This is a genomic window from Acinetobacter sp. SFA (assembly GCF_001647535.1).
GTDB lineage: Bacteria > Pseudomonadota > Gammaproteobacteria > Pseudomonadales > Moraxellaceae > Acinetobacter > Acinetobacter pecorum.
Genome location: NZ_LSZI01000012.1, coordinates 287,268 through 344,938 on the forward strand (window position 1 = coordinate 287,268; position 57,671 = coordinate 344,938).

A 57,671-nucleotide genomic window follows, 5' to 3' on the forward strand; every position below is an offset into this window, starting at 1 on the left:
ACCTGTCATTTATAATTTACGCCAGTATCTACTGTCCAGGCCGTATGACGCGCAGCTATTTGGTAAAGCATTTATGGGTGGTGGTGTAAAAACCGTCACGGTGAGTGGATTTTCCGCACCCACTATACCAGGCCCTAAAGTTGTTAATACTCGTGCAAATCAGACTGTAAATTTACATTCTCCTTCACGTGGTATTGCACCGATTGCACCACCAGAACCAAACGTATCGCCACAAATTTTATATCCTAAAGGCGTATTGGCCTGGTCCTTTGGTACGCCTTGGGTTCAGCGGAATCCATCTCCAAAGGGGTTTGTCACCGATAGCTACGGTACAGCATGGGTATCACATAGTCCACGTTATCTAAAACCTGATTTTGTTAAAGCATTTGAATCCGGTTATGCCAAGGTGTTTGATCCAACTCAAAAGGTTGGAGTCAGTGGTGTAAATACAGTTATCGCAGGTGGCATTTTTGGTGATATTGCGATACGCAATAAACGCCGTTTTATTCAAGTAACTGGATCTGATCAATCAGATTATGGTAATTGGTCGAGTATATTTTCTAATTTAATTGTTGTTCACGCTCAATCATTTGATCATGCCTTATTTGGCAACAATGTCATTTTTAATAAAACTCCATCGCTTATTCCGAAATCATGGAACAGTGCAGACTTTGGCCTAGCTTTGGTCAGTGAACGTATACGGCGGATCAATGCACGTGGTTTCGGCATTACTGAAATTGATCGCTTTGGTCGGCACGTTCTAACCAAGCCGCCAGAACTATTCCCACGTACATTCCTAAGTCAGGTATTTGGACAAACGACAATTAGTAATCGTCGTCGTTTTATTTTTGCCGGTGCATTGGATTCATTAGTTTTTAAGAGCGACATTACTGTTTGGTTCCGGTACCGGCATCTTAATCCGGTTGGTATTAAAGAAATTGAGCCAAGTAAGCCAAAAATTGAGCATGGATTGCGTACCTTATTACAAAAAGGTTCTGACCTTTCACGTGTAGCCACGCCTACTGTTTGGTTTAAGGTTCGGTCAGTCCTAGCAACAAGCATATATCGTGAGTTTGAAACTAATCATATTGTTGGCGGCACACAGTTTATAAATCCGGCCGGATACATCGCTTCATTGTTTGGTACACGTATCGTTCCTGAAAATCAGGGACTTTACGGTACAGGGTTTAATGCGCAAGGATTTACTGAAAAGCATAAGATTGAACTGCATACAAGATGGGTACGTGCTACAGGGTTCTTAACCTTTGGCATTCAGACCTCAGATCGTTACGGTACCGCATCTATCTGGAATAAACGCCAGTACATTCGACATAATTACGACTCAGGTGATGGACTTAATCCTGGTGATTTTGGTCAGTGGACTACAATTGCCAATCGAAATCGTGAAATTAAAGCAATTGGCTATGATGCGTCACGTCAGGGTTATACACAGACTGATAATAAAGCACGTCCTTTAAGCACCAAAGGGATTAACCATACCGCTATCGGTAATGCCATGATTGCTGATCGTGTGCGCCACCTTAACCCAGAAGGTATGGAAGTGCCCTATCTATCAGGTTGGGGCCGTGTGTATAACGCCGCAGCACAGATATTGGTATCTGGTGACAAGCATGAATACTTGGGTAGGCCATCAGTTGTAAATACACGGCGCGAATACCGGTGGGTCGGTGCATTTGAATCCATGCTATTTGGTGTACCAATGATCGCCTTTCGTATTCGCAAGCTATCTATAGAAAGTCGCTATTCCATTGCACCGATCTATATGCCATTGCCTAAGGTCGATTTATATACTCGATACATTGATCCACCTGGTCCAGACTTATCTGCATTTGGTGGTCCTTCACTACATATCAAGTGGAATACCTTTACACCACGGTGGACACATCGAGAGCTATTTGGTGATCCTATTGTGCGCAATGTCACGCCTGAGCTTAGGCATCGCGGCAATAATAGCGAAGTGATAGGATTGGCCAGTGTGCGTACACAGTGGCGACATTTGCCAGTAGAGGGCTATGGGGCTGAACTATTGGGGCGAGTAAATATTGCCTATCGTAATCGAAGTATCAGTATTTCAGGATTTAATGCCTTTAAATTTGGCTTGCACAAAGCAGTGCGTACCGGTGCTCCGCCTTATAGCTTGCAGACCATTACTTTAGATTGGGCAGGTGAAGGGCAGCGTCCAGATGCTTTTGAAGGGGATGGTATTAAGATTCCTGAGTATCAGGTTACTCGTCCAAATGTGAAAAGCAATGTGATTTTTGCTGAAGGCTATGTGGCCACCTTGTTCGGTAGTCATCATATCCAGTCTAACGGTATCCTAGTTCATCCTGGGATTCAGGAATTTAGTATTGGTGATCATACTATTGGGCTAAAAAACCGCGTGATTGAAGTGCCAACCATGGGCGACTTACTGCAATTTGAAAAAGTAATGCCAAGATTATCACCGCATACGATTTATGCAGTAAATAACGCCCCACCACAGGCCATTAAAAACCATCCTGTTAATCGTGCAATTAACTATATCAACGATAACGGTATTTTAGCACCGCCCGGTGAGATTTTTGGTCGGGTGAGAATCACCTTACAACATCGAAAGCTGACTGTGACCGCAGGGAATGAACTTTCGATTGGTCGTCCTAGTGTAATACTGCGTAAGCACTACATTCTTCCAAATGGTTTTTTGTCATTCCGTATGGGGTGGCACGTTCTTTTAGATGGCTCCCCTCAGTTTGTTGAGCAATATGACAGTGAAAATCAGGCGTTATATGGTAGGCCAGTGGTTACGTCTATCTATTATGGGCCACAGTATTTAACTGGTCGCGGTTTTAATTCCAACACGTTTGGAACACAGCGAGTAGAGTTCTTTCACCGATCAATACGGCCACAGGGTTATCTCGCAACCTTAATGGGTGCACGAAAATCAGGGGATACCGCATACAAACCACAAGGCTTATGGGTCGGTCGTCCGATGCCTACTATCCCTGATGGCTTTAATGCTGAGGTGTTTGGTGATACCACGATTAGTTTACGTGTCCGTGATGTGACTGTTGAAGGCTTTGACAGTTTTATCAGTGAAATGGATATTTCAAACTTCAAAGGCCGCATGAAAGTAACACTGGTGAAAAAACCAGTGGTGATCGAACCTAAAGAAATTAAGGCAGAAGCTTTTGGCATTACAGCATACGGTGTTCCAAACATTCGTTTAAAAACACATTACATTCGACCTGACGGCAATTCAGATCAATATAGAAAAGGTGGACCAAAATGAAAAGATTAACTCCCTTACGTGGTGTTGATAATGTTTCTGATGATGAGAGCATGTCAAGTTTCGGTCGTGAACCGTTTGTTAAGCTACGTGATGCTGTAAACGTCAACATTAGTTCAAGCGGTCGTGTGCAGCTGCGCGAAACCGGTGTCATTGCTACAGAGATACCCTATAAAAATTTATGGAACAGTCCATTACACGGCGATACCTTTGGTACCTTAAATGGTGAATTGGTCAAAATCAATCCGGTGGATTGGTCACACGAAAGCCTTGGTATTCAGTTACAGGGGATAGTCTGCTATCAGGTCGTGAACAATTTTATTGTGATTTCAGATGCAACGGATCTATATAAATTCGACGGTACCAGTATGGAAAAGCTGACGATTGGTACACCACCGGCACCGATGGCCCAGGTTTCAAGAGGATCATTGCTCGAAGGTACCTATAACCTAGCGATCTCCTGGTCTAAGAATGGTCGTGAATCCGGTCTATCCGATACGATTACGGTGGATTGTGTGGGTGGCATTGAACTGATTTTGCCCTACAACTACAGTGGTGATGCAGATCACGTCACGGTTTATATGACAGAGCGCAACGGATCCGAACTATTAAAAGTCGAAACATTGCCGGCAAGTAGCGCAAGCACGACCATAAACCATGATAAAGACCTGACACGTGCAGCACAGTTTCAGCACCTTTCCCCGATGCGTACCGGTAAATTTTTAAAGTTATGGCGTGGTCGATTGCTGACTGCAGATAAAAACATGCTGTACTTTTCCCAGGCGTTAAACTTCCATCTATGTGATGAGCGTTACGACTATATTGCTTTGCCGCAACGTGTGACCTTTGTGGAGCCGGTTGAATCCGGTATTTGGGTTGGTCAATCTAATAGTGTGGTTTTTTTAAGTGGTTCCGATGTTAGAGATTTGCGCCTGGTGCAGACTGGTGCAAAGGCTCCGGTGCCTGGTACGGCTTTACGTGTCAATAGTGATTTGCTTGGGGAATTATCTGCAGGTTTAGAATCGGTATTGTGGTTGGCTGAAAATGGTTACTGCATTGGTACACCATCTGGAAATCTGGTTGAAGTACATGCCAACACTTTGAAAGGCATCACCGCAAAAGGTGGACAGTCTGTAAGGGTTGATGATCGGATTGTCACTGTTCTACAGTAAAGACTGGTTTAACTATCCGGTCATGACAATGGAAAATTTAAATAAAGACGCACTGTTAGGTGCATTAGCGCGTGGTGAATATAGCGAAGATGGCAATCAAATCACCTTTAATAAGCTCGGTGGCATCAGTTTTAAGGGTGAATACTTTGATCGTGTCAATGGTGGTGAATGGCAGCGCAATGAAAACCTGGTGGTAAACGAAGGGATTGCCCATATCCTGAATGTAGCCTTGGGTGCAAAAGCAAAAACCGCAAAATACTTCCTGGCACTATTTGGTGGTGCTACTGCACCGGCTCCAACCTGGACAGCAGCAAACTTTGCAGCAGTGGCAAGTGAAATTGTCAGCGGTACCGAAGGCTATACCAATGCCACACGTCCTGAATGGGTGCCAGTAGACACCAATGGTAATTCGATTGACAACATGGCAGCAGCAGCACAACTGACCATTGCAACATCAGGAACCTTAACTGTCACCGGTGCGGCATTACTCACCAACTCAACCAAAGGCGGTACCACAGGTACGCTTATTTCTGCAAGCAAGTATGCGGTAGCGCGTACTTTCCAAAGTGGTGATGTTTATGAAATTGGTTATCGCCTAAGCGCAACGGTGTAAAACATGACAGGCCCTATTCCTTATGGGCTGCATGTAATCAGCGGTGAACTCACTGATCAAGATACAGGTCGTATCTATTCAGAGATTCACCGCTTTCTTACTTATAAAGACGCAGCTCAACTCGAAAACTTAAAGCAGGTTTATGATCTGCCTGATGGCGGTTACTTCATCGTTCAGCATGTCGGCGGTTTATTTCGTGTCATTGCAGACAAGCAAGAGCCTGAAAAATTCAAATTCATCAATGATGGACTGGTTAAGCACTACATTCCGATGTTTTTTAGTGGTGTGATTGAGAAGGCTATTGTTCGTGAAGGTTCCGACGATGGTGTGGTAATGAAGGTGACAGAACAATGTCGTCGAAGGCTACAACGTCAAATAGATCAAAGCATCCCTAAACAGCTAGAACTGCAACGATTTGTCGTAGATCAAAATAGTAAATTCCATGAGTTTATGCCACAAAACCCATCTGTTTTCAAAAGAACGCAATACGCTGCGCATAATCCTGGTTGGTATAGCGGATCTATGGCCAAGCTGATTCAGTTTGTTGGTGGATATGGAATACAGGATATTGAAATACTCCCTGAAAAACCGATTGAACGCTGTCAGTTCAAACTTACCGATAGGTTGTTAGCTTTGTATATGGATAAATACAAGGCAATTCGATTGCCTGGGTATTCAGGATTGCCACCCAAAGATGGTCAGTTTCAGTATCACTATGCTGCTTCAAAGACAGATGGCGTTGCATTTGACGATCAGAATAAACCCTGGTTAATTCGTGTTGATCATAAAGTGTGGGCGATGCCACTTCCCATTATCCCCTTAACTGCCGATCCTATTTTTTATGAATATGCAGAAGAACTTGGTGATGAGGAACTGTTAGAGATTTTAAACACATTTGGTGCTATGCCGTCGGGTGAAGGATTTCCAGAAGATACAACCGAGTTTAATCAGTGGCATCGTGCCGGTGTGATTATTGAGATCTGCGATAACTCTGAATTCAAGCAACTCATACCTATATTTACTGCGCGTGGTTGGTCCTTCCATAGTCGAGGTTATGCTGCTTTTAATACAGCTTACCGCTATAACGAGCTTGGCATTATTGAATGCAGTACTTTCAAGCTAAACCTTCAATTAACGTCAGCAACTAATCATTACGGCACAGATAAGGTTACGCCAGGTGATGATCTTGATAATGAATCTAAACAACGGTTAGGCATGTATCTGGCCAAGCTGTTTTCTGGATTATCTGGAAATGATAGTTTATCGCGCACCTTAAAATATAAACTGCGTAACATACCGCAATCTATTTTGCTTGAAAGGGCCAGTGATCAGCCAAATATTGAGGGTGAAATTAACTATTGGGATAATTATGTTTGTGAGCCGATGGCCGCACATAATGGAAATATAAATCAAATCTACAAAGGCAATCTATTTCATCCGGCAAAGCCTGAGTTTCAGCCACAAATTAAATTCCCTAATTATCCTGTTGGTTTGTGTGTATCGTTTGATTTTAGTTCACTTGAAAAAGGCGTGTCAGCATCCTGTGATACGGTCATGTACGCTTATTATGACAATGACAGCTTAAAGGTCGTTAAGTATTTCTACACAGCGAAATCTTTTTATAAAAAAGTCGAAACAGACTATGAAGAATGTATGACGGTTGGATCGTGGTTTAAGAATGAAACAACTGGTACTACTACCATTGCAGGGCACTTCTACACCACGGATATTGATGATCGTGATGAAGTTTCGCCGTCGCTTATAGAAACAACAGTTAAGGGTGAGGATGCAGGTTATGACAGTAAGCCATCATTCAGCTTCATACACTTTTTTGCTATGCAAGGCAGCCTATGGCGTAATCGTTATTTTACGCACTTAACAAAGAGCAAGAGGACTACAGGAACAAATATTAACCTTGCCGTACTTATTCCGATGTTTAACACAAGCACGGTACTACATGCAACGAAGATTACTGGTGGTCAAGTTACAGATTCTGAAAGCAAGAAATTACTTTCTGTCCGTGATCCATACTCATATCGCTATTGGACCTATGATTTTGTATTTGCCTGGAATACACCGTTATCCAAGCAAACCGGTAAGCCTTCACCTAAAGATGGTAGTCCAGTGTGGGTAGAGTTAGAGGATTATAACCCAGGGCCATGTTCAGATTTTGCCGATCAAGGCCCATGGATACCGAGTATGCCATACGACATGACTTGGTTAATTCACCCTAATAAAAATGAGTGGCTTCATAGCGGCGGTGGTGGTGCGCCAAAAGTTAATGAGTACGGTAATTCAGTTACCAAGAACGCAGATCCGAAGGGGAGTCTAAAGTGGATGGTGAATGACTTTAACATCACACTGCAGACGACTATTCCTGATGAACGATATTTTTTAGCTTCTCCTGATCAATACGGTTTCGGTATGAGCCGTACAAGCAGTAGGGTTTTTCTAGGCCAGTCTGAGTATGTCAATATCAGTGAAACCAACCAGGGTGTGTGGAAGTATAGAGGTTATACAAGCCTGGTGGACCACTCACGCGCATACCACTTTATCGGGGTGATCAATGAGTAGTTATCGTGATGATACTCAAGAAACAATTGTATTAAGTTCCGATGCCTTTGGAAAAATAACATCGGGTGATGTTGAAAACTTTTCTTTCACTGAAACCATACTTAGCAAGGTTCGACACAATGTAGAGGAAATCATCCGGCTAGGGGATGAGGATTTATCACGCCGTAAAGGACGGTTAGACAGTGAGCTTGGTTTCGCTGATCAGGTAATCCACTCTGTACGCAAATTTCAGCTGATTGAAGAATGTTTTATCCTGGCTGATCAGAGCTTTGTAAAACTATCCGAACTGATCACTGAGGATCTTGGCCTGGGCGAAGTGGAGCAGGTGAGCTATAAGATGCTACACATCGATCCGTTTAAAGTGGCTGATGCTCATTTCACCTTCAAGACAGCATTTCAAAACATCAGTGACCGGCTAAAGCTAGGCGATAGCTTACATGCCCTGACACGTTCTCAAGATCTAATCAGTGAAAGCCTGGTGCTCTCAGATACCACACGTGACAAGTTAAAAACTCTGATTGTTGAAACTCTAGGACTTGGCCAAGAGCTTGAACAACATAACATTGTCCATAGCCAGGTATCAGACAGTTTTAAACTGCATGATCGTGCTGTACGAATTGTCAGTGACACGGTTGAAGATGCGATCCGGTTTAATGATGAGTTTCAGAAACTTTCAGACACGATTGAACTGGTGATTGAAAGCCTGGTGTTTTCAGATCAGGTATTAGGGCAACGAATAGTGCGAAGCCTGGCAGAATCTAGTTTAAGTTTTTCAGAATCCATTGAAGGGGTTAAACGTGCATCCTCTAGTGTGACTGAGTTGTTATTCCTGAATGATGAATACCAGGACGGTAGAGAGATTATCGGGGCATGGACCACTACGGCAGATGGCTGGAACATGAGCCGCTACTATGATTACCCTTATGAAGAACTGATTGTGATTGCTGGCCGACTTTATGGTGTTACGGCCGATGGCATTGAAGAACTCAAGCAAGGTGCACAAAGCATTACGGCGCAGATCAAAACTGCAAAATTGGATATAGGTGCCGGTGCATTGGTGCATCCTGAAAGCATGATTTTGGAATATAGCTTAGATGGTCAATTGTCGGTCGATGTAGGAACCACTCAAACCGGCTACCAACAAACATTTAACTATGTACTCAAAAATGAGCCTAGCGATTATTTAACCAATGGCCGGGTGATCTTTGGCCGTGGCTTACGTGGTCGGCATTTTGAGTTTTCAGTCAATATTCAAGGCACGACAGCCTATATCAACGACATGGTTGTGAACATAACCAAAACAAAACGGAGAATTTAACCATGATGATTCCTACACTGAATGTCGTTGACCAGGCGGTTGCTGAAGTTCAGGACAAGATGAAATACTTTGAAGGACGCAGTAATCAGCTACTAGGTGAAATGAGCAACGCCATGACCACACTATCTGGCGTTACTGTAGAGCCGGTTGAAAGTGCTCCGCAATTACCAAGTCCTGAGAATGCGCAGTACCAACCGATTGATACCCCAGATGCACCTGAACTCAATGTGATTGCACCTGCACCGCATATTTTGGATCTGGATATTGAACGGCCTGCCGCACTCACATCACCCAATATTCCTACACTTGAAATTAATTTGCCTGACGCACCCATCATGCAGAATGATATTGAGATTCCGTCAGAACTCACTAATTTTTCTTTACCTGAAATCGACACCAACATTGAAATTGGTACCTTGCCACAACTCAGCTTAACTGGTCTGGATATTGGCCGTAATACAGTCAATATTGATGTATCAGAACTTTTAAATGGGCTGGATTTATCCGATCTGAATTTGCCGGAAGCACCTGAAAACCCGATTTTAACTTTCCCAACATTGCCAAGCTTGGGTAATTTTGATTTGCCAGTGCGGCCAGATATTGATATTGGCAGTGTTGAGATCCCTGACGCGCCTGAAATTGTATTGCCTGAAATGGAAGCCCTGCAAGCCATTACCTTGCCGACCTATGAGCCAGAAGCACTACCTGTATTTGATGAATTGCCGCCTGAGTTTAGCGTAGAGCTACCCAGCGATATTGATAGCATCATGCAACAAGCACAGAGCATTGCTACAACGGACTATCATCGCCACAACAAGGACAATGCGATTCAGCCTTTGGTTGCTGAAATCCGCGCTTGGATGGAAGGTAAAGCATCGGGTACAGGATTACCGGTCGATATTGAAACAGCACTGTTCAATCGTGCTCGTGAACGTAATAACCGTGAAACAGAACGTGCTGTACAAGAGGTGATTGATCAGTGGGCCAGTCGGGGGTATAGCCTGCCGCAAGGATCGACCCAAAAGCAGATCGATGCCATCCGAGATGATGCACGTTTAAAAGCGGCAGATCTGAATCGTGACATTATGATTCAGTCCTTTGAAAAGCAGCTTGAACATATCCGATTCTTGACCGAGCAAGGTATTGCCCTGGAACGGTTAAAGCAAGACCTATGGATTGCTTATGTCGGTAACATCATGGATGCAGCCAAGTTCCAGGTCGAAAGTAAACTGAGTTTATTTAATGCACAAATCTCGATTTTTAATGCGCGTACTGATGCGTTTAAATCGATGATCGATGTATATAAAACCAAGATTGAAGGAACCATTGCCAAGATCACGGCGTTTCGGGCTCAGGTGGATGCGCAAGTTGCCATTGGTCAGATTAACCAACAGACCGTCGATATTTTTAAAGCCAAAATTGATGCAGTCATGTCTAATGTTGATGTGTATAAAGCACTCATCCAAGGCGCAACCGCACGTGCTGATCTGGTAAAAAGCCACTTTGATGCCTACAAAACCGAAGTGCAAGCATACAGTGAGCAGGTTGGGGCAGAGCGGATCAAGGTGGAAATGTTTGATTCTCAAATCAAGGCCGAAGGTACCAAGGTCCAAGCCTATGAATCTTTGGCACGTACCTATGCCACCACTATTGAAGGTCTTTCGTCTAAAGCCAATATCAAGATGAAAGAAGGAGATATGAAGTTGGAAGCGGCACGTGTACGAATTGCAGAGTTTCAGGCCAATACCGAAGCCTATCGCGCATCTATGGATGCACAGTCGAAAGTACTGCAGTTTGAAACCGAAGCATATACGGCCAACCTGGAAGCAATGAAGTCACAAATTCAGCTTTCAATTGAAAAGATGAATACACAAAGCAATATTGTGGAATCTAATTCACGTACACGGATTGCTTTGGCAGATGCTTTATCGAAGTATGCTGAAATGAAAATCCGGGTCGGTATTGCCAATTCAGATACTTTGTCACGCTTTGCTGATATGCGCTCACGTACTGCAATCGCCGTGTCAGAAGCGCATTCGCGCTATGCAGATCTATCCCTGCGCACCACGATTGCCAACAGTGATATTTACAACCGCTATATTGAATCTCGTACACGTGTAGCCTTGGCCAATGCAGATACTCAGGCCAAGTATGCTGACTTAAATTTGCGTACCAATCTGGCATACGCAGATACTCAGGCCCGTTTTGCCGATATGAAAATGCGTACCGGTATTGCCAATGCAGAAACCCAGGCGCGTTATGCTGATATGAATATTCGGACTAACCTGGCTTATGCTGAAATGCAGATCAAAAAATATGAGGTCGATTTAAGCCACTCAGTCAAGAAAGCTGAACTTGCAGCTGAAAGTATGAAAGGTATTGCACAGTTTAATACACAGCTTGCAGCAGGTGCTATGTCTGCTATGCACGTTTCAGCTAGTATTAGTGGTAGTGGTTCAACTTCAATTGGCTACAGTGCCAGTGAGTCTGAATCTAAGAGCGAAAGCCACAACTATAGCTATTAAGGCCCTCTAGGGTTCGCCTTAAGTCCTATCTGATGGTTATCTTTTACCAATCAAATAAGATTTAGGGCTTTTTTATGAGCTTCGGTTTAAAAAAAGGGCAGAAAAAGCCCAATCAAGAAGGCGGTAAAATTCAGGGACCAGGTACAGGTACGTCTGATGATGTGCAAAAAACTGTTCCAGATGGAACTTACATCATGCCGGCAGATTCAACCGCTCAAATTGGTGAACAAAATTTAGAGCAGCTTGGTCAGGGTAAACCACTAGATGTAAATGTCAGTAATGGTGAGTTTGAAATGACACCAGAGCAGGTACATGCAGTCGGTGCACAGGCTTTGGATCAAATGAAAGATCAAACCCATACACCCAGTGGCTTGCCACAAACCATCATGGATCAGCCAGGTGAAAAGCCAAAGCTGTTCTTTCGGGATGGTGGATTGGTACAGAACCGATATCCTTCTGCAGATGAAGTGCGTAAAGCGCAGTTAGCCCGACAAACACAAACAGCCGGACAAAGTCAGCAACCGCGTCTTGGCCCACAAATGCGCGATGTCACACCAGAGCAACGACAATTACCTGCAACACGTACCTCACAACCGCAAACAAGTGCACCGAGCACAGCATCACCTGCAGCATCGGGTTCAGGCTTTGGGATAAAAGCCGCAAATATGGCCAAGGGTCTGGGTAAATTCCACGTCGCAGGTGCAGGCATAGGTGGTGCAGCAGCTGGACTGAATACATCGACAGAAGATTATGCAACTCGTATGGGGCTGGATCGTAATGCAGATCGTGGACCACTGGCAGAAGCTGCAATTCGTACGACAGGTGTGCTGACCGATGTGGGTAATGCGGCAAGTTTTGGATTGCTGGGTAGCCGATTCGCCGATAAACAAATTAACCAAGCCCGTGCAGATGCCGATGCAAATATGGCAGACATTGCCAAACGACGTGCAGAGCGGGATGCGACACGCGCAACACCAGCACCACAACAGCAAGCAGCTGCAACACCAGCACCATCATTTAACGACCAAATGAATGATGCTATGTATGGCGCACCTGCAAGTAACCAAGCACCATCTGGTGCAGCAAATCCTTATGCAATTCAACAGAATGGCAATAGCTTTAGTTATGCCAATCCTGGTGCGGCATCTCAGGCCCGAGCCGCTGGTATTCCTGAATTGCAGGCCAGTGGAATTAATCGTCAGGCTCGAGATCCTGAAGGTGTGGCGAAGTTTATGGCCAACACCCGAGAGATGGGACCAAGTGAACAGCAGATTCAGGCAGCAATGGGACAGCAGATGAATCCGCAGGGTTTTGGTTTGCGTTACCCAGATCGGCCGCAAATGACAGATGCACAGGTAAATGAGCGTCGTCAATTGGTACGTGATATCAGTGCCCCAATTAAAGGTGCGCGTGGTATGACCACAAATCAGCGTGCTCAACTGGTTGAATTGAATCAAGGGGATCAGAATCGAGCGGTGCAAATGTATAACACTGATGCCAATAATATGACCAGTGTTCAGAACAACAACACCAATAACGCTGCAAGCATCCTGCAAACAGGTATGCGCGAAGATGGTCAGAACATGCGTCATGGCGCCAGCCTTGCTCAGGATGGTGAGCAGTTCAATGCAAATTTTGGTTTAAAAGCGCGTGAACAAAACCTGAGTGAGAAAAAGGAAGGTTTTGGTATTCGTCAGGCAGAGCGTGTTGAAAAACTGAATGAGATGTATGATAAGGCTCAGACCGATGAGCAGCGCCAATCTATCCAGCAGCGTATTAACCGTTTAACTGGTGCGAAAGAAAAAGAAGCAAGTAATCCTTACATTAAGATTAAGCGTGATGAAGTGTTGGATAACAAGGGTAATGTAATTCAGCCTGGAGGTGAAGTTTTGTTTAATTATAAGACAGGGCAGAGTATTGACCCTTTAACTCAAACACAATCCCAAGGTCAGTCGGCACAGCAATTTGAAAACTACCAGGTGGTTCAAGATGCCAATGGCAATCGAGCCTATGTAGTTAATGGGGAATATGTACCGATTCCTTAAATAAAAAGCCACCGTTTAGGTGGCTTTTCTTTGTTAATTGCACTGCATCTGTCCGCCAATATCTCGGCACATACGACCATTATTATAATAAGTGCCATTATTTCCATTATAGCGGTTGCCCTGATTATCCCAACAACCAGATCCATCACAACTAGTCATATGTGTTGGCGTTGGTGCTTGTGTCTGAGGAGGCATAGGTGCTGAATAGGAGTTTCTTGAGTTTGAGTTAGCAACTGGTACGTCTACACCTGACATGGCAGCTAAAGTATTGCGCTGATTAGCAGTCAATCCTTTTGAACCCTTATAAGGTGTGCTTGCTTCTTTAATAATTTTTTGACGCAAAGCTTCATCTTCTGCGTTGCGTTCAGGTTGTCTTGGCGCATTGTATGTTTGGCTTGGTTGCTGTGCAGAATAGTTTGTTGAGTTACCAGGAGAAGGTTTAGGCATATAGGCTCGTTGTGGTGCAGGAGGTGTGCCAAGTGATCTTATGGTGTCAATTTTTTGCTGTTTTGCACCTGATGGGGGTGGCTTACTTGAATAGGTGACATTCCCCTTACTGTCTACCCACTTGTAATAGTTTTTGGCCTGTACGTGTGAAAATGAAAACCCCAATATCAAACTCGTTAAAATCACTTTTTTTAACATTATGTTATCCCTCGTTTTTTGTAGATTATTAAGTACTGAAATGACTATGAATGCAATAGTTTTGTAGGGTTCGACCAGTACCAAGTGGAAGCAGCATGATTTGGGCATACCATAGGAGCGTGTCATGCCTGATTCCAAAGTCATCAATAATCCCTTCTTAGACGAACAGAATACTACAAAAGTTAGTCAGCCCAATGGATCTAAATTTGATCCAAGTACTGCCAAGCCTGTGGCAAATACAACTCCGGCTTCAAACAATAAAAATACCAAGTTTGACCCAAGTACGGCCAAAGCAGTAGATAAAGGTTTTGGTGGGCATGTCCGCGATTTAGGTGCATCCCTGATGGGCGGTCTTGCATCGGTGCCGGATGTCGCAGTTGGTATTGCAGATCTGTACTCCGGTGGCCGTGCAGGTAAGGCTATAGATAATCTTTCAGACAATTTCAAGTTAGGTGATGGACGGAAGTACTGGCAGGATCAAAAAACAGATCATGCCAAGGTTCAGTCGCAAGAATTTGCTGATGCAGAAGGAATCATTGATAAAACCAAGGTGGCGTTATCCAATCCATCCATGATCACCAACACAGTCGTTGAGTCTGTGCCGTCTATGGCACTCGGTGGTCTGGCAGGCCGTGGACTAAATGTAGCATCCAAAGGTCTGATTAATCCGGTTGCTGCAGGTGCTGCCGGTGAAGGTCTGGTCATGGCTGGTACTCAGGCTGAACAGATCCGTCAGGAAACTGATGATGGCCTACTGACTGGGAAGCAAGTTGCTGCGGCAGCGGGTACTGGTGTGGCAGGTAGTTTACTTGGCTTTCTTGGTGGTACGATTGCCAAAAAACTAGGTTTTGAAGATGTGGATACTTTGATGGCTCGGGGTATTAAGCCTGAACAGGTAGCTGGTGAAATTTCACAGATCCCATTCTCTAGCATTCCTAAAAACATCGTACTCGGTGCAATCAGTGAGGGTTTGCTTGAGGAAATGCCACAGTCAGTGACTGAGCAGGTACTTCAAAACTATGCTCTGGATAAAGACCTGTTTGAAGGTGTAGATGATGCCATTGTTATGGGCACCCTAGCAGGTATGGCTATGGGTGGTACCGTAGTAGGAGCAACTCAAACATCGAAGTGGGCAGGTCAGTCAAATGCTGAAAATCCAGAATCAGGTGACGAGACAGATACAACGAGCAGTACTCCAATGCTGCCAGCACCAACGGGTGGGAATGGTGGCACAGGTTTAGGTTTTGATAGCCTGCAAGGTGAGTATATTCCTGCCGGTCAGCAAGATACAGTAGATCTAGGCCAAGCGCGTCAGAACTTTGAATATGACCAGATGCCGACCGATGCCGAAGCTCAAATTGAATTTGGCGGTCTGTCACGTCAGTATGCACTAAAACCATCGGAGCAAATGGGCCTTGATCCAAATCTCGGGCCACTTTCTGCAGCAGCTGCAACAGCTGTAGACAGTGGTATATCTCAGCAGATACAGATCGAGATGCAGGCACAGGCGGCAGCTGAAACAGCGTCTAAAGTTGCCGGGAAGACTGAAGACAGTAATGCACCATTACAACAGGCAGCAGATGCAGCACGTGAACTCACACCCGAACAGATCCATGGCAAACAAAATACCTATGGCCCAGACGTTACTACGGCGATTGAACAGCTGAAACAGCGTCAGCAAGGAGAAAAAAATGCACTACTCACCATTGATGAAAGTACTCAGAATGGAAAAGCACAGCAAGGAAATGCACCGCTTAACAATGGAAGCCAATCAGTTTCTGAACAGTATGACACCACTACAGCGTCTGCAATGGGAGCAACAACAGGAACAGCGCAGAAGGAATTACACCCTGCGAAATCTGATGCAGGTCAGATCGTCCTACCTAACCAAAGTCTAAATGAAATCCAAACTAGCGAAGCAAAATCCAAACTACTTGATACTCAATCCAAAGTAACCGAACTGGAAGCACAGCTTGTCACTGAAAAATCAGTACCTAAAAAGGCACAGATCCGCAAGCAGATTGCTAAATTGCAGCAAGACAACCCGATTGATCAGGGTGCACATGCAGCCGCGACCAGCATTCAGAATGATTTACCAGAACCTACCCAAGCACAGATTGAAGCGGGTAATTATAAGAAAGGCCATATCAAGGTTCATGGTTTAGATATTGCTGTAGAAAATCCGCGTGGTTCTGAACGCCGTGGTACCGATCCTGGTGGAAAGCAATGGGCGCATGAAATGAGTGACCATTACGGCTACATTAAAAAAACAACTGGCGCAGACAATGAACACATTGATACCTATGTAGGACGTAATCCTGAATCAGATCAGGTTTTTATTGTGGATCAGATTGATCAGAAAACTGGTGGCTTTGATGAACACAAGGTAATGATGGGCTTTAATTCACAAGAAGAAGCAGTTCAGGCCTATTCATCTAACTTTGATGATGGATGGAAAGTTGGGCCAGTTCGTGCCATGAATAAGGATGAGTTTAAGTCATGGTTAAAAGATGGGGATACCAAGAAACCTGCAGGTGGTACCCTCACAAATGAAGGTACCACTCAGCCACAAGGTAAAACCGAAAAGGTTTATACACCTGGTACCAACCGTGAAATTGAAGTACGTCACAAGGTGGTAGAAGCAGATAGCTTAATTACCTCGAATGATGCAAATGGTGCAGTCAATCCGAATTTCCCGAAGCACTTACAACCACGTGACCGCAGCCGACCGACTTCAATTGCTCAAGTGCATGAGATTGCCAGCAAACTTAATCCAAAATTGCTCGGTGAAAATCCGAGTACTGCTAGCGGTGCACCTATTGTATCTGCAGAAGGTGTTGTGGAATCAGGCAATGGACGCACCATGGCAATCCGTAAAGCCTATGAAACAGGCAAAGGCGAAGCCTATAAGCAATGGTTGGGTGAGCAGGGTTACGATGTATCTGGCATGAAAAATCCGGTGCTGGTGCGTGAACGTACGTCAGCCATGACCGACCAGGAATTGCGTGACTATACCCGTGAATCTAATGAAAGCAGCACTCTAACCATGAGTCCGACCGAACAGGCTATGGTAGATGCAAAAGCAGTGGTGGATCTGCTTGATCAATACCGTGGTGGTGATATCAATAGTGCGGCTAATCGTGATTTTGTGAACCGATTTGTGACTGAGCTGGTACCTACCAGTGAACGTGGAAAAATGTTGAGTGCGGGTACCGGACTGACTCAGGATGGTCAGCGCCGTATCAATGCGGCATTAGTGGGAGCAGCCTACAATGATACCTTCATTGTCGATCAGGTATTTGAAAGTACTGAATCTGATATTAAGGCTATTGGTAATGCACTGACTGATGTTGCTGGGTTCTGGGCAAAGATGCGTGATATGGCTATCAATGGCCAGATTCCTAAAGACTTGGATATTACTCAGAATCTAGTGGAAGCCGTACACCTTGTCCAAAAAGCACGTGTCACCAGCACAAAACTTGCCGATCTCGTAGCGCAGGATGATATATTTAGTGGTGCGGTAGATCCGGTAACGTTAGATTTCTTAAGCGTATTCTATCGTGGTGATAAATATACCCGGGCACGTGGCCGTGAACGTGTGGCAGATGCTTTAAATCATTATGCACAGCAAGCCATGCAGCAGTTTTTAGGTGAAAACCTGTTTGGTGATAAACCTAAAAACAATACTCAATTAAGAGGTGAAACCCTTGACCGACTCGACCAGCAAGAAACTGACAAGCAACAAGACATCTTCGCAAGCCCGCAATCTGATGACGCAAACACTGGCACGTCTGGCGGAACAGGACAACGAGCCACTACTGAAAGCCCGGATGCAAAAACGGATGCAAGAAACGAAGCAGAAGTAAAATCTAAAAGTTCGAAATCCATCACCGGAAAACCAAAAGAAGTCATTCAGGACTTTGGTGAAAAAATTGGTGGTGCACGTAAAGATACTGCAGTAAAAACTGGTAAAAAACCTCTAGCAGAAAAACCCAAAGATGACCGCCCGACTTGGGCTAAGCGTTTTGAGATTTTGGAAATTGCAGCATCCTCTAACCCAGCTGAAGTCGGTAAATGGACGATTTCAGATACCAAAAATAAGGACTGGATGGGCAATAACCGTCGTCTTACCAATCAGATGTTTGGAAGTCAGGAAGAAGCTGAGAAGTTTTTACCTGTGGCAGCGGTCGCTATGAAGCATCGTGTCACTACCGATACGAAAGATGGAAAAAAAGGCTACATCATTGTCCGAACAGTGTCAGACCGTAAGCATGTACAGGTTGTTCAGCAGTTGTTTGATACCCGTGATGCTGCAAATGAATATCTGGTACGTCATGCGCAGGAAATTTTAGAGACCAATACCACATTTGGTGAACTGGATCTGCCACGTCCTGAGAATACTCAACGTACCGGTGTGGCCCGCCGTGAAGGAGATGCCAAAGATTCTGATTTCAGTCGAGTCTTTGGATTCCGTGGGGTGGAATTTGGCAACTGGAATAATCAGGTCGAACGTCAGGAATTATTAAATGATGCATTTGATGGTCTGATGGATCTAGCTGAAGTTTTGAATATCCCACCAGAAGCTTTGAGTCTAAATGGAGAACTTGCACTGGCATTCGGTGCACGTGGCCAAGGTTTAAGTAGTGCCAAGGCACACTATGAATCTAATCGTGTCGTCATTAATTTAACCAAGATGAACGGTGCCGGATCTCTGGCGCATGAATGGTGGCATGCATTCGATCATTACTTGTCACGTCAGGATGGATCTGCAAGTTCTGCATGGATCCAGCATGAAGATGGCTCACGTAGCCTGAATGTAAAAGCGAACCCGGCAGATCGTTTTGCAAGTCATGGTTTTAAGGTAGTGAAGTCTGGTGTACGTGAAGATGTACGCAATGCCTTTGAAAAACTTATGGTGACGATGTTCAGAAAGTCACAGGCTTATATTGAAGACACCCAGGCAGCAGACGAGTTTGTGGCACGTTCACGTGATGAAGTTCAGGATAAGCTAAATTCTATCCGTGAGAACCTGACCAAGCAGCTCGATCCGCAGTACTACAAACGATTTAATAAACCTGCCTCTGCAGACCAGCTGGCAGAGTTCGACACTGCAGCAGAGCTCATTATCACAGGTCAGTTACTTGAGACAGAGGCGCGTAAGAATCCGAAAAGTCGCAGTACCTTTGGTGGGTACCGTCATACCAATGATGCACTGGACAAGATCAATGAGATTTTTAAAGCCGTCCGTGGTCGATCAGGATTTAATGCAGACTTTAAGGGAGTGCTGGACTATCTTCGTGGCAGCATGAGCCGTTATATGGGCCGCCTTAAATTACTTGCTGATGCACAGCAAAGCACAACCAAGTACAAGTCAGTACCGACTGAATTTGCCATGAATGCCAAAGAACTGGATCAAGGTCGAGGTAGTGACTACTGGACGACTCCACATGAGATGTCTGCACGTGCATTCCAAGGGTATGTAGAAGACAAGATTGCTGCCAAAAATGCCCGTAGTCCTTTCCTGAATTATGGTCCTGAAAATGTGGGTATCCTCACACCTTATGGCGTAAAGCGGCCTTTCCCATCAGGTGAAGAACGTGTAGCAATCAACCAAGCCTTTGATGATCTGATCGGTGGACTGCAAACTGAGAAGACTGAAACAGGTCAGCGGCTTTATAGTAGTGCTCAAGATAATGTGCAGTCTGATCAGACATCAGAACAAGTCCGTGAAGCCCTGGTGAAGCGTTTTGGTGAAAAGACTATTTCTAGCCTGGAGCGTCGTGGGCTACTCGATATTGTCAGTACTGTGGATGAACCAGGTGTGGAAGGCTTTTATCAGAATGGCCGTGTAACCTTGGTTGCAAACAACCTGAACGAAACCAGCATTATCCCAACCTTCCTGCATGAGTTGGGTGGTCATGGTGGATTTCAAAACATTATGAGTGAAGAAAAATATGCCGAGCTTATGGGTATATTCAACGATATGGTTCAGCGTAAACATCCGCTTGCACTAGAAGCCAAACGTCTTGCAGAACGTGAAACTGATACCAAAACACAGCAGCTGGAATACCTGCCTTATCTTTTAACCCTGGCTTCTACTCAGCAGGAAATGAATGCCCTGCAAAAAAGTGCAATCAAGCGTTTTATTGATAAGGTCGTGAGTGTTGTGAAAGCATGGGCCTTTGATCGCTTGGGTATCAATTTAAACCTGAATGAAAACGATATGGTGGCCTTGGCCAATCGCATGATCCAGCAGCAGATTGCCGAACCTACCTCAGTAGAAAATGTGCGTGCTCAACTGCAGGGTACAGATCAGTGGATGAAAGCACCGAATGGTAAACCTACCAATCTGACCGAACAGCAGTGGTTGCAGGTACGGACACCAGAATTTAAACAATGGTTTGGTGACTGGGAAAATAGCCCAGAAACGGCATCTAAAGTGGTCGATGAGAATGGTGAACCTCAGGTGGTTTACCACGGTACATCTTCCCAATTTACCCGCTTTAAACTTGGAGGAGGCTTGCTTGGGCGTGGTGTGTATCTCACCGATCGTTATGAAGAAGCACAAAACTATGCTGGCAGTCGCTCTCAAGATAATGAAGGGACAGTGATGCCCCTGTTCGCCAATATTCCAGAGATGTTTAATAGCAATTCAAAGACCACACGTGAGCAGGTTGTTGGTGCTATGCAAGACGGTTTCAATGGTATTCGACACCAGTTCAACGATATGGATTACCTGGTCGCCTTCAACCCCGAACAGGTCAAATCAGCCGTTGGAAATACCGGACTCTTTAGCAGCCAAGATACTGATATTCGATTTAGCCGGCAGGCCAATGCTCAGCAGATTATTCAGAATCTGGTCGGTAATATGAATAAGCAAGGGCGGGAAAAACTTAAAACCGAAGCAGGTTATAAGGCTACACATGCTTTGCAGTATGTTCTTGGCGCACTGGGCCGTCGTCAGTTAACAGAGTTGTATCAAAAACTATTACCACAGTTGAAACCGTATAGCGATATGGTGGCGATGATGGATGCTGATCAGAATGAAGTGGCAGCACTGTCGGATGAATTGGCACGTCGTTGGGCTGACTTAAAAGATGAAAAAGAGTTGGCCAATGTGATGCATGATGCGACCTTGGCCAAGATCGATCCGGCCAAGCCATATCAGCCAGGTGACAATGTTGCAGAATATACCAAGCTAAAAAAACAGTTTGATGCGCTGTCTGATGATGCGAAAAAGGTTTACCGAGAAGCACGTGATGCCTATAAAAAACATCACCGTGATGTGCGTCAGGCGATTCAGGATCGTATTCTGCGTTCAAGCATGAGCAACCAAAAAAAGACCGAATTACTGCAGCAGATGGATGCCAATTTCTTTGGTTATACGCAGGGCGTGTACTTCCCATTACAGCGCTTTGGTAAATATGTAGTACTGGTTCGTGATGCAAAAGATCAGGTGATCAGTGTCAGCCGTGCTGAAACCTTATCGGAAGCACATAAACTGCGTGAGATCCTGCAAGGTGACTATCCGAATGCCAAAGTACATAAGCCAATGCTGGATAAGGAATATGATGCTGCACGTGATGGTGTAGGACGTGGTTTTATGACCAACCTGTTCAATGAATTAGGCAGTTTTGGTTTGAATGCACAGCGTCAGGCAGAGTTAGAGGATATTTTAGGGCAGTTGTATTTAAAATCATTGCCAGACCTAAGCTATGCCAAATACAGTGTACACCGTAAAGGTACTGCAGGTTTTAGTCAGGATGCTCGTCGTGCCTTTGCCCAGAATATGTTCCATGGTGGCAGTTACCTGGCCAAGTTACGCTATAAAGACCAGCTGGAAGAAATGCTGGATGGGATGCAGAAGCATGCCACAGAACAGGCCAAAATTGATGATGACTATGATCAACCGGTGGCGCAACAGGTCATCGATGAGATGAATAAGCGTCATAAAAATATGATGGAGGCGAACTCACATCCATTGTCTACAGCTTTAACCAGTTTAGGCTTCCTGTATTACTTGGGTCTATCACCGGCATCGGCAGCAGTAAACACCTTGCAAACAGTCTTGGTGGCCTATCCTCAAATGGGTGCCAAGTGGGGGTATGACAAGGCGGGTGCTGCATTGGCCAAAGCATCCGATGATTTCCGCAAAGGTGTATCGATCAAAGGGATCAATCCAAAGAATTGGGAAAATGATATTGCCAAAATTCTGAAAGGCGATGAACTCAAGGCTTATGAAGAAGCTGTGCGCCGTGGTGTGATTGATGTGACCATGGCACACGACTTGGCGGGTATTGCCCAAGGTGAAGACAGTGGGGTGATGTGGAAACTGCGTCCGATTATGCGGGTAGCAAGTACTCTATTCCATAATGCCGAACGCTTTAACCGTGAAGTGACATTTATTGCAGCGTACCGGTTAGCACGTGATAGTGGCTCAATGCACGATCAGGCTTTTGAGCAGGCAATGGATTCTACCTATAAGGGCCACTTCGATTATTCTGCAGGTAACCGTCCACGGATCATGCAGGGTAATATTGCCAAGGTGATTTTGCTGTTTAAACAGTTTGGCCAGAACATGATTTATACCTTGGCACGTACTGCTCACCAGTCGCTTAAAGGTGAAACTCCTGAAGCACGTCGTGAGGCACAGCGTGCATTAGCCGGTATTATCGGTATGCACACTGTATTTGCCGGGGTAATGGGTTTGCCTTTGGTGGGGCCGATTCTGGCCATGGCTTCAATGCTCGGAAGTGATGACGATGAACCATGGGATGCAGAAGCTGCTTTGCGTAATGCTCTTGCTGATGCACTGGGTACCAAGACTTCAGAGGTTCTCATGAAAGGGGCTTCACGATTTGGCCCTGCCGACTTGTCTGGCCGTGTCGGTATTAATAATTTGTTATTACCAGATGTGCAGGACGGGTTAGAAGGTAAAGACTTTAGTGATGCTATGGTGATGAGTGGATTAGGCCCAGTGGTAGGGATTTTAACCAATACCTTTAAAGGTCTGGCTGAAATAGGGCAAGGGCACGGCATGCGAGGGGTGGAAACCATGTCACCGGTATTCTTGCGCTCTCCATTGCGCTCGATCCGTTATGCAACTGAAGGTGCCCAGGATAAAACCGGTGTCATGATTAAAGATGATGTGGGTATGTTCAGCCTTGCAGCGCAAGCAGTTGGTTTTAGTCCAAGTGAAGTGCGTTTGGCTACTGAAGGGCGCAGTGCAATTTATTCACATACCAAGCGTCTGGATAAGCGCCGTACTGAACTTATGACAGACTATGTCCGTGCGATTCAGCGTGATGATGCGGATGGCCAAAAGGAAGTCTGGGCAGAGATTCAGGTATTCAATCAGAAGAATCCTTCACGTCGGATCAGTAGAGTCCAGGCGATGCAAAGTTTACGTCAGCGTGAGAAACGCGTGAAACAGGCTGAGCATGGTATTTATCTGCCGAACAAGAAACGTGACGATGCGGATATAGGGCGTTTTGCGTTTGATGAGTAAAAAAAAAGCCCCTTTTAATCGAGGGGCTTTTTTATAGATTCATGAGTGAATTTTATTTTAGTTGCCAATATGGTGGAACAGGCAGGTCGACCAGTGCGCTGTTCATTTCTTACTCCATTGGTTGCCGACTATTAGAGTCTTTCTCGAATGATTTTCTTTCGATTCTTCGTCAGTAGTATAGCCATAGATGGCGCTATTTCTCTTTGGATCAATTCCACAATTTGAACTTCAGACAATCCACACCAAGCCATATCAGAGAGTCCATATCCCACTGCACCATTTTCAGAGCGATAGCGTAAATGCATCATACCTCTTAATTGATCCCACTGTGCACTAGACTGATATGTTTCGATATAGGTGAGAGCAGCATTTAAAAATTGCGGTTGAACCGAAGTGGGATCAGCATAGTCACAATAAGTACGAACAGGCACCTTATATTGGCATTGTATTTCTTTGACCTCCATCGTTTGAACGGGAAGACCCGCAAAATATTCACCTAAGATTTCAGCTGTTAAATTAGCGATGTAGCTTAGCTCTTTAATTTTCTCCTTTTTGAGTTGAATCAATGCTTCAAGTTGCTGCTGATTTACATCAAGTTCGTGTACACGTTTTTCTGCATTGATAATCTGATTACGCATAGCACGTTTTTGATTACGCCCGAAACGTCTAGCCATTACTATTCAGCCCCTGTTCAAGTTTAGCCTTTTCACACTCTCGTTCCCAAAGAGCTTCAGCACGTTCAATTGCGATCTCAGCAGCATTCACCATGTCTTTAGCTAGGATCCACTGAAGAATGTATTGACCTCCTACGCTATTGGAAACATATTTACCTTCTTCGTTAAACTTAAACCGGGAAGGGAATGCAATTTCTAGATTAATCAAAAATTCAAAGTCACCACACTGATCATATAGGTCCCGAGCGACTTCACCTGCATAGCTTTCAATCTCATCATTTTCACGAATTTCTTTTAACGTGCTTTCAAGACCAGGGCATTGAGCTAAGAGATCAGCACTTTGTTTTTCATTGTATGCATCCCCAAGAAAATCTTTAAATTTTTCAGTTTCTGACTGGGAGCAAAGTAAAGTTGGGATATGCAAGATAGTTTCAAAGTGAACATTGCTGTCAAACATATCGCCTAATAATTTTTTCGGGAACTTTTCCATTTTTTTATCCTTATTTAATCTTCATTTCGCCATTAACCCAGACTTCTTGATATTCATCTGAATCAATTTTTTTCTTTAATGTGATGGCCTTATCTACAACATCAGACCAGTTCATGTTGTTGCGTGCCCAGTCCTTAATTTCATAATCATTATCTAAAAATAACGGGATGGTATCTTCACGCAGGCTTTCACCCAGATCGTCATTGAATTCATTCTTGTAGTGTTCAGCACGATCACGCGCAATGACTTCAACTGGTACGGCGTAGGTCAGGCCATCTGGCATATCTAGAAAGATTTTCTTATCAAAAAGCGGTGTTTCGATGATTTCAACCACATCATCTAGACCATTTTGATATTCATTGTGCTCGTTTTCTTTTTCCCACTGGTCGCAGGCAGCATCTTCATTTTCAGCTTCGATAATCTGGCTTTTTTCTTCATGGTGCAAAGTATCACCTTCGTGATCCACAACACGTTCAATCCAAGTCATTTTAAATTTCTTCATTTAATACGCTCTAGTAAGTTCTGTACTTACAGGCTAATCACTGCTTTTACGTCTTGCTGTGTGTTTTTTAGGCTAAATCTTCCTGTGTAGGGTTCGCGTAACTATCTGTAAAAAGTCAATGATGCATCAATAGATCAGAATTTGTATTGAGAGCGTTATGCAAGAGAACACCATCCCCTGGATCATCAAGATCGTGCCCGCAGTTGTTGGTGCAATCTTGGCGCTGGTCCTGAGTGGTGACATTGATAAAGACGGAAAGATAGAAGTCTCACTGAATGTCATCGTTAAATTTATGGCCAGTGTAACTGTCAGTTTATATGGTGGTTCGGCTTTCATTGAATACTTCAACTTACTCCACGTATCTACGATGTACCAAGGTGCAATCATGCTGTTCTTCGCAGTATTTGGCTTGCTTGGGATCGGCATCGTTTATCAGTCCGTTGCGTTACTGCAGGGGAAGCCAATTAGTGAAGTGATGCATGAAATTAAATCTGCATTTTTGGCAATTTGGGGGAATGGGAAGAAATGAGTAAGCAAACACCTGAGTTGGCCTGGATGTTAGAAGCCTATAAACACAATGGCCTGAAAGAAGACACAAGCAAAACTCGTCACAACCCAACCATCATTAACTGGCTTAAAGAGCTTAAAGCTTGGTGGTCAGAGGATGAAACCCCATGGTGTGGTGTATTTACTGCAATCTGTTTAAAGCGTGCAGGTGTACCTTATCCATCGGCATGGTATCGAGCTTTAGCCTATCGTGATGAAAAGCGAAAATTATCTAAGCCGGCCTACGGTTGTATCGCGACAAAAACTCGCTCAGGCGGTGGCCACGTATTCTTTGTCGTAGGTATTACGCCTGCAGGCAAAATAGTCGGTTACGGCGGCAACCAAAACAATATGGTTTGTTATGCGACTTTTGATCCAAAGGATCTTGAGTATTACTGGTATGGCAAAACCAATCGTCCCGCCGATATTCGCTATCAATTACCAATTATCAAAAACGTATCTGCAACGAAAGTGACGGAGGCATAGACGATGCTGGATCTCTTTTTAGCCCAATTTTATAAAGCTGTGATTGTGGTGCTGTTGGTACTGCTTTTAATTGCCCTGGGCTTTGGTGCATGGAAGTCTTATGCGTTGGATCACAGCATTGAACAGCGGGAAGTGGATATTGCAAAAGCAATTAAACCTTATGTAGATGCGGAACGTTTGCAACGAACCCGTGCTGATAAAGTGAGTGGTCAATATGAAGAACTTAAAGGTCAAGATCGTGTGCGCACGGAAGTCATTAACCACAAAGTTGAGAAAATCACGGAACGCCCTGTTTATCGTAACGTGTGTCTTGATGTTGATGGCGTGTCAGCCCTCAATGAAGCCGGTCGCATGGAACCTGCCAGCGAATCTGACACAGGACTGTCCAGACCTCCCTGAGATTGAATTGGGCGATGGTAAGTATGTGCTTAAAGCATGGGTGAAAGACCGGCGAATGTATGTCGAATGTGCTCAAGGAAAACGTGCTTTAAATCTAGCGGTTCGAAGACCCTGAACCACTTGTATTTAGTAGATAATATGTAAAACATCTAGCAATTAATAAATAATTAATATTTATTAATTGCTTATTAGGATTATTTTTTATTCAGTCTTTCATGCAAAATAGTTACGTAGTATGAAATAAGATAAAGCTTGTATACTGCTTAAATAGTGTAAATAAATTTCTTGTATCTAGAAACTAAAGCTCGCAATATATAAAATCCATCATTTGTTCTGCATATGTTCTAGAATCATCTACTGTCCAAAGCTCTAATTCATGAGCTGGGAGATTGAGAGTAGTCCTAAACTCATGAAGGGATTCGGCAACTGTACTAGAAATATAGTGATGATTTTTTAAACCTTCAATGCAGTCGTTGAAACTAGTTCTATCATTTAAGCCAATTTTTGAAAGGGATAATCTATAACGTTGTCTCATTTCATCTTCGATGAAAGGTCGAAGTTTCGTGAATTTATTATCCATGGTTCTACGTTCAATAAAATCTATGATTTCCATATATCTTTCATCATGTGCTGTTGCAGTCATTTCCTCTTTGGTTGCTTTTGCAAGCATTGACCCATTCTCAGATTGCACAATTTTCAGTGCTTGAGCATCACTAAATTTTTTCATTACCGCGGATGCCATTCCCTTGTAATGAGTAGTGATAATTAATTGTTTAATTGAGTTGTTCAGGGTATATAGGATTCGTAATATGCTAGAAATTCTTTCATTATCAAAACTGGTAACAGGATCATCTAGCACCAGAATCGCTTTTTCCCTATCTACTGGAGGTAATTGATGGATTTTGGCAAGAAAAATACAAAGTGCCAAAGCTCTCCGATCTGATTCACTAAATAAACAATGCAGCTTATTTCTATCAATAGGACAACCTTTAAAAGTTACTTCCAAGTCATATACTGTTCGAGTACCAATACGATTAATACTTTTAGATATTTCAAAATCGGATGAGCCTATTCTACGGAATAAGGTATTTATTTCTACAAAATATGTATCTAGGAATTCATTTTGGGCATTTTCAAGTGCTGTCTTATCAGTATCATAAGATGCTTGATCGCTTTCAATTTGAGCTTTTAAATTGATATAGCTTGTACATAGACTATCTAAGTCGTGCCTTTTTTTAAATTTTATTAAAGCTTCTTCATTTCTGGCTTCTTCATTGAGATGGCCTTTCAATAATGTGACATCTTGAGATTCTTTAAATTGATTTAAAATGTGGTTTACATCACTTTTGATGCAGTTGTATTCCCCAACTAATAAGCAATACTCATTAAATTTGGCCTCCAAATTAGTGAAGTCTATTGTATTAATGGAGTTGTAAGGAGTTTGTGACTTTTGTTCTAGCGAGGTTCTTATTACGACATCAAATTCGCTATTAGTTTGTTCTAATTCTGAAAAAACATATTCAAGACGTTCGAATTTTTGCGCTAATTGCTCAATGAAATTTTCGGCATGTATTCGACTTTGGACTTCGCTTTCAATATAAGTATTTTCTAATAGATTTAAGTTTCTTTGATGCTGCTCTTTTACAGATCCAAAATTTGAATCGACAAGATTGATTTTTAACAAGGAAGATATTTGAGTGCTTATTTCACTCAGAAAACTTTGAAATGTAGTATCAAAAGCCGTTTTATAGCTATCAATTAATACTTGAGCACTTTCCTTTAAATCCTGTCCACAAAAAGGGCAATCATCTCGTAAATGTTTCAAGCCATTCGATGCCCACCCATTAAATAAATTTGTGTTAGCAACCTTATTTTTGTGTCCGTCTACGATAGCTCTTGATACTTCATGTACATTCTCAATATTCAAGGATAAGCATTTGTTAATTGACAGTAAATTATCTTTAATTGCTTGTATAGTGCTAATATCGTTTAGGATTGGTCTTCGAATTACATGATCAATATTGGAAATTTGAGTATTTAAGGTAGTCTGTTTTTCTTTAGATGCCTGTAATACTAAATCTAGTTCTTCTGCTGTTTTTTCTGTTAAAGGCATGGATACAAAAGTATCAACATTGCCAACACTATGTGCATTAATTTGACTCTTAATACCTGTTAAGTCTCTTCTATCATTTCTTAATTTTTGATTTCGTAATTCAAGTGCTTCAAATTGAGTAGCATTTTCACCTAAGATAAATCCCGACATATTTGTAGAATTTTCACGAGTATAATTCACACCAGTCATTACATTTCTATGTATGAATCCATGATCAAAAATATACAGTCGTGAATCATCAGGAGGGATTGAGTCCCAATTGTTATTTTGAAATTGTATGGCTCTAGATTGACCAGAGAATTTCATTTTGATTATCTGATTAATTTCGCTTGGTGCTTGATTAGCTATTATTGACTTTCTATCAAGAATTAATTGAGGGTTATTAAGAGCTAATGAATAAAAGATATCACAAAGAGTACTTTTACCATTTCTATTTTCCCCATAGATAATATTCACAGGCTGAAATTGAATACTACCTGCATTCACTTGAAAATAATTCCCGATATTGTTAATTAATTGAATTCTTTCTAACATTACTCCCCCTAGTATGCTTAATTTTAAATTAATTATAAATCAAATATTTATGTTGTATTTTCTATACTTTTTAGGATTTAATCAAGACTATATTTTATTTATATAATTGTTTTTAACAATTAGTTTAAGAAGTTTGCCATTCAATCAATCTTTTTTCATATATCACATAACATTTATAATTATGATAATATTTTTGTATAGTTAAAACAAAGCCAATTTTTAAAAATTGGCCGTTTATATGTTAAAGCCTTTCATAAACTACTTAAATCAAATTTTAACCTGCATTTTATTGCCCCCATTTATCAACTATGTCAGCCCAGTCTTGTAGCATTTTCCTGCGTTGACTAATGTATTTAGCGTGATTGTATGATGCTCTTACTTTGTTCTGTTCGGCATGAGCAAGTTGCTTTTCAATCCAATCATCATCGAAATCAAGCTCATTTAAGATAGTACTTGCGGTTGCTCGAAAGTCGTGTGATGTCGAGTTTTTAAGCCCTATTTTCTTTAGAGCACTATTCAATGTAGCACTTCCGATTGTGGCTGCGCTACTGTATGCACTTGAGAATACATACTCTTTGTTGCCTGTTTCAGTATATTGAGACTTGAGTACATTGAACAGTTGATCAGACATGGGAACCAGATGGATCCTGTTCTTTTTCATTGTTCTTTCCTGAGAGTTACTTCGTGTTGAAATAGGAAAGGTAATAATTTTTTCTTCAAAATCGACATACTCCCATTTCATACGTCTGATCTCGATTGAGCGTAGCATTGTATAAGCTAAAGTGAGTAAGGCATTTTTAACTGTTGCTGTACCATGGTAACTCTCAACACCCTTTCTAAATTGCACCTGCTGCTCTTTTGAAAGTGGATGGGCGTGTTCAACATCTGGACGATTGATAGCACCACGTACTGCATAAGTTGGATCATTCTCGGCTCTTAGAGTGGCGATCGCATATCGCATAACAGCACCGATAATTTTAATATTATTTGATGCTGTAACTTCACCAGTCCCTCTAGCGCCTGTTGTCCGAACGCGAGTGATCGTTGATTTTGCGATATACAGTACTTCTGCAGCAGTCACGTCAGCAACACTCTTTGCTCCAATTACTGGATAGATATCCGTATCAAGCGACCATTTTACTTTTCCAACATATGTTTCCGATCTGTTTTTTAAAATCTCGTTAATATATTCCTCAGCAACGGCTTTAAACGTGTTTGCGTTTTTTACACTTTGTACGACTTTTTCTTCTCTGCGAGCTATAGCGGGGTTTTTACCTTCACTGAGTAGAGCCTTCGCTTCATCACGATTCTTTCTTGCTTCTGCTAGACTTACCCGTGGATATTCCCCTAAACTTAACATTGAGGCCTTGTTTTCAAACCGGTATCGATAGCGCCACAGCTTTGTACCTGTGGGTCTAACTTCAATACAAAGCCCATTATGGTCAGCAATGCGATATGCTTTATCCCGTGGTTTAAGGCTCTTAATTTTGGTATCGGTGAGCATGTGAGTAACCTAAATAAAATATGAGTAACTTAAAAACTACTCACAATAGTACTCACAAAATAAGATTTTGCATATGGTGCTTAGATTTGTTTTAGTTTCATAAGTATCTAATTTATAATAAATACAATAATTTAAAATTTGTTTAGATTTGCTTTGCTTTATATAATAGTGTTTACGGATGATAAGCAGTATTTCGTTGCGGTATTGCCAGTACATCATCAACTTAACTTGAAAAAAGTAGCCCAGGCCGTGGGATGTAAAAAACTCCAGATGGCAGATCCTAAACAGGCAGAACGCTTGACTGGTTATCTGGTTGGGGGAATTAGCCCTATTGGCCAGAAGAAACGGTTAAAAACAGTAATTGATGCAAGTGCCGAACAGTTGAACAAGATTTATGTGAGTGGAGGTAAAAGAGGACTGGATATAGGACTAAAACCGGCCGATCTTGCCAAAGTGCTCAATGCCCAGTTTGTCGATGTGCTGGATACATAAAATCACAGCAAGATGTTCTTTTAAATTCAGAGAATATAGAACGATAAATTTAAATGAGCTGTATTTTTTTTGGTCGGAAATAACAGTAAATCATCTTATACATTTGTATATTAGAGGCGTGAAAACACAGCCTGACTGTGTCTATAACAAGGAATAAAAACAAAAATACAAATTATTATGCGGAGCATAAGGGATGAAAATTCAAAATAAAAAATGGCCAAAGTTCTGTCTGACCTTGTCTGCGATGGCGATACTATCTGCGTTGCCAAGTGTACAGGCCGCTTCTACACCTTCAGTTGCACCTGCTAATTCTCAGCAGGTTTTCTTTGTCGGAAATAACTGGGATGGCACGGTCACTGTGATTCGTCCATCAGGTGATTTTGGCAAAATCGGTGTCATTAACATGATTCCTGACCGGAAAGAGCGCCTTAAGGAAATTCACCTGAATCCAATCAAGCTGATTGCCTATACTTACATTCAGGCCACAGCAGGGGAAGGGAATGATCAACTGGTGGATGATATGTACTCTACGCCAGACGGGCAATCAGTGGTCGCATCACGCCCAAGTTTCGCCGATGTCGTATCAATCAATATCAAAACTGGCAAGATTAACTGGCGCACACCTGTTGAAGGCTTTCGTGCCGACCATATGGCGGTATCACCAGATGGACAACGGGTCGCCGTATCTGCATCTTCAGGAAATGTAGTGCATGTACTGGATATCAATACCGGTAAGGAAGTAGGTCGTTTCAGCACGGGCGATAAACCGCATGAAAATATTTATTTTGATGGCGGCAACAAGATTCTGAACTCTGCTATCGGCAACGTGGAAACCTCGATGGATGCCCAATGGCAAGATTTTACCAAAGGAAAGCGTTTTATCACCATCGCAGATGCCAATACCCATCAGGTGTTGAGAAAAATTGACTTCAGACCCGCACTGGATGCATTTGGCCGAAAAGATTTGTCCAACTCAGTACGACCAATGGTATTTAGTAAGGATGAAACCAAACTGTATGCCCAGGTTTCATTCTTTAATGGTTTGATTGAATACGATCTGAACCAGAACAAGATTAGCCGGATTGGACAGTTGCCAGGGAGCGACAGTATTCCGAAAGATCGGACAAAATGGGTGAATGATTCGCGCCATCATGGCCTATCGATCAGTGCTGATGGTGAAAAGCTTTGTGTTGCGGGAACTATGGACAATTATGCCACTATTGTTGATCGCAAGACGCTGACTGCCGGGAAACTGATTTCTGCGGGTAAACCGTATTGGGCAACGCGTAGCCCGGACGGTCGTAGCTGTGTGATTTCCGAAAGTGAAACTGATGTGGTTACCGTGATTGATTTTGCTACTGGCAATAAAGTGCTTAGTGTACCAGTAGGAAATCACCCACAACGTGTCCGGATTGGTTATGCGCCTGCAGACTGGTCAACACCGTAGTTGATGAGTAGAAAAGACAGCTTTTGAATAGGGGCTGTCTTTTTAAGCTGAGGACACAAAGATGAATAATAAAACAATTCAGTTATATGTATTGATTACATTGCTCTTGTTTGGAGCCTTACTGGGTATTGGCTATCAAATACGAAAAGAAATCTATCAAACCCATCTTACTAATCAACCCCATTCTGCTCCCGTCCAGCCAGCTGAAAAATCTGCAAATGATGCCTCTGTCAGCTCTACTGCTAATAGTCAAACCAATAAAACCGGACAAAATAATGCATCTGCAAAGCAAAGTGAATTGTTAAGGCAGCAGCAACAATTATATCTGGACTTTTCCACGATGATTAATGCATTAAGTGAAGGACAACGACCCGATCTTCAACAGGTCAGCTTACTAATCACTCAGCAGCAGAAGCTGGTAGAGGCTCAACAGGTCAGCAAGGCCGAGGCGAAAGCACAGATTGAGTTTCTGATCAAAGTCTTGCCTGAAATGGAACATGAACTGCATCGGGCCTTACGAGCTTTAGATTAAACCTGTATTTGCTGTCTGCAGGCTACTTGTATCTTTAATTATTCTAGAAGTGAAAATTGATCGCATAAAAAAGCCCGAATAAAAAGTCAGGCTTTTACAGACAAAATATCGAAGACTTGACAGCTTTATAAACAGTTCGCAGGCTTGGGTACGCCGGCCAAACGGCTTAAGTGACGTGCCACCAGACCAGTATTAAACTTTTCCTGAAGCATGGCATTATTGATATCGGCACTGACAGTTTTCATTAAAAATTTGATTAGAGGGCGCGTTGCTGGTGAATGGCCAAACTGCTGATAGAACTGACGTACCGCTTGCAGAATTTCAAAATGCCATGGGGTCAAGTCAAGGTCCAGGCTATTGGCTAGGAGTTGAGCGACATCTTCATTCCAGATGGTGTAGTCAACCAGATGACCATCTTGATCCAATTCTAAATTCATATTTAACCCATTCATTATTTCATTGAAATGCAGCGATTAAACTGGAGGCAAAGAGCAGCAAAATCTGCATAATTCAACAATTTTACTTGATCAGGTAAGGGCTGTATCAAGAGTTCAGCATCATTTTTCAGTATGTGGACTTGCTGCAGGCTTTGCAGGAATGGGTGTTCTAGCTGTAATACGGCTTCACCCATCAGCACGACCTGATCGCTCGTTGTATAAATCTGAGCCAATTGATCGAGGATCTGTGCAGTTGCCGCATAGCTAGACTGAATCAGGTAAAGTGTATGATTTGACATTTGTATATCCTCGTTTCTTACCAATACAGCACGTGATTAAAACTTTGAACAAACTCAGAAGTTAGTTCAATGAACTCGAGGTCGTGTTCGCTCTGGATTACAAATGGGGAATTCTGGTTTTTCTGTTCAATCAGAATCGGAGTGAGATCATAAAACTCGAAACTGTTGACCATATTTGATGCCAGTTTAAAGGCATGTTGTAACTGGTCAAATTGCAGCTCTGAACGCAGAAGACTAAGGGCCGCACCTTGTAGCAGGACTTTAACTTCCGAGCCAAATGTCGCCAATACCATTGTCGCAGACAGACTTTCATGCACCTGCAGACTGGTCAGATTGGCTTGGGTTAATATAACAAGTACAGATTTCACACAAGATTCCTTGGAAAAGCAACACATTCTAAAAAATGGAACATCTAGAATTGAATCAGACGTTGTGAGGATTGAACAGCATCGGCAAGTTCACCTAAACCGACCAATTCAAACGCATCTGCCAGATTATGCTGCTGAATATTGTGACGTTGAGCATTATCCGGATCTGTAATTCCACGCGCCAGTGCTGCACTTACACAGACCGGGAGGCGAATCTGCAGTGCTTGCCATGCATGTGTAAGATGACGTTGATCGTCGGGTACCCATTGCAGTGCATTTGCAACCGATACGCCGTCCTGATAGAAAAATACACGGAATGCTTCCTGCTTATCCTGCAAAGCCTGAGCTAAACCTAGGGCATGCCAGGCATAAATGGAAGTCGGTGCGGAGGTAACAAGAATTAAGGTACTCATCGAAATTCACTACAGGCTTGATCAATAGCAACAGATTGATCTTGGCTTCATTAGAAAGTAGGTAGTATAAATGATTTTAGTGACGGGTGGATTAGGCTTTTTAGGCTCACATATTGCTTTAAGTCTGTTAGCACAAGGACTAGAGGTCATTGTGGTCGATAATTTGGCCAATGCTAACTTACAGACTCTGGAGCGCCTCGAATTTATTTCTGGTATGTATGTACCTTTTATCAAGATTGATATTCGCAACACACCAGCATTGAATAAAGTCTTTGAGCAGAATTCGATTCAGGCTGTGGTGCATACCGCAAGTTTTAAGTCACTGGAAGAATCAGTATTAAAACCACTTGAATATTATAATGATAATGTCAGCTGTATTATGAGTCTCATGCGTGCCATGCAGCGTACCGGGGTACGTCATCTGGTACATTTATCCAGTTTGGCGGTATATGGACAATCTGGCACAGACTTAAGCGAAGATCTGCCTTTTAACTTTACTTATCCTAATCCTTATATCAAGTCGCAACAGATGGTGGAGGAAATTATTCGGGATACCGCTAAAACTGACAATGAATGGCGGATTGCGATCTTGCGTCTTTCTAATATTGCCGGTGCCTTTGAGCATGGTATCTTAGGGGAAGCAGTACCACCTTTACCGAAAAATATTGTACCTCTGGCAATGCAGGTCGCTGCGCAGCAACGTGAATATCTTGAATTACGCCGTCAGGCCCATACCGCAGATGGCACAGTAGAGCGCAGTTTTCTGCATGTCGCAGACTGTTGTGATGCTGTGATCAAATCCTTACAGTGGTTGTCACAACAGCAGGAATTAAAGTGTGAAGCCTTTAATATCGCTGGTGAACTGATTTCCATACAGGCTTTACTGGATCAGCTTGCTGAAGTCACCCAGTCTGCAATTAAAACTGTGGATGCCTTACCTTATCCTCACGCTGAGCTGGACCAGTTAGGTGCGAATACTGAAAAGGCACAACAGGTTTTGCATTGGCAACGGCAGCGCTCGATCAGAAAGATGCTTGAGGATGAATGGTTGTTTTATCAAAATATTCTCAAAGGACAGTAAATTAGATTTTTAATTTAATATTTGATAATAATTATCATTTACATATTTAATGTAATCGATTACTTTAAATTATTAGAGTAAATTATTGATATACAAATTCCTAAGATTATTAATAAGCAAAAAGAATTGAGGTTGAACATGCAAACACGTATTGAACATGACACGATGGGAGAAGTGGCTGTACCGGGTGAGGCATTATGGGGCGCTCAGACTCAGCGCAGCTTGCAAAATTTCAGAATTGGAAATGAACGTTTGCCACGGCCAATGATTCGTGCCATGGGACTCGTCAAAAAAGCGGCTGCCTTGACTAATGCCGAGCTGAACCAGATTTCACAAGAACTGTCACAATATATTGTGGATGCTGCTGATGAAGTCATCAGTGGTCAATGGGACAGTCAATTTCCACTGGTGGTCTGGCAAACTGGTTCAGGTACGCAAAGTAATATGAACTGTAATGAGGTAATTGCCAATATTGCCAACCAGAAACTGGGTAATCATTTAGGGGCACAAAAACCGGTTCATCCAAATGATCATGTTAACCGTGCTCAATCTACCAATGACTCATTTCCGACGGCGATTCATGTGGCTGCGAGCTTGCAGATCAATGAACTTTTAATTCCGGCAGTCACACGTTTACGCGATACCTTATATGTCAAATCTCAGGAATTTGCTGATATTGTAAAAATTGGCCGGACACATCTGCAAGATGCTACGCCGTTAACGTTGGGACAGGAATTTAGCGGTTATGTTTCTCAACTCGATCATGCACTTCTTCGTCTAGAACAGGCCTTGGTGGGACTGTACGAACTGCCATTGGGCGGGACAGCCGTCGGTACAGGGTTGAACGCTCATCCTGATTATGCTGTTGAAGTAGCTAAAACTCTTGGATATTTAACTGGTTTGCCATTTGTAACAGCACCAAACAAGTTTGAGGCTTTGGCTGGCCGTGATGCTGCAGTATTCGCTTCAGGTGCCTTAAAGACTTTAGCGGTTAGCTTAAATAAGATCGCTAATGATATTCGATGGTTAGCCAGTGGTCCACGTTGTGGTTTTGGGGAACTCCGTATTCCTGAAAATGAACCGGGTTCTAGCATCATGCCGGGTAAGGTGAACCCGACGCAAAGTGAAGCGATGACCATGGTAGTCGCGCAAGTTCTCGGCAATGACACCACCATTAGTGTAGCGGGTGCATCAGGTAATTTTGAACTCAATGTATTTATGCCGGTCATTGCCTATAATCTGCTGCAATCTATCCAGTTATTAGGTGATGCTTGTAATAGTTTTAATGATCATTGCGCCGTTGGTATTGAGCCAAATCATGAAAAAATTGAACATTTCTTGCATGATTCTTTAATGCTGGTTACAGCCTTGAATCCGGTCATTGGTTATGAGAATGCAGCCAAAGTTGCCAAGACCGCTTATAAGGAAGGTAAAACCTTGAAACAGGTGGCTGTGGAACTTGATCTCGTTACAGCTGAACAGTTTGATGAAGTCGTCAGACCTGAACAGATGGTTTCACCGAATGCCAAATAAAGGTAAATGTTTTTAATCTTTTAGCTGTTTTATCATGGAATAGTCAGCAATGGTTTTTATCTCGGGCAGACTTGCGTACAATAGGGGCTAGATAAGATTACCCACTGATGATTGTTTTATGTTTGATATTTATTTAACGGATGTTCAAAAAAAGGTGCAATTCAAGGATTATCCAGGTGAGCATCCTGTTAAATTTATTCTGAATTTCAAAAAGATTTTTCCAAGTGTTATGGAGCTTCTTTTACCTGTACTGCCAGATAATGAAAATCTGGAAGAAATGTCTTGGGAATCGACCAGCGATGATTTTGAAACCTTCCAGATGTTTTTAACCGGTTGGGGCATCATCGAATTACGTTTGAAAGCGATTATGCAGTTTAAAGATAAAGCATTTGCGGATCGTCTAGTTAAACAAGCCCAACAGAAACGCAAAGATTATCAAAAGCAGCAAACCCAGCTCAGCACAGTTGAATTGGATTATCTTTTTATGCATGAGATGCATGCTTTAATTGATGCAGAGCTGGTTGAGCTCGGTGAAAAATTCTATTTACCGGTTTTACGCGATCTTTGGAAAAACAAAGTATCTGCTCAGGTTTTGAATGCAAAGTTTTAAACTAGGTGTTTAGCTTTTATTTATAAAATTAATCCCTCAATTTTGAGGGATTAATTTTATCTGAAATATGAGAATTTTTTCATAATTCCTTGTCTAGCAAAATAGCCTAAGCTATAGAGATTTTATAAATAAATATCTTAATTTTGCTCAGTAATAGCGCAAGCTAGTTCATGGTTTATCATCTGGCACTTTAACAGTGCATATGTTTTAACGATTGTTCAAAAAATAGATGAAAATTATCATTTTTAGCTAAAAAATATATAAAAATATCAAATAAATAGGCTAGTAATTAAGTCAATTATTTTTTAAGGTATAGGTGCTTTAGCTTATTATAAGATTAAAGCCTCATTAATTAGTTATCCTTCACAAAAATAGCTGAAGGTTCAAATTTTCCCGAAGATATATCCCAGGATTTTGAAAAATGTCGAACCAGTTTTTAGATTTAATTACTAAACGCCGTACTATTTATGCTATTGCCAAGAATGTTGAACAATCTCCTGAATATTTAACTGATCTGATTCAGACTGCGATAAAACAAAGCCCATCTTCTTTCAATTCTCAATCTTCACGCGCCGTCATTTTATTCAATTCAGAACATGAGAAGTTCTGGGGCTTTGTTGCAGACAAATTAAAAAGCTATGCCAAAGACGAAGAGAGTGCTGCAAAAACTACAGCAAAAATGGCCAGTTTTGCAGCAGGCGTAGGTACAGTCCTATTTTTTGAAGATCACAACGTAGTGAAAGGCTTGCAGGAACAGTTCCCATCTTATGCAGACAACTTCCCAATCTGGGCGGAGCATTCGACTGCAATCGCACAATTTGCAACGTGGACAGCATTGCATACCGAAGGGTTGGGCGCATCATTGCAGCATTACAATCCGATCGTAGATGAGCAGGTTCATGCGGAATGGGGCATTCCATCAAACTGGAAACTTCGTGCACAGTTGGTATTTGGTTCGATAGAAGGTGAGCCGCGTGCCAAAGATTATCTTGCGGATGAAGAGCGTTTTAAAGTTTTTAAATAACTTTATTCATATCTGCCCTTAACCAGTGTAAGGGTAGATATTTTTTAGATTTCGATGAAATTCTCATAAGCCTCATTAAAATTAAGTTAAAATAGCGCGCTAATGTAAAAAATTAATGAGTACAACCGAATGTCGAAAAACACGCAAAACCTGTCACCTTTACAAGAACTGATCGCGGAACAAAAACTGCTCTGTGAAGAAGTAGGTTCTGCTTATGTGGAAGTGAGTGGTGATGATGTGGTTGCCGTGGCCGTACATACATTGAAACAGGATCCAATTGTCGGTATTCGTAAAAAGCCTGAGCCGGCTGAAAATATCAGCTGGTATATTTACGGCGGAGAACCTTCAAGTGAAGATGCTTTTGAAACCATGACCGTACGTGAATTACAGGATATTGCACCAGAAGTATTGCCGTACCTTGCTCTGGAAACAGGTTTTCGTTTCATGATCGATGCCGATGATTATGAAGATGTCTGGAAAGAAGAAATCTAAATGCTAAAAAAATCATCTTTCATTTGTGCTGGATTACTATTAGGGCTAAATAGTATGCTCTTTGCAGAGCCACTTTCACAAAGTGCCTACGACCAGTTTATTTCAGCACAGACTAAAATCGTGAATGAAACCAAGCATATTTTAGATGAAGATGATCAAAAGGCAGATGCTCAAACTCAACGCCAGGCTTTCTGTAATCGATTGAAAGCCTATCAGGATATTCAAAAGGTATCCGAAGAAAATAGTGATCTGAATATGGCACCTACGATGTCTATGATTGCCAGAAACTTTCTTGAGCGGCAGGATCAAAGTTTGACTAAATCTGGAATGACGGCGAGCGTATTTTGTAAAAATAGGGAAGTAGAATAGGTTATAAAACACTTTTCTTTCTCGAACGTTTTTCGCTGGAAAATATAAATAAAGCAAATAACTCTAATTTGAATAACCGGGATTTTATAAATATGAAAAGTTCATTATTAATATAATATATTTTCAATAAAACTATTAAGTTAATTTAAAATAAATTTGATAGAATTACCTTATATATCGGGGATATATCCACTGATATTATCTCATTAATTAGAATATTTAAGTAATGGCAAATATTTTTTCTAAAAACTTCCTAGAAATACTAAATAGTATTTGATAAGAAATGATTTTCATCCGAGCTAGGCTAGTTGCTGCACGCAGCTCATATTTAATAATTCAAATATCTTTAAAAGTTTGTAAAATAGCCTAAGCGAATTATAAATGTTAATAGCTATGAAAAGAAAAGGGGAGGAAACTTAATAATAATATTTTCTGCTTAGCCAATTTGTAAGAAGCTAGGTAGTAAATTCCACCTGACTGCTTATACACCCGAAATATGACTTATAAATGTAGTGTGGCTTGTTAGGCACGCATATGCATATCTAGTTTCTGATTAAAAATGAGTCAATAATTGATAGCCAGAAAATTTAAAAGCTACCTCAGCTTACTTCGATAATAACAATCATTTTATAGAAAAAAATCCCCATGATTTTAAAAAATTGTACCAGTTTCATCTATTTAGCCTAAGCAAAAATCATTGGATATAAATAGCCTAAGCATAATTTATAATTTTAAGATTTAGCAATTGATTAATTCTCAATATAAACCCAATATCAATATATGAAAAATGAAATCACGGAATTCTCAAATGATCCTCAACTACCAAATCACCAGTCATGATGACTCAACACTTGTACCAATGGTCTTCATTCATGGTTTATTCGGCAGCTTGAGTAATTTAGGAATGCTGGCGCGACATTTTTCAAGCCAGCGGACCGTCATTCAGTTAGATCTGCGCAACCATGGCTTATCTGGACATAGTGATGAACATGATTACCACTTGATGTCAAAAGATGTACTTGAAACATTAGATAGTCTTAACATCACCAAATTTGTTGTGGTGGGGCATTCTATGGGCGGCAAAGTCGCCATGAAACTGTCTGATATTGCCCGTAATCGGGTAGAGCAGCTTGTGGTTCTGGATATAACTCCAATCCCATATCATGAAAATCATCATGCGGAAATTTTTGAAGCCTTATTTGCTGTCGAGCGTGCAAACCTAAGTTCCCGGTTAGAAGCGACAAAAATCATGCGTGAATATCTGAATGAAGAAATGGTAATTCAGTTCTTGCTAAAATCTTTTAACAAAGGGAAGTGGCTGTTTAATGTACAGGCGCTCTTTAACCATTATCAGGATATTTTATTTTGGGAAGATATTACTCCAATTGATACTCCGGCACTTTTTCTCAGAGGTGGTAACTCTTTTTATATTTCTAAACCAGAGCATTTCGCTGCGATTGACCGCCAATTCACCCATTCCAAAGTTGAACTCATTGAAAATGCAGGTCATTGGCTGCATGCTGAAAATCCTGCACAAGTACTGGAACATATACAAGCATTTCTAGATGCACAATAATAAATAACACGGTTAACTTTGAAACTTTGAATCGAAGGTCAGTATCCAGCTGCCTGTAGCTGACCTTCATTAACCAACTGGTTTGCCATTTCAGCGGTTTTTTTCAAACCTGGCATACGATATTCAGTATGACCATAATCTTTAATCGATTTCCACCGACCGCCCCATGTGAGTCCGACCGATTCTGCGACTTGACCATACAGTTCATAACCACGCATTGCCCATGGATCACGTTCGCTGATGATGACTTTACCATGACGTTTAAAGGCAACGTCAGCTGCTAAACCGAACTGATGATAACTTTGATAACCTCTAGCACGCGTGGTATTCGGATTTGCAGAAAGTGAATTTTGACGTTCCGGACTGCGATAACCTTCTAGTAAAACCAGTTCATATCCATACTGTTCACGCATTATTTTGAAGACCATCAATAAACGCTGTTTATAACGTGGATTAATTTTATTCCATTTCCGGTTAACTATATTGAGATCACTATGATTATGGATCATAGGCAGATGTACATCTTCAGTAGGATCAGGTGGATTTATAACTTGGGCAGAAACAACATTGGTATAGTAATGGACTTCTCCCTGTATGGCTTCTTCAATCAGATGACCTTCTACTTCTGGGGGCGGTGCTAACACCTGACCATCGAGTAAAGTATAAATTTGGGGATCAACTTCACGTAAATAATTTGCTTCAAAAGTACTGGCAGTAATGGGGCGGGTTAAAGTAAAAATTACAATACTGCTAAATAACACTAAGGCCGCCAGCAAAATCCACCATTGTTGAATATGCCAATGTGACTGGATTTTATCTGAAGATGCTGCCTGATTAAATTCCCAGGCAACCTGTCTGGCTGCCAAAATTCGGTTCTTGCTATATGGTAAAATTTGCATGCACAGGTTTATCAACCGGATTCGGAATTCATAAGAAACCAGCAGCAACATACCTAAGCTAAGCAAAACAAAACTGAAAAAAATGAAGTAGATCATGCTGTTTATGACAGTGCTACTTCAGCACTTTCCTGTAGCGTAGTTGCTGAGGGCTGTTCCTGTGACGAAGTATTTGTAGTTTTTAGCTCAACAGATTTTTCTGTTTGTGCTGGCGATAGACGATCAGCATTTATATTTAAAGAACTTTTTTGCGAACCTTTAATTATCTTAGTCTTTATTGCTGAAGATTGAATTGTCCGAATTTCCGGTTTAAGTGGTTTATTTTTATCATTGGCCTGAATTAAAGATTTTTGCTCTTGGGCACCAAACGCAGATTCAAAAGGTGAAGTATGGTTTTTAGATTCTGCATTACTTTCTGGCTTTGCTACCTTAAACATATTTTCAATATTCTGATCAAAACCATCTTCTGGATTCTGGATATTATCCTGATCCGACGGCGTAGCGGCTTTTGGAATAATTTGCTCAGATTCTGCGGCATGATTTAAGTCTGATATTTGATGATTTTCTGCATTAACTCGTGTACGGCTTGATCCCGAATGATTCTGATAATAACCATAGCCTAGTAAAACAGAGCTTACTGATAGCACCCCCAATACAAATCCGCTCAATAGGTAAAATTTAGGAGAATGAGGAACCGGCTTTATAGACCGTAAAAGACGAATATGTTTATTATTTTTGTTTGCCATAGTGAGTATAATATTTATGGTAAATGGATAGTAATGTGAGCTTGTTCTACAGGAACACTAATCACATTCTGATATTGGGAAAATGCTGCATTACGGTCTTTGGACAATACATAGTGCAGACCAATAAAGCTTGCCAGAGCAAACACTAGCCAGAAAATCAGAATCCAGAAAAATGGCAATTCACGGTGAATGATATGTTTAATCTGGTCTGGAATTGCAGCAAAAGGAGAAAATGCCTTTTTCCCTTTGAGGTAATCGATTTGATCACCGACACGACTAATCAGACTGTTCAACTGACTCATTGATTCAATTCTGTATTTACCATGAAAACCTAATAATAAACAGTAATGATAAACTTCAAGAACGGCGAGGCATTCCTTGTCTTTATTGCGGATTTCTTCCATGTGTTCAAAAAAACGATAACCAGCCAGTTGTGATCCAAATAAACTGAGTTGTAGCGGGCTCATCATCCAGAAATTTTTCAGGTCAAAAAAACGGGAATCCTGTTGGGTGGCAATCGTCTCATCTAACAAAGCACAATATGCATATTGTGCATTATTAATATCTTCTGCAGAAAATTGCAGTTTTCTTGCCTGGTTTTCAAAACGTGCCAGCATATCTAGCACTTTCTGGCGGAAGGACTCCGGATTAGAGGGTACATACTGATTGCGAATCAGGAAAACCACATAGAATCCATCATGTAATAGATCGACCAGATGGGTAGTTGCTGAGTGTTGACTCTTATCTATCTTTGTATTGGTCTGAAAACCTGTACCAATTTGTCCATCATCAAATAGCGATGGCGCATTATTAATACTATTCATTATTCTTATCCATTTACCACAGCAATCAGTTCAATTGAAATATCCTGGAATCCGCTGGGGATATAGATACAGATGGTCTCGGACTCCAACATCCGTTGATACAGTTCATTATTTGGTTCAATTTCAAAATAGCTTACCCCTGAACGCACTGGAATGGCGGTTGGCACTTGAATCAGATGCTGAACAGGTACAGCTGGCAGTGCTGCAATCACGCGTTGTTCAACATCGACAGTACTGCCAACCTTGAAACGGATCGGCACATAGGCAATCAGATCATGGGCTGGCATGACACTACTCGATACTGCAAGATACAAACGGGTTTCTCGGGAAATTTTGTCTGTTTCAAGACTGCCAACCCAATAGGATGGACGGGTTTCTTTCAGGGCAATACTGATATAGCGGTTTGAAATAATCGTATCCAGCAATTCACGTAAAATCACGTCGAGCTGGCCAAAGCTTTCCTGTAAATGATGATGTTGATATTGGGGTAAATGATCGACAGCATAGGCGGTTGAAAAAGTCAGGAGCGAGCCGGTCAGACGTAATAATTCAGAATACAGCCGTTCTGGATGAATACGTGGATACTGCAAGATGTGATTCAACGTTGCATGTGCAGTATTGAGTGCATTCACCAGCCAGAAAGACACAATATCACCAGAACGGAATTCAATCAGTTTCTGTTCATTTTCCCGGTTATTGTTTTGAATGGTTTTGATCTTGGCCCGGATAATATTCAAGGTACGCTTCAGATTATTCAACAGATTTTCTGATGCTTCGATATGCAGGATGGGGGGAATAAACTTGTGATCCAGTACAAAATTCCCGGAACTTTGCCGTTTCATTGTGCCAATCGGAAGATAAAAATAGCCATCCAAAGCCTGTTCAGGTCCCTGGCTTATTTCAAAAATCTTAAATTCAGCACGACGGCGTACCAAGGTAATTTCTGCTGTAGCCGCATTGGTAAACAGATCATGGGTTGAACTTAAATAGGAATGGTAGCGGCTGGATTGAGAATGATCTTGATGATGAAGATTCTGCTTACTTGCCTGAATCATCGGTAAAGCAAGATAAATCGCCATTTCTGTACGCAGATTCAAAGTATCAAGCTGTATGGGTTCAGGTAATAGATCCAGTTCAGGTGCACGATAAATTTCCCCATCTTGCCAGACCATTTTAATCCGGCTGAGTGCCAGTATATTCATGCCTAACTGGGTTTCATCGAATTCAATTGACTGAATTCCATAGGCAAAAGGCAAGCTCGCCTGAATGATATGGTTCAGGCGTTGTTCGTGATAGGCATCCTGTAACTGAAAATGCTGAGGTCTTAAAAATAGGCCTTCACCCCAAAGAACTTTTTCTGCTTTAAACATTCAGTATTACCACTCATTATTGGAATTATTCATATCGTGTACACCTAGTAACTCTTGAACCTGTTCCAGGGGATTTTCATTTTTAATCACTTGTGCCAGCCATTCATGAAGTGGCATCTGACTCCAGCGAATGGTTTTTTGCAGCATATAACTTACCGGACTATGCGGTTCGTGCATCTGGAAATAATCCGCAATTTCATTTAAGACTTTCAATGCCTGTTCCCGATTGGCCAGATGATTTTGTGGCTGTAACCGGAATTGAGTTTGAACAACAGGGGAGGAAGTATCTGTATAAACTTGCTGAATTCCTGAGTCTGTCGGCGAGATTAAGCTTTCAGTATTTTGATTCGCTAATTGTTCCACTTTATATAGACGTTTAATTAGGGAAATGATCGAATCAATCTGTTCGTCAATTGCAGAAAAACTCGGTGCATTCAAACCCAGTAATTCATCCAGAATAGTTTTTAGATGGTGCCAGTGCTGTTGAATATCCAAAACCTGCTGGTAGTTTTCTATTATTACAGAGTGGGAAGTAGCCTGTAGCAATTGCTCGAACTTTTGTAGCTCATCGTTGCTACTTGAAGATTCGCCATCTTCATCCTGCTGATTACGGCGTATCCGGACATTTTTCTGATGTAAAAATGCCTCATAATTTCCTAAATGATAAAACGGCGCCTGACTGACCAGGGGAACCTGTTTCATCAAAGCTGGAATCTGGTTGATTAAGCCTTGTAGCAAACCCAGGCGCTGATCCAGATCATCATCCTCAATTAAAGGATGCATGTCCTGCCAATATTGCTGAATACTGCGATGGCTCAGTTCCAAGCCGCGTGCAACCCCTTCAAATCCGTGAGTTCTTGCCCAAGCTTCAGCTAACCAAGTATAAAGACGCAGATCTTTGGTTTTATCACTTAACAACTCAACTGATTTATTCAACACAAACTGCCAGTCTGGCTGACGTGGCTCAGAGATCCAGTCGCCTTGATCTAACAGAGGATCATCCTGAATTTTGGCCTTTTTAATGGCATGAAAGTCATTTGAAAACGAGCAATCCTCACCACCTGGCTGATGATCAGAGATTGGGGCAAGCAGTTGTTCAATATCTATAGTCATTCTTCACCTGAAACTTGTTCTTCTTATTTAATTCTTTATCTTTTAAAATATAGCTTTATACAGCATCCGTTTTCTGTTTCCGGATGCGTTTAGTTTTCGCTTTAGATTGCTGTGGATCTAAGTGATAAATGATTTCATCATTTTCAACATCAATCTGAATTTTTTCAGGAACTTTTTCCTCACTCAACGCCATCAGAATTTCAGTCGCTAAAGCGGGCAATACGCTGGCATTAAGAATATGGTCAACATTACGGGCACCACTATCAACTTCTGTACAACGGCTTAGGATAAGCTCTAACAGATCATTGCTATAAGTAACTTCAGTCTTGTATTGAGCTTGTACACGCTGAATAATTTTGCCAAGTTTATGTTCAATGATTCTGATCAGCAGATCATCATGCAGCGGGAAGTATGGTACGATCTGCATACGTCCCAAGAACGCCGGCTTGAATTGTTTATATAAACTTGGCTTAATCTGTTCAATAAGTTCATGTGCACTTGGCCAGTTTTCAGGTTCCTGATTGAGACAGACCTGCATAATCGCAGATGATCCTGCATTTGAAGTCAGCAAAATTGTAGTGTTTTTAAAATCAATCAAACGACCTTCACCATCTTCCAGCATGCCTTTATCAAAGACCTGATAAAACAGTTCCTGCACATCACTATGTGCTTTTTCAATTTCATCCAGCAGAACCACACTATATGGATTACGGCGAACAGCTTCAGTCAGTACGCCACCTTGCCCATAACCGACATAACCTGGCGGTGCGCCTTTTAATGAAGAAACGGTATGTGCTTCCTGATATTCAGACATATTAATCGTGATTAGATGTGATTCGCCCCCGTGCAGTTCATTGGCGAGGGCGAGGGCAGTTTCAGTTTTACCAACCCCACTTGGTCCCACTAATAAGAAAACACCTTGTGGTTTGTTAGGATCTTCCAATTTGGCTTTAGACGTTTTAATGCCTTGCACCAGTTGTTGCAGGGCATAATCCTGTCCCATCACGCGCTGAGCCAGACGATCTTCAAGTTGTAATACTTGCCGGATTTCATCATTGACCATCTTGCCCACTGGAATACCTGTCCAATCCGAAATGATTTCATGAATGATGCTGGTATTGACCCGTTCAAAGACCAGTGGTTTTTTTTGCTGTACTTCAATTAGTTCTAAGCGTAATTTTGCAATTTTTTGACTGGATTTTTCATTATGTTCTTGTGCCTGAATATCCCGGATCTGCTGAACAATCTGCAATTCACGTTGCCATTGCTCTTTAAGACACTGGATATCCTGTTTTAGATCTGAGATTTTTTTAGAAAGATCATTTAGTCTGGCATGATGAATTGGCAGGTTCTGGTTTTCCTGGGTTAATAGCTTGTGTTCCAATTCCAGATTATGCAGTTGTGCTTGTAGTTGATCGAGTTGTGCCGGCTGCGCATTTTGAGTCAGTGCAACACGAGCAGCTGCAGTATCCAGAACACTAATCGCTTTATCTGGTAACTGACGTCCACTGATATAACGATGTGAACTATATACAGCAGCGATAATCGCTTCATCATCAATCTGTAAATTAAAGTGTTGGGCCATCACCGGAATCATGCCACGCAGCATGTCAATCGCGACCGCTTCAGTCGGTTCCTCAACTTTAACGACCTGAAAACGGCGGCTGAGAGCTGCATCTTTTTCAAAATACTGTTTGTATTCTGCCCAGGTGGTTGCTGCAATAGTACGTAATTCCCCCCGTGCAAGTGCCGGTTTGAGTAAATTAGCAGCATCATTCTGGCCTGCCTGACCACCTGCGCCAATTAAGGTGTGTGCTTCATCAATAAACAGGATGATTGGATGAGAAGAACTTTGTACTTCCTGGATCACCTGTTTCAGGCGGTTCTCAAATTCACCTTTGACACTGGCACCGGCCTGTAACAGCCCCATGTCCAGCACATGTAATTGCACATTCTTCAGAGCGTCAGGTACCTGTTGCTGGGCAATTTTTAGTGCCAAACCCTCAACCACCGCAGTTTTGCCGACACCCGGTTCACCCGTCAAAATTGGATTATTCTGACGACGGCGCATTAAAATATCCAGCATTAAGCGAATTTCAAATTCACGCCCAATCACTGGATCAATTTTTCCTTCAACAGCTTTATGGGTCAGGTTGATCGTGTATTGAGCCAGTGCTGGTGTTTTTTTGAGTAAAGTTTGAGAGTTTGGAGTTTTTACTGGCAGAGAAGGATGAGTTTGAGTTGACACATTTTCGATACTGTCCTGACATAAAGCCAGAAACTGATGCTTCATTGTATCGATCGGAATCAGTTCAAAAATACAGGATGAACGCATCGCAATCTGATACAGATCGGAAGCAGTCAGTAAAGCTACCAGTAGGTGTCCACTACGGATGACAGGTTCTTTTTCAGCAGATGCCAATAGCCAAGCTTGCTCAAGTAAACGGATAATTGACTTGGCAAAAATAGGGGTGCGTGAGTTTCCTTTGTTAAGCTGGAGTAAACTTTCCTTTAGATCATCCAGCAGGGCATCTTTGGAGAGCTTGTAATTTTTAAGCAGAAACTGGACATCATTTAGCTGTTCATGCGACAGCAATTCCAGGAAAAAATGTTCAATTTCGATTTCGTAGTTTTGCTGGTTAATACAGGTGTTGGCAGATTTCTCAAGACATAAGCGTGCATGATCAGATAATTTAGTAATTAAAATTTTTAGGTTATTCATGTGTTTCTCATTATTTATTCTTGCAAGGCATAATGTCTTTAAAAATTAAAAAATACCACTGTGCTGTTCTTATTATTTATTTGAATGACTGCAAGCCAATCATTTTTACTGATCTATTTGATCATGTTGTTGCATATTTTCTAACAGAATAAAATGATCAAAGTCATATAATCTTTAACATTATTTGAAAGACTGTTAAAAAATATTTTACAAAAGTCAATTTTTGTTGTTGACTTAGTGTGATCATTTTTTGTTAAATTCGCAAGATGATTTTTAAACAATAAATACAGAAAAATCATTTCAAGTAAAAAAATCAACAACCAGAAAAAGAAAAAATTGAGGCTTATTTTGAAAAAAAATATGAGTTCCATACTCGTGCTGATGATGGCTGTCTGCACGATGAGTTTGATGCAGACGCATGCTGCAACCCTGAAAAAATCATGTCTTAAAGCGTATCCATTGGCTAACGGAGATACTGATCCAGAAATACTGCAACAGTATGAACAGCTTTGTGCCAAGCCAACTCAGAAAGATCTTAATTTGCAGCGTGAAATTAAAGCCAATATTGCACAACTTTATCTGGATCGTGGTCTGCATCTGAAGGCACTTCAAGCTGTAGATCAGTTAAATCGTGAAAATTATACAACACGTCAATTAACAGATATCACATTCTTTTCTAGTGTGGCGATTTCAAATAAAGCTGTGAATTATATGCGCAGCACCGAAATTCGTCCGCTGACTGAAGAAACCTATGCCATTACCAAAGTCTTCAACGATAATGTGCGTCTATCTCAACCCGTCACTGTAATGCCTCTACGTGCAGAGAAGAATTCAAGCACCAAGAAACAAACTGTGGCAAGTTCGAGCAAAAAATCCAGCTCGACCAAGTCACGTCCAAGTGCTCCGACTAAAGCAAAAGAAACATCTACCAGTAATGTTGTCGCCAAGAAAAATGAGCCTGTCGTCACCCGTAATGTTCCGCCTACCTCCAATCCATTTGGCGCACTTCGTAATAATTAATAAAAAATAATATAGGAATCAGCATCATGGCTAAGCGTGAAAGTGTACAGAAGAAATTACAGCGGATTCGTCCACCGCGGGTTCAATTAACTTACGATGTAGAAGTCGGTGATGCACGTGAAGTGAAAGAATTACCTTTTGTGGTTGGGGTACTTGGAGATTTTTCAGCAGCATCCGAATTGGAAAAAACCAAACTAAAAGACAAGAAATTTATCAATGTGGATTTAGACAATATTGATGAAGTCATGGAATCACTGGCGCCACGTGCCAACTTTCAGGTTGAGAACACGCTGACTGAAGAGGGTGGCAAGATGTCTGTAGATCTGACTTTCAATTCCATGGGTGACTTTAAGCCAGAACAGGTGGTACAGCAGGTTAAACCATTACGTCGGCTGGTTGAGGCACGTGAACGTTTAACGGATTTACGCAACAAAATTTCCAATAATGAACGTCTGGAAGATCTTCTTGATGAAGTGCTGAAAAGTACGGATCAGATTCGCAAGATGAGTGTGGAGGCTGAAAATGAGTAATTTAAATGCAGCAACTGCTGAAAATACGAATGTAGAAGAATACTCATTACTTGACTCTATCGTTGAGCGTAGTCGTATCGCGCGTACTGATGAAGAGCATGATCGTGCCAAAAGCCTGATTGGTGAACTGGCACGCGAAGTCATGGCAGGGACAATCACCGTATCTGACAACATGATCCTGGCATTGGATAAACGTATTGCCGAAATCGATGCGCTAATTTCAACCCAGCTCAGCAAAATCATGCATCATGAACAATTTCAGAAAATTGAATCAACCTGGTGTGGTTTATATTATTTCTGTCAGGAAACGCCATCCAATTCCTTGATTAAAATCCGGATGTTGAATACCACTAAAAAGGAATTAATCAAGGACTTCCAAAGTGCGACTGATTTTGACCAAAGTACCTTATTTAAAAAGATTTATGAAGAAGAATATGGTTCTTTCGGGGGGGCACCTTATGCGACCTTGATTGGTGATTTTGAGTTTGATCGTACGCCAACAGATATGTTTTTACTGGAACAGATTTCACATGTGGCAGCAGCAGCACATGCACCATTTATTTCGACAGCTAGTCCAAGCATGTTTGGTCTTGAATCATTTACTGATATTGATCGTCCACGCGATGTTTCCAAGATTTTTGAAACCGCTGAATATGTGCAATGGCGTTCCTTCCGTGAAAGTGATGATGCACGTTATGTCGCCTTGACCATGCCACGAGTATTGGGTCGTCTGCCATATCATCCAAAAGAAGGTGCTGCAACTGAAGGTTTTAACTACGTTGAAGAGGTTTCTGGTGAAGACCATAACGAATATCTATGGATGAATGCTGCTTATGCCTTCGGTACCCGTTTGACCAATGCATTTGACATGCATGGCTGGTGCGCAGCGATCCGTGGTGTAGAAGGGGGTGGGGTGGTAGAAGGTCTACCTGTACATACGTTCAAGACCAATGATGGTGATGTAATATTCAAATGTCCAACTGAAATTGCCATTACCGACCGACGTGAAAAAGAACTCAGCGACCTGGGTTTTATTCCGCTGGTACATTGTAAAAATACCGATTATGCAGCGTTCTTTGGTGCGCAATCGACCCAGAAACCGAAAAAATATGACAATGATGCAGCCAATGCCAACTCAGCTTTATCAAGTCAGATCCAATACATTATGGCAGTTTCGCGTATTGCGCATTATTTGAAAGCGATGATGCGTGACAAAGTCGGTAGTTTTGCTTCAGCTGGTAATGTTGAAGCCTTCCTGAATGACTGGTTATCACAATATGTACTCTTGGATGACGGTGCTTCTCAGGAATCCAAGGCGCAGTATCCATTACGTGAAGCGTCAATCAAAGTTGTAGAAAGTCCAGCTGAACCTGGTCACTACAAATCAGTGGTCTTCTTGCGACCACATTTCCAGCTTGATGAGTTGTCAGTATCCCTGAGACTGGTCACTGAATTGCCGCAATCGAGTAACTAAGCCGGTTGCATTTTTAATTATTTATAATAAAAACAGGTTAAAAATAACAATGAAAGATATATACGTCCAATTTCGCGGTAAATATAAAGTAGATGGTGAATCACGCGATTCTGAACATAAAAGCTGGCTAGAAGTAAATTCCTGGTCACATAATATTCGTCAGCCAAAATCTGCAACTTCTTCTAGCGTTGGTGGCCATACCGCTGAGCGTGTAGAACATTCTGACATGATTTTTGTTAAAGACCTGGATGCAACCAGCCCCAAACTTTGGGAAGCCTGCTCTGCTGGTTATACCTTTGATGAAGTGCAAATTGACTTCTATCGTGCCAACGGCGACAAGCGTATCAAATACCTTCAGATCAAACTGAAACACGTGCTGGTTTCTCAAGTAACGCCAAGCGTGAATGAAGAAGGTGTACCGACTGAAGCATTTGGTCTGAAATATGCTGCGGTTGAGTGGACTTATAACCAGCAAGATATTAACGGAACACAGAAAGGTGCCATAACCAAAAAATGGTCATTATCGAATAATACCGCATCTTATGCAGCTTAATTCTTCTGTGTTTAGAGGCTTGCATATGCAAGTCTCTAGCTGAAATTTGAATATTCCAAATGGATGATGGAAACGCATGAATCTGGATCAGCTTTATCCTTATGGATTCCGTCCAACCTTGTTTGACCGACTGTTGCCACAAGATGATGTCAGTACACAAGGCCAGTCGATTCAGAAATTGCGTGAAGCCGTGGCGGCAGATCTGGAAGATTTATTAAATAGCCGCCTGGCCAAACTGGATCATATTATTGATGACTATGCTTGGGTAAAACAGTCCATCCTGCAATTTGGCATTATTGATTTTGTCGGTTTATCAACCGCAAACCCAATGGATCGCGACAAAATTTGTCGCTCAATAGAAGCATCTATTTCAGCACATGAACCACGGCTTAAGCATGTACGGGTAGAAATGCTACTGGATGAAAACAATATGGGTAGTCTCTGCCTTAGCATTCATGCCTATTTAAATATCCATCCTTTATATGAACCTGTAGTTTTTGATGCTTTACTGAAGCCGACCACACAACAATACGTTATTTTGCCAAGATTATAATTAGAATGAGCGCGATTGAAGAAGTATTACCTTATTACGAAAAACAGCTGCAGGAATTTAGCCAGCAGTCCCGAGAATTTGCCAATAAATATCCTAAAATTGCCCAGCGTCTGTCCTTAAATCAGGAGCAGATTGACGATCCGCATATTGAACGCCTGATTCAGGCATTTTCACTGATCTCGGCACGCATTGATAAAAAGCTGAATGACAGCTATCAAATTTTCACCCGATCAATTTTTGAGGTGATGTTTCCCCAGTATTTAAAGCCGTTTCCAGCATGTTCTATTGTTAGTTTTGAAGATGTCAATAAAATCAAACAGCTAAGTAATGCATATCTGATTCCTAAAAATACATCTTTAAAGTCTAAAAGTGTACGCGGCGTACAATGTGAATACCGGACTGTGCAGAATGTGACTTTACTCCCCATTGCATTGAAAGCTGTCAATTTCAAAACTCATCCTTCGGCGCATATTCACTTAAACCGTAATGCCACACTGATTTTGGATTTTGAAATCTTTAATCATCAGCTGAAATTACTGCAACAGCACCAGCTACCCATTTATCTGGATGCAATTTCAAGTTTTCCTTTACAGGTTATGGATCAGATCTTTAAGTCTGAAACCCAATTTTCAATCAAGATACATGATCAAGAATTTAAAATTCCTAATCCATTTGAATTGTTAGGTTTTACTGAGGAGGAGAGTTTACTGCCGGTGGATCAGCATACTCATCATGCCTATCGATTATTACTTGAATACTTTTGCTTTCCAGACAAGTTCAGTTTCCTGAACCTGAATCTGGATTTTCTCAATCAGGTCGAACCCGATACGTCAAATTTTGAGCTGCATGTTCACTTTAAAATGAACCTGAATGATCAGGCCGCGATTCGTAATTATTCAGAACTGGATCTTGCCAATTTCAAGCTGTTCACTACGCCAGTCATTAATCTATTTGAGAAACAGGCCGAACCACAGAAAATCAATCATCAGCGACTGGAATATCCACTCATTTCAGATGCGCATCATCCTGAATATTATCAAGTGTATTCGGTCTCCGAGATGAACCTGATTCGTGAAAAGAGTGATAAAGAACAGGTTACTCAACAAGTTTTGCCTTTTTTTGCTATGAGCTATTATCGACATGACGGCGCGCAATTTTATTATCATCTGCAGCCAGAAATTGCCAGTACGCAAAAGAATGACCTGAAATTTTCTTTAATTTCCAAAAGCCTGGAGCCACAGAATACCTTCTCTGATTTTATCAGTACTCGGCTGCTGTGCTGTAACCGCGATCTGCCTTATGAAAGCTATAACAAGGATCAGAATGCACTCAGCTTAAATGACAGTCAGCTGGCTCGACGTGGAGTGTTGTTAAAGCGCCCATCTTTACCTTATATATTCAAGCAGAGCCAAAAAGAACAATGGCGTATTATTTCCCATCTTTGCCTGAATAATCTCTCCTTGATGAAAGGCGATGCAGTCACGCATCTTAAGGAATTGCTGGAACTGTATAACCTGCCAGCTTCCAAAGAAAATCAGCAGATGATTGAAGCAATTCAATCGATTGATTTTTCATTGAGCCAGAAATTATTGGACCATAAACCTTTTCCACTGTTTGTCCGTGGTGTAAGTGCAAAGGTCAAGATGAATAACGAAGCATTTCGCGGATCAAGTCTGTATGTCTTTGTCCAATTGCTTAATCATATTTTTAACCTGAAAGTACAAATGAACAGTTATGTGGAAATGGTTGTAATTGATGCTGCAACAGAACAGGAGGTATACCAATGCGTGCAGAACGTTGGTGGCAAAAAACTTCTGTAGTGGAGCAGCTGTATCAGCAGCCAACCCGCTTTGAACTGGTGCAGGCGACTCGTTTGTTGCGTCATTATCCTGAGCAAAATCAATTACAGGACTGGAACAGGGGATTTAGTTTTACGAGTTCACTGAACCTGAATTTTGCAAAATCCGAGATTGAATGTCTGGAATGGAAAGATCGGAAAATTCAGCTGACCAGCGCGATGATTGGCTTGACCGGTATACAGGGAGTATTGCCTTATGCCTATACCTATCGTATTAAGCAAAGTCCACGTCAACAGCGTGAGGAAACCCTGCATTTTCTCGGGTTGTTTAATCATAAACTCACCGCGCAATATATTGATGCTTCAGTTAACTATCATTTGCCACTGCGCTATGAAATTGAACAGGACAATTATTATCTGGAAATTTTACATGCGCTAAATGGCTATGTGCGTGAACAGCATCAGCAGAATCATCTGGATGATTATTTTGCTGAATTTTCCGGCTTAATGCAGGGGCAAAATAATAGTACTTATGTGCTGAAAACCATGCTGAGTTGCATGTTCAAGCATAAGGTGAAGATCAGGGAGTATTTACCAGAACAGTTCAAGCTGGAAGATTTTCAAAAATCTTCCTTGGGTGGATCTACTCCCGCTTTATTGGGAATCAATAGTTTTTGTGGTGAATTGCTGACCCAGATTGATGAAAAAATTGAAATCGTAATTGGCCCATTAAACCGGCAAGACTATCTAAGCTTTCTTCCGCAACAAAAGCAGAGCGAAAAACTCAAACAGATCATTGCAACCTGGTGCAGCCCGACCTTGATGGTGGATCTGCGGCTGATATTAAACAAGGAAGAAATCCGTCCCATCCGGCTTGGTGATGAAAGTGTAGGGCTAGGACAGGGCGCTTTTCTGATGCCACAAGCATCTGCTGATAATCAGGAAACCTGTTATAGCCTGATGGGGAGAGCAGCATGATTAAGGTCATTGTCTCTACTATTCTGGCGTTGATCCTGATTACAAGTAGTCTAGTCATCTACTACTGGCGTGATGTGCAATACGATCCAACCGGCATGGATATGCTGCAATTCTTTATTCTGCTGCCGGTTTGTGCTGGCTTGTTATTGCTTTCTCCATGGCTGATTTACACATCGCTAAAAGCTTATCAGACAGGGAAAGCACAAAAGTTAGAAGCTGCTAAAAATAAAGAGCAACATCTGCAACAGCAAAGTGAACTAGAGAAAAACAAGGAGAAACCGGTCGAAGAACTGACGCTAAAAGTCTATTCATCTGCGGCAATCCACAGCTTTGGTGAAAATCAGGACATTATTGATGCTTTGCAGGCGTTTAAAAGCCCGGAACTGGATGAAACCTTGGCCAATCACTATGGACTGCCCATCCTGTCTTATCGTATTCGGAGTCTGGACGAGCTATTACCCGAAGCAGAAGAGAATGACACCCTGCACAGCATGCGAGTGCAACGTATAAATTTACTGATTCAGCAGCAGATGGAGCAACATAGTGAAAGCCTGTATCACATTGCTACACATCTTAGAAAGTCAGCTATGTTCTATGATGCAGAGACAGCTTATCAATATCGTATGCATCCGGGCTGGATCAATGAACAGTTTGATGAAGAGAAAGAAACGGATATTCCAGTTGAACAGGTTGCACGATTAAATAAATTGAATCTGCATATTCTGCTGCCGGCAACCTTAATTCATCTCTGGCCAGATGAAACCCAACAGAAGCTGATTGAACAGCTAGAACAGCAATATGAAATTGTGCAGAGCCAGATTCATGTCGAGTTTCATTATGTCGATCATAACAATGCCTATTCACTCTGGATGAACCTGCTCAATGATATTCAGCAGCAAAATGAACTGGTCAGTCTGGTGATTGCTGTACAGTCTGAAATTGACCAGGAGTGGCTGGAACAGCAGTTATGGCAGTCGGAACAATATCTGCCGGGAGAATATGCAGCGAGTATATGCCTGTCTTCACTACAGTTAAGCATTGAAGATTTGACAGAAATAAAAACAATAAAATTCGTTAAGCATGTCAAAAATATTAGTGAATATTTGAAGAAAAAAAGTCCAAACTTTGCTGATCAGCTACAGCAGGAAGCTGCATTTATACTTTTTCTGGATGATCCCTTACAGATCAGCACAGCAAAGAAGGTTCAACAGTATCTGGGTAAATTTGGAATAGAACTGCATCACGGCCTGTATTGTTATGCTTATCTAGGCGGTGCAACAGAGATGAAAGCACTATTTGGAATATTGCTGTGTATGCAAATGAATGAAGATGTCATTACATTGGCTTATTCAGTACAGCATCCTCAGACATTTTTTGTCTATCAACCCGTCAGTATGGTTGAGGAACTTGAACAGAACGCAGCCTGAAAAATTTTAAAAATCTGAAAAATAATAAAGAAATATAAGAGATTACAGTGAATACATTAT

General features: G+C 41.8%; 45 protein-coding genes and 1 pseudogene (2 of these 46 cut by a window edge). 30 read left to right on the forward strand and 16 right to left on the reverse strand.

What is annotated here, in order from left to right; genetic code table 11:
- From AY607_RS06570 to AY607_RS06600, 7 genes are all read left to right on the forward strand, one after another.
- On the forward strand, window positions 1–3,289 hold the 3' portion of the coding sequence (locus AY607_RS06570; protein ID WP_064102124.1) for a hypothetical protein. It extends 803 nt beyond the left edge of the window; only the last 3,289 of its 4,092 coding nucleotides appear in the window; its start codon lies off the left edge, out of view; its stop codon occupies window positions 3,287–3,289.
- A complete protein-coding gene (locus tag AY607_RS06575; protein WP_064102125.1) occupies window positions 3,286–4,458 on the forward strand; it encodes a hypothetical protein in 1,173 nt (390 codons plus the stop codon). The genes AY607_RS06570 and AY607_RS06575 overlap by 4 nt, the downstream gene beginning before the upstream one ends.
- Window positions 4,430–5,071, forward strand: coding sequence for a hypothetical protein (locus tag AY607_RS06580; RefSeq protein WP_064102126.1), 642 nt, complete (start codon window positions 4,430–4,432; stop codon window positions 5,069–5,071). The genes AY607_RS06575 and AY607_RS06580 overlap by 29 nt, the downstream gene beginning before the upstream one ends.
- 3 nt (window positions 5,072–5,074) lie before the next feature.
- Window positions 5,075–7,645, forward strand: coding sequence for a hypothetical protein (locus tag AY607_RS06585; RefSeq protein ID WP_064102127.1), 2,571 nt, complete (start codon window positions 5,075–5,077; stop codon window positions 7,643–7,645).
- Entirely contained in the window at window positions 7,638–8,963 is a 1,326-nt protein-coding gene (locus AY607_RS06590) for a hypothetical protein (protein ID WP_064102128.1), read from the forward strand. Before AY607_RS06585 ends, AY607_RS06590 begins: the two co-directional genes overlap by 8 nt.
- A gap of 2 nt (window positions 8,964–8,965) precedes the next feature.
- Window positions 8,966–11,488, forward strand: coding sequence for a hypothetical protein (locus AY607_RS06595; protein WP_064102129.1), 2,523 nt, complete (start codon window positions 8,966–8,968; stop codon window positions 11,486–11,488).
- Between the two features lie 74 nt (window positions 11,489–11,562).
- Window positions 11,563–13,533 (forward strand): hypothetical protein, encoded by a 1,971-nt coding sequence (locus AY607_RS06600; protein ID WP_064102130.1) that lies wholly within the window; start codon window positions 11,563–11,565, stop codon window positions 13,531–13,533.
- 33 nt (window positions 13,534–13,566) lie between these two features.
- Here AY607_RS06600 and AY607_RS06605 read toward each other — a convergent pair whose 3' ends face one another.
- Window positions 13,567–14,178, reverse strand: a complete 612-nt coding sequence (locus AY607_RS06605) for a DUF4124 domain-containing protein (protein ID WP_064102174.1) — start codon at window positions 14,176–14,178, stop codon at window positions 13,567–13,569.
- A 124-nt stretch (window positions 14,179–14,302) separates the two neighbouring features.
- On the opposite strand from AY607_RS06605, the gene AY607_RS15050 reads away from it, so the two are divergent.
- Window positions 14,303–23,686: a PLxRFG domain-containing protein gene (locus AY607_RS15050; RefSeq protein ID WP_171255285.1), complete on the forward strand. Its 9,384-nt coding sequence runs from the start codon at window positions 14,303–14,305 to the stop codon at window positions 23,684–23,686.
- A 131-nt stretch (window positions 23,687–23,817) separates the two neighbouring features.
- On the opposite strand, the gene AY607_RS06615 is transcribed toward AY607_RS15050, so the two are convergent.
- The 3 genes from AY607_RS06615 to AY607_RS06625 are packed head-to-tail and all read right to left on the reverse strand — an operon-like array spanning window position 23,818 to window position 25,337.
- Window positions 23,818–24,360, reverse strand: a complete 543-nt coding sequence (locus tag AY607_RS06615; protein WP_064102131.1) for a hypothetical protein — start codon at window positions 24,358–24,360, stop codon at window positions 23,818–23,820.
- Entirely contained in the window at window positions 24,353–24,850 is a 498-nt protein-coding gene (locus AY607_RS06620) for a hypothetical protein (protein WP_064102132.1), read from the reverse strand. Before AY607_RS06620 ends, AY607_RS06615 begins: the two co-directional genes overlap by 8 nt.
- Before the next feature lie 10 nt (window positions 24,851–24,860).
- Window positions 24,861–25,337, reverse strand: a complete 477-nt coding sequence (locus AY607_RS06625) for a hypothetical protein (RefSeq protein WP_227509960.1) — start codon at window positions 25,335–25,337, stop codon at window positions 24,861–24,863.
- A gap of 172 nt (window positions 25,338–25,509) precedes the next feature.
- Here AY607_RS06625 and AY607_RS06630 point away from each other — a divergent pair, with 172 nt between their 5' ends.
- Genes AY607_RS06630 through AY607_RS06640 form a run of 3 tightly spaced genes read left to right on the forward strand, consistent with a single transcriptional unit; the run spans window position 25,510 to window position 26,783 of the window.
- Window positions 25,510–25,881: a hypothetical protein gene (locus AY607_RS06630; protein WP_064102134.1), complete on the forward strand. Its 372-nt coding sequence runs from the start codon at window positions 25,510–25,512 to the stop codon at window positions 25,879–25,881.
- On the forward strand, window positions 25,878–26,384 hold the full coding sequence (locus AY607_RS06635) for a TIGR02594 family protein (protein ID WP_064102135.1): 507 nt from the start codon (window positions 25,878–25,880) through the stop codon (window positions 26,382–26,384). The genes AY607_RS06630 and AY607_RS06635 overlap by 4 nt, the downstream gene beginning before the upstream one ends.
- 48 nt (window positions 26,385–26,432) lie before the next feature.
- Window positions 26,433–26,783 (forward strand): hypothetical protein, encoded by a 351-nt coding sequence (locus AY607_RS06640; RefSeq protein ID WP_227509961.1) that lies wholly within the window; start codon window positions 26,433–26,435, stop codon window positions 26,781–26,783.
- A 298-nt stretch (window positions 26,784–27,081) separates the two neighbouring features.
- Here AY607_RS06640 and AY607_RS06645 read toward each other — a convergent pair whose 3' ends face one another.
- Together AY607_RS06645 and AY607_RS06650 are read right to left on the reverse strand one after the other, a co-directional pair.
- Entirely contained in the window at window positions 27,082–29,430 is a 2,349-nt protein-coding gene (locus tag AY607_RS06645) for an AAA family ATPase (RefSeq protein ID WP_064102137.1), read from the reverse strand.
- 286 nt (window positions 29,431–29,716) lie between these two features.
- Window positions 29,717–30,934 carry a tyrosine-type recombinase/integrase gene (locus tag AY607_RS06650; protein WP_064102138.1) on the reverse strand — a complete coding sequence of 406 codons (1,218 nt, stop codon included), beginning with the start codon at window positions 30,932–30,934 and terminating at the stop codon, window positions 29,717–29,719.
- 165 nt (window positions 30,935–31,099) lie between these two features.
- Here AY607_RS06650 and AY607_RS06655 point away from each other — a divergent pair.
- The 3 genes and pseudogenes from AY607_RS06655 to AY607_RS06665 form a co-directional block, all read left to right on the forward strand.
- Window positions 31,100–31,426, forward strand: a pseudogene (locus AY607_RS06655) (aminoacyl-tRNA deacylase); the annotation flags it as partial.
- A 193-nt stretch (window positions 31,427–31,619) separates the two neighbouring features.
- Window positions 31,620–32,873: a YncE family protein gene (locus AY607_RS06660; protein ID WP_064102139.1), complete on the forward strand. Its 1,254-nt coding sequence runs from the start codon at window positions 31,620–31,622 to the stop codon at window positions 32,871–32,873.
- Window positions 32,874–32,934: 61 nt separating this feature from the next.
- Window positions 32,935–33,405, forward strand: a complete 471-nt coding sequence (locus AY607_RS06665; protein ID WP_064102140.1) for a hypothetical protein — start codon at window positions 32,935–32,937, stop codon at window positions 33,403–33,405.
- A gap of 125 nt (window positions 33,406–33,530) precedes the next feature.
- Here AY607_RS06665 and AY607_RS06670 read toward each other — a convergent pair whose 3' ends face one another.
- Genes AY607_RS06670 through tusD form a run of 4 tightly spaced genes read right to left on the reverse strand, consistent with a single transcriptional unit; the run spans window position 33,531 to window position 34,922 of the window.
- Window positions 33,531–33,842 carry a TusE/DsrC/DsvC family sulfur relay protein gene (locus tag AY607_RS06670; protein WP_064102141.1) on the reverse strand — a complete coding sequence of 104 codons (312 nt, stop codon included), beginning with the start codon at window positions 33,840–33,842 and terminating at the stop codon, window positions 33,531–33,533.
- 14 nt (window positions 33,843–33,856) lie between these two features.
- Window positions 33,857–34,141 (reverse strand): DsrH/TusB family sulfur metabolism protein, encoded by a 285-nt coding sequence (locus AY607_RS06675; protein WP_064102142.1) that lies wholly within the window; start codon window positions 34,139–34,141, stop codon window positions 33,857–33,859.
- 17 nt (window positions 34,142–34,158) lie between these two features.
- Window positions 34,159–34,509 carry a hypothetical protein gene (locus tag AY607_RS06680; protein WP_064102143.1) on the reverse strand — a complete coding sequence of 117 codons (351 nt, stop codon included), beginning with the start codon at window positions 34,507–34,509 and terminating at the stop codon, window positions 34,159–34,161.
- A gap of 44 nt (window positions 34,510–34,553) precedes the next feature.
- Window positions 34,554–34,922, reverse strand: a complete 369-nt coding sequence (tusD, locus tag AY607_RS06685) for a sulfurtransferase complex subunit TusD (RefSeq protein WP_064096133.1) — start codon at window positions 34,920–34,922, stop codon at window positions 34,554–34,556.
- A 70-nt stretch (window positions 34,923–34,992) separates the two neighbouring features.
- On the opposite strand from tusD, the gene AY607_RS06690 reads away from it, so the two are divergent.
- From AY607_RS06690 to AY607_RS06720, 7 genes are all read left to right on the forward strand, one after another.
- On the forward strand, window positions 34,993–36,003 hold the full coding sequence (locus AY607_RS06690; RefSeq protein ID WP_064096134.1) for an NAD-dependent epimerase/dehydratase family protein: 1,011 nt from the start codon (window positions 34,993–34,995) through the stop codon (window positions 36,001–36,003).
- 138 nt (window positions 36,004–36,141) lie between these two features.
- A complete protein-coding gene (gene fumC / locus AY607_RS06695) occupies window positions 36,142–37,536 on the forward strand; it encodes a class II fumarate hydratase (protein WP_064102144.1) in 1,395 nt (464 codons plus the stop codon).
- A 118-nt stretch (window positions 37,537–37,654) separates the two neighbouring features.
- Window positions 37,655–38,146, forward strand: a complete 492-nt coding sequence (locus tag AY607_RS06700; RefSeq protein WP_064096136.1) for a hypothetical protein — start codon at window positions 37,655–37,657, stop codon at window positions 38,144–38,146.
- A 421-nt stretch (window positions 38,147–38,567) separates the two neighbouring features.
- Window positions 38,568–39,170 (forward strand): nitroreductase family protein, encoded by a 603-nt coding sequence (locus tag AY607_RS06705; protein WP_064102145.1) that lies wholly within the window; start codon window positions 38,568–38,570, stop codon window positions 39,168–39,170.
- Between the two features lie 129 nt (window positions 39,171–39,299).
- Window positions 39,300–39,662, forward strand: coding sequence for a hypothetical protein (locus tag AY607_RS06710; protein ID WP_064102146.1), 363 nt, complete (start codon window positions 39,300–39,302; stop codon window positions 39,660–39,662).
- Window positions 39,663–40,031, forward strand: coding sequence for a hypothetical protein (locus tag AY607_RS06715; RefSeq protein WP_064102147.1), 369 nt, complete (start codon window positions 39,663–39,665; stop codon window positions 40,029–40,031).
- 808 nt (window positions 40,032–40,839) lie between these two features.
- Window positions 40,840–41,607 (forward strand): alpha/beta fold hydrolase, encoded by a 768-nt coding sequence (locus tag AY607_RS06720; protein WP_064102148.1) that lies wholly within the window; start codon window positions 40,840–40,842, stop codon window positions 41,605–41,607.
- Between the two features lie 38 nt (window positions 41,608–41,645).
- On the opposite strand, the gene AY607_RS06725 is transcribed toward AY607_RS06720, so the two are convergent.
- The 6 genes from AY607_RS06725 to tssH are packed head-to-tail and all read right to left on the reverse strand — an operon-like array spanning window position 41,646 to window position 49,278.
- On the reverse strand, window positions 41,646–42,602 hold the full coding sequence (locus AY607_RS06725) for a M15 family metallopeptidase (RefSeq protein WP_064096141.1): 957 nt from the start codon (window positions 42,600–42,602) through the stop codon (window positions 41,646–41,648).
- Window positions 42,603–42,607: 5 nt separating this feature from the next.
- Window positions 42,608–43,249 carry a hypothetical protein gene (locus AY607_RS06730; RefSeq protein ID WP_064102149.1) on the reverse strand — a complete coding sequence of 214 codons (642 nt, stop codon included), beginning with the start codon at window positions 43,247–43,249 and terminating at the stop codon, window positions 42,608–42,610.
- Window positions 43,250–43,263: 14 nt separating this feature from the next.
- Window positions 43,264–44,073, reverse strand: a complete 810-nt coding sequence (gene icmH / locus AY607_RS06735) for a type IVB secretion system protein IcmH/DotU (protein WP_064096143.1) — start codon at window positions 44,071–44,073, stop codon at window positions 43,264–43,266.
- Window positions 44,074–44,078: 5 nt separating this feature from the next.
- Window positions 44,079–45,443, reverse strand: coding sequence for a type VI secretion system baseplate subunit TssK (gene tssK / locus AY607_RS06740; protein ID WP_064102150.1), 1,365 nt, complete (start codon window positions 45,441–45,443; stop codon window positions 44,079–44,081).
- A 6-nt stretch (window positions 45,444–45,449) separates the two neighbouring features.
- Entirely contained in the window at window positions 45,450–46,556 is a 1,107-nt protein-coding gene (tssA, locus tag AY607_RS06745; RefSeq protein ID WP_064102151.1) for a type VI secretion system protein TssA, read from the reverse strand.
- 55 nt (window positions 46,557–46,611) lie between these two features.
- Window positions 46,612–49,278, reverse strand: a complete 2,667-nt coding sequence (gene tssH / locus AY607_RS06750; RefSeq protein WP_064102152.1) for a type VI secretion system ATPase TssH — start codon at window positions 49,276–49,278, stop codon at window positions 46,612–46,614.
- 360 nt (window positions 49,279–49,638) lie between these two features.
- Between tssH and AY607_RS06760 the strand changes: the two genes are divergently transcribed.
- The 9 genes from AY607_RS06760 to tssM form a co-directional block, all read left to right on the forward strand.
- Entirely contained in the window at window positions 49,639–50,298 is a 660-nt protein-coding gene (locus AY607_RS06760; RefSeq protein ID WP_227509962.1) for a hypothetical protein, read from the forward strand.
- 26 nt (window positions 50,299–50,324) lie between these two features.
- Window positions 50,325–50,828, forward strand: a complete 504-nt coding sequence (gene tssB / locus AY607_RS06765; protein WP_064102153.1) for a type VI secretion system contractile sheath small subunit — start codon at window positions 50,325–50,327, stop codon at window positions 50,826–50,828.
- The gene (gene tssC, locus AY607_RS06770) at window positions 50,821–52,302 is read left to right on the forward strand and encodes a type VI secretion system contractile sheath large subunit (RefSeq protein WP_064096150.1); all 1,482 of its coding nucleotides are present in this window, start codon (window positions 50,821–50,823) and stop codon (window positions 52,300–52,302) included. The genes tssB and tssC overlap by 8 nt, the downstream gene beginning before the upstream one ends.
- A gap of 49 nt (window positions 52,303–52,351) precedes the next feature.
- Window positions 52,352–52,855, forward strand: a complete 504-nt coding sequence (locus AY607_RS06775) for an Hcp family type VI secretion system effector (RefSeq protein WP_064096151.1) — start codon at window positions 52,352–52,354, stop codon at window positions 52,853–52,855.
- A gap of 76 nt (window positions 52,856–52,931) precedes the next feature.
- Window positions 52,932–53,408 carry a type VI secretion system baseplate subunit TssE gene (gene tssE, locus AY607_RS06780; protein ID WP_064096152.1) on the forward strand — a complete coding sequence of 159 codons (477 nt, stop codon included), beginning with the start codon at window positions 52,932–52,934 and terminating at the stop codon, window positions 53,406–53,408.
- A 5-nt stretch (window positions 53,409–53,413) separates the two neighbouring features.
- Window positions 53,414–55,228 carry a type VI secretion system baseplate subunit TssF gene (gene tssF / locus AY607_RS06785; RefSeq protein ID WP_064096153.1) on the forward strand — a complete coding sequence of 605 codons (1,815 nt, stop codon included), beginning with the start codon at window positions 53,414–53,416 and terminating at the stop codon, window positions 55,226–55,228.
- Window positions 55,192–56,184, forward strand: a complete 993-nt coding sequence (gene tssG, locus AY607_RS06790) for a type VI secretion system baseplate subunit TssG (RefSeq protein ID WP_064096154.1) — start codon at window positions 55,192–55,194, stop codon at window positions 56,182–56,184. Before tssF ends, tssG begins: the two co-directional genes overlap by 37 nt.
- Window positions 56,181–57,611, forward strand: a complete 1,431-nt coding sequence (locus tag AY607_RS06795) for a hypothetical protein (protein WP_064102154.1) — start codon at window positions 56,181–56,183, stop codon at window positions 57,609–57,611. The genes tssG and AY607_RS06795 overlap by 4 nt, the downstream gene beginning before the upstream one ends.
- Window positions 57,612–57,658: 47 nt before the next feature.
- Window positions 57,659–57,671, forward strand: the beginning of a protein-coding gene (tssM, locus tag AY607_RS06800; protein WP_064102155.1) for a type VI secretion system membrane subunit TssM. 3,833 nt of this gene lie beyond the right edge of the window; the window shows 13 of its 3,846 coding nt (coding positions 1–13); its start codon is at window positions 57,659–57,661; its stop codon lies beyond the right edge, outside the window.

What these genes read in the sequence shown, in the direction of transcription:
- AY607_RS06575 (WP_064102125.1), top strand. Translation starts at nt 3,286, where the DNA reads ATGAAAAGATTAACTCCCTTACGTGGTGTTGATAATGTTTCTGATGAT.
- AY607_RS06580 (WP_064102126.1), top strand. Translation starts at nt 4,430, where the DNA reads ATGATCGGATTGTCACTGTTCTACAGTAAAGACTGGTTTAACTATCCG.
- AY607_RS06585 (WP_064102127.1), top strand. Translation starts at nt 5,075, where the DNA reads ATGACAGGCCCTATTCCTTATGGGCTGCATGTAATCAGCGGTGAACTC.
- AY607_RS06590 (WP_064102128.1), top strand. Translation starts at nt 7,638, where the DNA reads ATGAGTAGTTATCGTGATGATACTCAAGAAACAATTGTATTAAGTTCC.
- AY607_RS06595 (WP_064102129.1), top strand. Translation starts at nt 8,966, where the DNA reads ATGATGATTCCTACACTGAATGTCGTTGACCAGGCGGTTGCTGAAGTT.
- AY607_RS06600 (WP_064102130.1), top strand. Translation starts at nt 11,563, where the DNA reads ATGAGCTTCGGTTTAAAAAAAGGGCAGAAAAAGCCCAATCAAGAAGGC.
- AY607_RS06605 (WP_064102174.1), bottom strand. Translation starts at nt 14,178, where the DNA reads ATGTTAAAAAAAGTGATTTTAACGAGTTTGATATTGGGGTTTTCATTT.
- AY607_RS15050 (WP_171255285.1), top strand. Translation starts at nt 14,303, where the DNA reads ATGCCTGATTCCAAAGTCATCAATAATCCCTTCTTAGACGAACAGAAT.
- AY607_RS06615 (WP_064102131.1), bottom strand. Translation starts at nt 24,360, where the DNA reads ATGGCTAGACGTTTCGGGCGTAATCAAAAACGTGCTATGCGTAATCAG.
- AY607_RS06620 (WP_064102132.1), bottom strand. Translation starts at nt 24,850, where the DNA reads ATGGAAAAGTTCCCGAAAAAATTATTAGGCGATATGTTTGACAGCAAT.
- AY607_RS06625 (WP_227509960.1), bottom strand. Translation starts at nt 25,337, where the DNA reads ATGACTTGGATTGAACGTGTTGTGGATCACGAAGGTGATACTTTGCAC.
- AY607_RS06630 (WP_064102134.1), top strand. Translation starts at nt 25,510, where the DNA reads ATGCAAGAGAACACCATCCCCTGGATCATCAAGATCGTGCCCGCAGTT.
- AY607_RS06635 (WP_064102135.1), top strand. Translation starts at nt 25,878, where the DNA reads ATGAGTAAGCAAACACCTGAGTTGGCCTGGATGTTAGAAGCCTATAAA.
- AY607_RS06645 (WP_064102137.1), bottom strand. Translation starts at nt 29,430, where the DNA reads ATGTTAGAAAGAATTCAATTAATTAACAATATCGGGAATTATTTTCAA.
- AY607_RS06650 (WP_064102138.1), bottom strand. Translation starts at nt 30,934, where the DNA reads ATGCTCACCGATACCAAAATTAAGAGCCTTAAACCACGGGATAAAGCA.
- AY607_RS06660 (WP_064102139.1), top strand. Translation starts at nt 31,620, where the DNA reads ATGAAAATTCAAAATAAAAAATGGCCAAAGTTCTGTCTGACCTTGTCT.
- AY607_RS06665 (WP_064102140.1), top strand. Translation starts at nt 32,935, where the DNA reads ATGAATAATAAAACAATTCAGTTATATGTATTGATTACATTGCTCTTG.
- AY607_RS06670 (WP_064102141.1), bottom strand. Translation starts at nt 33,842, where the DNA reads ATGAATTTAGAATTGGATCAAGATGGTCATCTGGTTGACTACACCATC.
- AY607_RS06675 (WP_064102142.1), bottom strand. Translation starts at nt 34,141, where the DNA reads ATGTCAAATCATACACTTTACCTGATTCAGTCTAGCTATGCGGCAACT.
- tusD (WP_064096133.1), bottom strand. Translation starts at nt 34,922, where the DNA reads ATGAGTACCTTAATTCTTGTTACCTCCGCACCGACTTCCATTTATGCC.
- AY607_RS06690 (WP_064096134.1), top strand. Translation starts at nt 34,993, where the DNA reads ATGATTTTAGTGACGGGTGGATTAGGCTTTTTAGGCTCACATATTGCT.
- fumC (WP_064102144.1), top strand. Translation starts at nt 36,142, where the DNA reads ATGCAAACACGTATTGAACATGACACGATGGGAGAAGTGGCTGTACCG.
- AY607_RS06700 (WP_064096136.1), top strand. Translation starts at nt 37,655, where the DNA reads ATGTTTGATATTTATTTAACGGATGTTCAAAAAAAGGTGCAATTCAAG.
- AY607_RS06705 (WP_064102145.1), top strand. Translation starts at nt 38,568, where the DNA reads ATGTCGAACCAGTTTTTAGATTTAATTACTAAACGCCGTACTATTTAT.
- AY607_RS06710 (WP_064102146.1), top strand. Translation starts at nt 39,300, where the DNA reads ATGTCGAAAAACACGCAAAACCTGTCACCTTTACAAGAACTGATCGCG.
- AY607_RS06715 (WP_064102147.1), top strand. Translation starts at nt 39,663, where the DNA reads ATGCTAAAAAAATCATCTTTCATTTGTGCTGGATTACTATTAGGGCTA.
- AY607_RS06720 (WP_064102148.1), top strand. Translation starts at nt 40,840, where the DNA reads ATGATCCTCAACTACCAAATCACCAGTCATGATGACTCAACACTTGTA.
- AY607_RS06725 (WP_064096141.1), bottom strand. Translation starts at nt 42,602, where the DNA reads ATGATCTACTTCATTTTTTTCAGTTTTGTTTTGCTTAGCTTAGGTATG.
- AY607_RS06730 (WP_064102149.1), bottom strand. Translation starts at nt 43,249, where the DNA reads ATGGCAAACAAAAATAATAAACATATTCGTCTTTTACGGTCTATAAAG.
- icmH (WP_064096143.1), bottom strand. Translation starts at nt 44,073, where the DNA reads ATGAATAGTATTAATAATGCGCCATCGCTATTTGATGATGGACAAATT.
- tssK (WP_064102150.1), bottom strand. Translation starts at nt 45,443, where the DNA reads ATGTTTAAAGCAGAAAAAGTTCTTTGGGGTGAAGGCCTATTTTTAAGA.
- tssA (WP_064102151.1), bottom strand. Translation starts at nt 46,556, where the DNA reads ATGACTATAGATATTGAACAACTGCTTGCCCCAATCTCTGATCATCAG.
- tssH (WP_064102152.1), bottom strand. Translation starts at nt 49,278, where the DNA reads ATGAATAACCTAAAAATTTTAATTACTAAATTATCTGATCATGCACGC.
- AY607_RS06760 (WP_227509962.1), top strand. Translation starts at nt 49,639, where the DNA reads ATGAGTTCCATACTCGTGCTGATGATGGCTGTCTGCACGATGAGTTTG.
- tssB (WP_064102153.1), top strand. Translation starts at nt 50,325, where the DNA reads ATGGCTAAGCGTGAAAGTGTACAGAAGAAATTACAGCGGATTCGTCCA.
- tssC (WP_064096150.1), top strand. Translation starts at nt 50,821, where the DNA reads ATGAGTAATTTAAATGCAGCAACTGCTGAAAATACGAATGTAGAAGAA.
- AY607_RS06775 (WP_064096151.1), top strand. Translation starts at nt 52,352, where the DNA reads ATGAAAGATATATACGTCCAATTTCGCGGTAAATATAAAGTAGATGGT.
- tssE (WP_064096152.1), top strand. Translation starts at nt 52,932, where the DNA reads ATGAATCTGGATCAGCTTTATCCTTATGGATTCCGTCCAACCTTGTTT.
- tssF (WP_064096153.1), top strand. Translation starts at nt 53,414, where the DNA reads ATGAGCGCGATTGAAGAAGTATTACCTTATTACGAAAAACAGCTGCAG.
- tssG (WP_064096154.1), top strand. Translation starts at nt 55,192, where the DNA reads ATGCGTGCAGAACGTTGGTGGCAAAAAACTTCTGTAGTGGAGCAGCTG.
- AY607_RS06795 (WP_064102154.1), top strand. Translation starts at nt 56,181, where the DNA reads ATGATTAAGGTCATTGTCTCTACTATTCTGGCGTTGATCCTGATTACA.